Here is a 57,671-nt window from a genome sequence, read left to right as displayed (position 1 = left end):
ATTTTTATGTGGGATAATGTTGTATGTTCAGTGAATACTTCTTCTATCGCTGAACTGGCTGCCTGACAGTGAGCACACCAAGCGGTTCCAAACTCTAATATAATATTACCGGACAGTTTACAAACATCTTCAAATGTCAGTGTTGTATTTTCATAGTCGTGTTTAAAACCAATATCATTATTTTTCATGTCATCACTCCTGTAATAAATATCCACTTATCAAGCTTCTATTTCGTTTTTTTAAACACCCCAAATGATGCGAGTTTATTACTTGGTAATAATGCAAGCAACATACCTATCAAAGAGCATAATCCGCCGACAATATGAAACCAATATATTGATTCATCAAGGAATATAATCGCCAATGCCGCACCAAATAAAGGCATTAAAGTTATTGATAAGGAAGTGGTTTCAGCACCAAGACGAGCAATTCCATTTGTCCAAAAAACATAAGCCAGTAACGAAGGGAAAATCCATAAATAAGCAAATAAACTTAAATGTGCAATTGAAGGAAAATAAAATTTAAAAAATACTGCTTCAATAACATAAGCCATGATCAAAAAAGGAAGTCCAAGTATCACTAATATATAAAGTACTGTAATAGCGGATAACTTAAGCGGCATCTTTTTTAATAACACGGTAAATAGTGCCCAGACGACAACAGCTGCGACCATAAACAGATCACCCTGACTAAATTTAAGATTTAATAAATGTAATAATTCGCCTTTTGTTAAAATCAGTAAAACACCCATTATTGATATTCCCATACCAATTGATTGCATTAATCGAGGGCGATTATCTAATACTCGCCATGCAATTAAAAGTGTTGCAATTGGGATCAGTGTATTAATGAGGGTGATATTAACCGCAGTAGTAAAATTAGCCGCTAAATAGAGCAAGCTGTTATAAAGTGCGATACTTAATATCGCCAATCCCGTTAAAGGTAATAAATGAGGACGGATCAAAGACCAATTTTTAATGATACTTGGTAGTGCAAAAGGAGTTAATAATACAAATGCTCCTAGCCAACGAAATAAGTTCATGGCGATAGGTGCCACTTCTGGCATGTAACCTCGTGCTAAAATAGCATTAATTGCCCAAAATAAATTGGTCATTAACAAGCCTAAAACAGCCAACCATAAAAGTCGATTATTCGTTGCTGAAGTATTCGCGGTCATATTATTTATCAATAATTCCTCCATGGTTATTTAATAAAATTTGTTTTATGTTAGTTGTTTAAAGAGATAAAAGACATGAATTAAATGTTTAATATTAGACTTAGGAAAAGTGATTTACTTGGAGAAATATTAATTATGAAGAAAAGGAAACCAAAAGCCTGAGCATCGAATAACTTTCTTATCTCATCAATTTGTCCATTTTCAACGTAGTGTTTAGGAGAAATCTCTCTGCACCAGTCTCAACTAACCCAGCATTTTTTTGATTTTATTAAAATGAGTTAATTGTTTAGGTAAGGCTGTTATATTTTTATCGTTTGTTAATATTCACGATGTTTTTAATGTGGAAGGATGGTGCTTTAAGTAAACATTTGCAGAGAAGCAGGTTGTTAACTACTTCTCTGATACTGAGTGAATAGCTTGGTATTATGATATTTTATACTAGTCATGTTTCTCTAGTATTGATGTTAGCCGTTCACTACTTTTTAATAATCTCATTTACTTTAAAAACTTGAAAAGAAAATGATCTTATTTATTTTATGATTGATCAGTGACTTACTCTGTTGACCCTTCCTTATGGCAAGTTGATACTCCAAGTGATGTATAAAGAGGGCACCAATTCATTAGGCCAGTGAATAATAGCGCAAGACCAACTATTCCCCACCAGTTAAATGACCATGCACCTACCAAAGTAAGCACTACTCCGAGAATAATACGAAGTGTACGATCCATACCACCTACATTTGTATTTAACATATTAAACTCCTATTTTTCCTAAGTTAGAACACTGCTCTAACGTCTATGTACAGAATAATAAAAATATAATTTAAGGGTTAAATTATTGCGCTCAACCCACTTATATTATAGTAATAAAATTATTTATTAGTGTGAGATCTAGGCATTTTTTTAAACATTTTTATTAAATATTTACTGAAAAAATGAAAGGAGTTTTTCTGGGGTGCATTACAAAAAAATTAGTGTGGTTGCTCTGTGTTCATCTCAGATTTTTTATGTTTATTTATAAAGTTTCCGTACTGCTGGTGGCTGTGTTTTACTCTGTGTTAGTTTGCTAAAGTCAGCCTTTTTAAAATTTAACAGGGGCATGGACGTAATCACATTGTTCAAGGTTTTGTGTTGTGAGTATTCACTTGTTAATTTCTGTATTTTAACCAAAGCGTAAAGGTTATATTTTGGGGCGCAGGATTAATCCTGTCTTGGTTTGGTCGCCGAAAGGGCAAAGCCAAAGCTAATAAATGCCAACTGTCTTGAAAAAGACCGAATATCAAACAACCTCAATGAGCACAGACGAGTCAATACAAAAATATGCATTCCCACGGAGGACCATAGCAACGATAGATGAAAACGAAAAACCTTTAAAAAACAGTATGATGAATCCTACGCCCAAAAAGAAGAACTTAAACCGCTTTTGTGCACTTCAACATATAATTCACATCAACATTCTTTGTTACTTTAAAACTATTCGAAAATGGACTGTATTCCACACCACATAAATCATCACAATGTAATTGCGTTGCATCAACTGCCGCGAGTAATTGAGAAGGGCGAATAAATTTCTCATATTCATGTGTGCCTTTTGGAACCCATTTTAAAACATGCTCTGCACCTATAATCATCATCAGGTAAGCTTTCCATGTTTTATTAATGGTTGAGAAATAAACGCTACCGCCGGGTTTGACTAAATCACAACAGGCTTGGATCACTGATGCTGGGTTGGGTACATGCTCTAACATTTCCATACAAGTGACAACATGAAATTGTGCTGGGTGTGCTTGTGCAAAATTTTCAGCTGTGGTCATTTCATAGCTTATCTTGGTTTGTGTTTCTAAAGCATGTAATCGAGCAATTTGTAATGATGCATGTGCCATATCAATACCTATTACCTCTGCACCTCTAATTGCCATACTTTCAGCTAGAATGCCGCCACCACAGCCAACATCAACGACTTTTTTGCCAAATAAACCATCAACACCTTCTTCTATGTAGTTAAGGCGTGTTGGATTAAGCAAATGAAGAGGTTTGAAGTCTCCCTCTAGATCCCACCATTGCTCAGCCATCGCTGAGAACTTTTCAATTTCTTGTTGATCTACGTTGGATTCAAATGCATTAGCTTGTGAAGTTGTATTTTTTGCAGAGAGTGTATTTTCAGACATGTTATTACCTGGTGAAATTGAGAACGCTGATTATAACGTGATAATAATATAGATGGGGGATTTTATTTTGCGATTTTAAGCGTTTTTTAATAAAAATTATGCGTGATTAAAAAATGACCGGTTATTTGATAAATACCTCAAATTGCCCCATAAAACGATTCTGACGTGATTTTGCTAATTAAAAGCCTTTTTCGAATAGGCATTTGTGCTACTATCGAGCCCTTACTAAATTCAGTCTATTTCCACTAAATTAAGGATTTAAGTTTCTATGAGCGAATTTGCCTCTGACGTTTCTCCAATTAATATTGAAGATGAATTAAAAAATTCTTATCTTGAATACGCAATGAGCGTGATCGTAGGTCGTGCATTGCCCGATGTACGTGACGGCCTTAAACCAGTACACCGTCGTGTTTTATTTGCGATGAACGTGTTACGTAACGACTGGAACAAACCTTATAAAAAATCAGCACGTGTTGTTGGTGATGTTATCGGTAAATACCATCCACATGGTGATACAGCGGTTTACGATACAATTGTTCGTATGGCGCAAGACTTCTCTTTACGTTATATGCTAGTTGATGGCCAAGGTAACTTTGGTTCTGTTGATGGCGATAGCGCGGCAGCGATGCGTTACACAGAAATCCGTATGCAGAAATTGGCACATGAATTATTAGCCGATTTAGAAAAAGAAACTGTTGATTACGTACCTAACTATGATGGTACAGAGTTTATTCCTGAAGTATTGCCAACTAAAATTCCTAACCTATTAATTAATGGTTCTTCTGGTATTGCTGTTGGTATGGCAACGAATATCCCACCACATAACTTGGGTGAAGTCATTAATGCTTGTTTAGCATTAATTAAAAATGAAGATATTACGATCAATGAATTGATTGAACATATCCCAGGCCCTGATTTCCCAACAGCGGGTATTATTAATGGCCGTAAAGGCATTATCGATGCTTACAATACAGGCCGTGGTAAAATTAAAGTTCGTGCTAAAGCGGACATTGAAGTTAATGAAAAAACTGGTCGTGAGACGATTGTTGTTCATGAGCTACCATATCAAGTTAACAAAGCTCGTTTGATTGAAAAAATTGCTGAGTTTGTTAAAGATAAAAAAATTGAAGGTATTAGTGCTTTACGTGATGAGTCTGATAAAGACGGTATGCGTATGGTGGTTGAAGTTAAACGTGGTGAAGTGGGCGAAGTTGTTTTAAACAACCTTTACGCACAAACACAAATGCAGGTTACCTTTGGTATCAATGCTGTTGCACTTGACCATGGTCAGCCAAAACTATTTAACCTAAAAGAGATGCTAGAAGCCTTTATTCTACATCGCCGTGAAGTGGTTACTCGTCGTACTGTATTTGAATTACGCAAAGCACGTGACCGTGCACATATCCTTGAAGGTTTGGCTATTTCATTAGTAAACATTGAACCTATTATCGATTTAATTCGTCACTCTCCAACTCCTGCTGAAGCTAAATTAGCATTACAAGCACGTGGATGGGATTTAGGCGGCGTTGCTGCAATGTTAGAAGCGAGTGGTGTTGATGCAGCTCGTCCTGACGGTTTAGCAATTGAATTTGGTGTTCGTGATAATCAATACTTTATGACTGAAATTCAAGCGCAAGCGATTCTTGATTTACGTCTACATAAGTTAACTGGCCTTGAGCATGAAAAAATCTTAGGCGAGTACAAAGAGCTATTAGAAATTATTGCTGCATTATTATTCATTCTTGAAAGTCCTGCTCGTTTGATGGAAGTGATTGAAGAAGAACTTGAAGAAGTTCGTGATAACTTTGCAGATCCTCGTCGTACAGAAATCACTGAAAGTGAATCTGATTTATGTATGGAAGATCTGATCGTTGAAGAAGATGTTGTTGTCACGCTTTCTCACGAAGGTTACGTTAAGTACCAACCACTATCTGATTACGAAGCACAACGTCGTGGTGGTAAAGGTAAAGCTGCGACTAAGATGAAAGATGAAGATTTCATTGAAAAATTATTAGTGGCAAGTACACATGATACGATCCTTTGTTTCTCTACTCGTGGTCGTTTGTACTGGCTGAAAACATTCCAACTGCCTTTGGCATCTCGTCAAGCACGTGGTCGTCCGATTGTGAATATCTTGCCGCTTGAAGAGGGCGAACGTATTACGGCTATCTTACCGGTACGTGAATACGAAGATGATAAATATGTGTTTATGGCAACAGCTAACGGTACCGTTAAGAAAACAGCATTAAGTGCTTACAGTCGTCCACGTTCTAGTGGTCTGATTGCAATTAACTTAAATGATGATAACGAGCTAATCGGCGTAGCATTAACCGATGGTCATAGTGAAATCATGCTATTTTCTGATGCTGGTAAAGTAGTTCGCTTTAAAGAAGCTGAAGAGAGCGAAGTGACTGATGAAGATGGTAATCTTGTATTAGACGAAAACGGTAACCCTGAGATTAAATTCAAAGGTGTTCGTCCAATGGGCCGTACAGCAACGGGTGTTCGAGGTATTAAATTAAATGAAGGCGGTAAAGTTGTCTCATTAATCGTTCCTAATCCGACAGGTCATATCTTAACAACGACTGAAAATGGTTACGGTAAACGTACGCCATTAGAAGATTATTCTTCTAAGAGCCGTGCAACTCAAGGTGTTATCTCAATCAAAGTGAGTGAGCGTAATGGTAAAGTAGTTGGTGCTGTTCAAGTTGATGAAAACGATGAAATCATGTTGATCTCTAACAAAGGTACGCTAGTACGTACTCGTGTTTCTGAGGTGTCAGTGGTAGGACGTAATACACAAGGTGTTACCTTGATCCGCACTGCTGAAGATGAAAAAATCGTTGCATTACAACGTATTGATGAAATTAAAGACGAGCCTGTTTATGAAGGCGAAGAAGGTGAGTTACCTTCAACTCTTGAAAACAGTGAGTTAGAAGAGCAATCTGAAGCAGTAGATAATGCAGATGATAAAGCAACTGAAACACCTGAATAACAGTTAATCATAATTAAATAAGCGGCGAATAGCCGCTTATTTTGTTTTAAGTGATGCAACTATTTTGTTTGTTAAAATACAATTTATTTTCACAAACATCACTTTTCTTTTAAGAGATACAACAATGACAAAAATATATAACTTTTGTGCTGGTCCTGCGATGTTACCTGAAGCGGTAATGCAACAGGCACAAAATGAATTTTGTAACTGGCAAGGTTTGGGTGTTTCGGTAATGGAAGTTAGTCACCGTAGTCCTGAATATATTGCAATGGCAAAACAAGCTGAGCTTGATTTACGCGAGTTAATGGCAATTCCTGATAATTATAAAGTTTTATTTTGTCATGGTGGTGGTCGTGGTCAATTTGCAGCAGTGCCACTTAATTTATTAGGTGATAAATTAGATGCTGATTATGTTTTAACTGGGCAGTGGTCAAAATCTGCTGTTATTGAAGCGAAAAAGCATGCGCGTATTAAAGAAACAGACATCATGACAACCACCGAACAAGGAAAAATTTCGGTTAAACCTTGTGCAGATTGGAATGTAAATGCTGGGGCTGCTTATGTTCATTATTGCCCTAATGAAACAATTGAAGGCATTGAAATCTTTGATACACCAGAAACGGGTGTTGTGCCATTAATTGCTGATATGAGTTCAACGATTTTGTCTCGTCCAATTGATGTTTCAAAATTTGGACTTATTTATGCTGGTGCGCAGAAAAATATTGGTCCATCAGGTTTATCGATTGTGATCGTACGTGAAGATCTCATTGGACATGCTCGTCAAGCCATCCCATCAATTTTTGATTATCAAGTGTTAGTTGATTTTGATTCAATGTATAACACCCCACCAACGTATTCTTGGTATTTAGCTGGTTTAGTTTTTAAATGGTTAAAAGCACAAGGCGGTTTGGTTGAAGTTGAAAAGCGTAATATCGCTAAAGCTGAACTGTTATATAACACTATTGATAACTCATCATTTTATACCAACAATGTTGATGCAAGTGTTCGTAGTCGAATGAATATTCCCTTTACATTAGCTGATGACAGTTTAAATGAAATATTTTTAGCTGAAGCTAAAGAAGCTGGTTTATTAACATTAAAAGGTCATAAATTAGTAGGTGGAATGCGCGCGAGTATTTATAACGCGATGCCGATTGAAGGTGTTCAAGCATTAGTTGATTTCATGGCTGTGTTTGAAAAGAAATATGCATAGCATCAAATACTAATTGCAGTAAATAACTGGTCTGTTTTACTGACTAAGACAGCATGTTTAATGAAATTGGTATCATTTCACCTTATGTAAAAGTATCTACATTCACAATGACAAGGTGTGTTTTAAAGTACGCAAGGTTGCGGTAAGGAAAAAACATGAGTGATAATTTTTTAAGCTTGGCAAATACAGGTGTGCAAAAATTGCACCCATACCAAGCAGGTAAACCAACAGATGAATTAGAGCGCGAATTAGGGATTACAAATATTGTAAAACTTGCTTCGAATGAAAATCCGTTGGGATTGAGTGAAACAGTTAAAGCTGCTTTGCAAAAAGAATTAACTGAATTGACGCGTTATCCTGATGCGAATGGTTTTTATCTTAAACAAGCTTTAGCTAATAAATATTCAGTTAATATTAACCAAGTGACGTTAGGTAATGGTTCAAATGATTTATTAGAGATCATTGCGCGTGTGTTTGTTGATAGTAGTAGCGAGGTGATGTTTGCTGAGCATGCTTTTGTTGTTTATCCAATCGTAACACAGGCCATTGGTGCAAAAGCTATTGTGGTTAAAGCAAAAGATTATGGCCATGATTTAGAAGCGATGGCTGCTGCAATTACTGACAATACCAAGCTTATTTTTATTGCGAATCCTAATAACCCTACGGGCACCTTTTTAGAGCAGGATGAAATAAAACAGTTTTTAGCTAAAGTACCAAGTCATGTCATTGTGGTTTTAGATGAAGCTTATTTTGAATACGCTGCTACAGATCGTCGTGGTAATGCGATTGCATGGATTAGTGAGTTCTCTAACTTAATTGTTTCTCGTACTTTTTCAAAAGCATACGGGTTAGCAGGTTTACGTGTTGGTTACAGTATTTCACATCCTGATATCGCAGATCTGTTAAATCGTGTTCGTCAGCCATTTAATTGTAATGCTTTAGCGTTAAAAGCAGCTGAAACTATTTTAAAAGATGAGCAATATCTTGCGGATAGTGTGGCATTGAATAATGCAGGTATGGCAGATTTATGTGCTTTCTTTACTGAGCATAAACTCGAATATATTCCATCAATGGGTAACTTTATTACGGTAAATGTTAGCAGCTCATGTGATAAGAAAACGGGTGATGAAGTTTATCAAGCATTATTACATGAAGGGGTAATTGTCCGTCCTATTACGGGTTACGGTTTACCACAACATCTACGTGTTAGTATCGGTACTGAATCTGAAAACCAACGATTTAAACAAGCGCTGACTAGCGTTTTAAACTTGCAATAAGAGAAGCTAATATAATGGAACAGTTATTATTAAACCCGATTAAAAAAGTCGATGGCGAAATTAATTTACCTGGCTCTAAAAGCCTATCAAATCGCGCATTATTGTTAGCTGCTTTAGCAAAAGGCACAACAAGGTTAACTAACTTATTAGACAGTGATGACATTCGTCATATGTTAAATGCATTAAAAAAACTAGGTGTTAGCTATCAATTATCTGATGATAAAAAACAGTGTGTTGTTGAAGGTTTAGGTCGTGCATTTAATACGAGTGAAATAGGTGAAATCGAATTATTTCTAGGTAATGCAGGAACGGCAATGCGCCCGTTATGTGCTGCGTTATGTTTAGGTGAAGGCGAGTACACATTAACGGGGGAGCCTCGTATGTTTGAACGTCCAATTGGTTCATTAGTGGATTCACTTAAACAAGCGGGGGCTGATGTTACCTATTTAAAAGATGAAAATTATCCTCCATTAAAAATTAAAGGTACTGGTCTTAAAGGTGGAACAATTACCATCGATGGTAGTGTTTCAAGTCAGTTTTTAACGGCATTTTTGATGGCTGCTCCGATGGCTTCAGAAGATACTACGGTTAAAATTGAAGGCGAGTTAGTATCAAAACCTTACATCAAGATCACTTTGCAAATCATGCAAGACTTTGGTGTTGAAGTTGACAATATTAATGGTGAATATCAGACCTTTGTTATTAAAGGTGGGCAAACTTATCAAGCCGCTGGTCATTATTTAGTAGAAGGGGATGCATCATCAGCTTCTTACTTTTTAGCCGCTGGTGCGATTGCTGGTAGCATTAAAGTGACGGGTATTGGTAAAAACTCAGTACAAGGTGATATTCAATTTGCTGATGCACTCGAGGCAATGGGCGCTAACATTGAATGGGGCGATGATTACATTAAAGCGAGCAAAGGTAAATTGAATGCCATTGATATGGATATGAACCATATTCCTGACGCTGCGATGACCATTGCTGTTGCTGCTTTATTTGCTGAAGGCACAACTAAAATCACTAATGTTTATAACTGGCGTGTAAAAGAAACAGACCGTTTATATGCAATGGCGACGGAACTTCGTAAAGTAGGTGCTGAAGTAGTTGAAGGGCATGATTTTATTGAAGTGACTGCGCCCGTACAAATACAACATGCAGAAATCGATACCTATGACGATCATCGTATTGCAATGTGTTTTTCATTGGTTGCTTTAAGTGATACAGCGGTAACGATTAATGATCCAAAATGTACTTCTAAAACATTTCCTGATTATTTTGAAAAATTAGCATCAGTCAGTATCTAACTGTTTAATAGTATTTTTTATGATTTCTTTAAACCTACTTTTGTAGGTTTTTTTATCGCTATTTATTGAGTTAACTCATATTAGGTATAAAGTGACAGGTATAAGATACCGCTGCATTAATTGATAAACATATTTGTTGCCTAGTACTTTTAGTGGTATTTATAGTTGATGATACCAATCACAATAAATAGTTTATCTATTTTACTAGTTAAAACCGTTCACTTCCTCGTTGTAGATTTCGTAAAGGGAACTGCCATTTACGTCAATTGACACCTTGAATCGAACTGTTTTTTTAGCGCAAAATGTAGATAACATATTTAATGTAATCGGAATTAATTGATTTAATTAAAACAATGTGAAGGTGATTTTCACTATGAAAGTAGATAAAAAGCAATTTGCTGTAATTGGTTTGGGGCGATTTGGTTTAGCGTTATGTGAAGAGTTAATGGAGCAGGGCGCACAGGTACTCGCTCTAGATATTGACGAACAGCGCGTTAAATTGGCAGCAGATAAAGCATCTCATGCCATTATTGCTGATTGTAGTTCTGAAGATACTGTCGCAGAATTAAAATTAGATGAATATGACATTGTTGTGGTTGCCATTGGCGATGATATTAATACGAGTATTTTAACCACTCTAGTATTAAAAGAGATGGGTACTAAAACGGTTTGGGTTAAAGCAAAGAATAAATTCCACGCAAAAATATTATACAAAATTGGTGCCGACCGTATTATTAGCCCTGAGCGAGATATGGGGATCCGTATTGCACGTAGTATGTTAGATCGTCGAGTCTTTGACTTTTTAGCTCTAGGTAGTGGCCTCGCTATTGCTGAAGTCGTTATTGGTGGTAAGCATTTGGGCGAGCGAATTGATGAGCATCCTTGTGCTAAAAGCAATAAACTTAAAATACTTGCTTACAAACGAGGGGCGACTATTTATGACCAACCAGATCTTTCCGTTAGCTTAGAAATTGGCGATATATTAATTGTAGCGGGTGAGGAAGAAGTCCTAAAGGAAAAAATCAGACTGCTATGAAGTTTTTAGATAATAAGAATAATAGTATTGATCTCAAAAATGCAGATGGAAAACGCCGCTGGTCTGAACCTCGAATCATCCTGTTTAGTTTTCTGGGAATATTGTTCCCTTCTGCCATTCTTTTAACCTTCCCTCTCTTTTCTGTTTCTGGTCTCAGTTTTATGGACGCTTTATTTACGGCGACCTCCGCAATTAGTGTAACTGGGCTTGGTGTTGTTGATACAGGCGCCCACTTTACTATTGAAGGCAAAATACTGTTGATGCTATTGATGGAAATTGGTGGTTTAGGGCAAATGACTCTATCCGCTATTTTATTATATATGTTTGGTTTACGCCTCAGTTTACGTCAACGGAGTGTTACACAAGAAGCATTAGGACAAAGTGGATCTTTAAATTTACATCGATTAGTTAAGCACATTATTGTTTTTTCTTTAGTTGCTCAGTTTATTGGCATGTTGTTACTTGCCTCAAGATGGGTGCCAGAGATGGGATGGGCACAAGGTTTTTTCTATGCACTTTTTCATTCTATTTCTGCTTTTAACAATGCTGGTTTTTCACTCTTTAGTAACAGTATGATTGATTTTGTTGGCGACCCTTGGGTTATCTTTACAATTGCAGGGTTGTTTATTTTTGGCGGTCTTGGTTTTACGGTTGTATCTGATATTCGTCGTAATGCCTCTAGAGGCTTTAGTGCATTAAATTTACACAGTAAAATAATGTTAACGGCAACACCGATTTTATTATTAATCGGGACCATCTTATTCTGGTTTCTAGAGCGTAATAATCCAGGTACTTTGGGGGATTTGCCATTAGGGAGTCAATGGCTAGCCGCATTTTTCCAATCAGCAACGGCGCGTACAGCAGGTTTTAATAGTGTTGATATCAGTCAATTTGGTCATCCTGCTTTTTTAGTGATGTTGATATTAATGATTATTGGTGCAGGTTCTACTTCTACTGGTGGTGGTATTAAAGTTTCTACTTTTGTGGTGGCTATGGTTGCGACATGGGCTTTTTTACGTCAACAAAGTCATGTTGTGATGTTTAAACGTAGTGTTGCTTGGACGACGGTGACTAAATGTTTAGCTATTATTGTCGTTAGTATGATTGTTTTGGTCATTTCCATGTTTTTATTAATGCTCACAGAGCAAGCTGATTTTTCTATTGTTATGTTTGAGGTCGTTTCTGCTTTTGCGACTGTAGGTGTTTCTGCGGGATTAACGGCTGAGTTATCTGAACCCGGTAAGTTTATTATGGTCGTGGTCATGGTCATTGGTCGTATTGGACCATTAACATTAGCTTATATGCTTGCGAGAGCGAAACCGACTTTATTAAGGTATCCAGAAGATAGGGTATTTGCTGGTTAAATTACAAATAATAAAGTTAGGTTATTCAAATTACAGCAAATGAATAACTAAAAATAGTCATTCATCTCATTGTATGGCGGTTTAAGTGCGCTTTTCACTTTCTTTTCTTGCTGTATTTTTTGTGTATTGATAGAGTACGCAGATTACTATTATTCGCTTTTTGGAAATGTCCATGTTTAAAATGTTTCGAGGTATGTTTTCTAACGATTTATCGATCGATTTAGGAACCGCAAATACCCTTATTTATGTTAAAGACCAAGGTATTGTATTGGATGAACCTTCAGTGGTTGCAATCCGAATGGATAAAAATGGCAAAAGAGTTGCGGCTGTAGGTACAGCGGCAAAACTTATGTTAGGTAAAACGCCGGGTAATATTCAAGCAATCAGACCAATGAAAGATGGTGTGATAGCAGATTTTTATATTACTGAAAAAATGTTACAACATTTTATTAAGCAAGTGCATAACAATAGCTTTATGCGTCCTAGTCCACGTGTTTTAGTTTGTGTTCCTTGTGGTTCTACGCAGGTAGAGCGACGTGCAATTCGTGAATCTGCAATGGGTGCGGGTGCTCGAGATGTATTTTTAATTGATGAGCCAATGGCTGCTGCAATTGGTGCTGGTATGCCAGTATCAGAAGCGAAAGGTTCAATGGTAGTTGATATTGGTGGCGGTACGACAGAAGTTGCTGTTATCTCTTTAAACGGTATCGTTTATTCAGCTTCAGTACGTATTGGTGGTGATAAATTTGATGAAGCCATCATCAATTATGTTCGTCGTAACTACGGCTGTACTATTGGTGAAATTACTGCAGAGCGTATTAAACATACTATTGCGATTGCTTACCCAATTGATGATATTAAAGAAATTGAAGTACGTGGTGTTAATGTAGCTGAAGGTGTTCCTCGTAGCTTCACATTAAACAGCAATGAAATACTAGAAGCATTACAAGAGCCGCTAAGTGGTATTGTTTCAGCAGTGATGGCTGCTTTAGAAAAAACACCACCAGAGCTAGCTGCTGATATTGCAGAACAAGGCATGGTATTAACAGGTGGTGGAGCATTATTATGCGAATTAGACCGTTTGTTATCTGAAGAGTCTGGTATTCCAGTCATTGTTGCTGATGATCCTCTTACTTGTGTTGCTCGTGGCGGCGGCATGGCATTAGAGATGATTGATACGCATGGTGGTGATGTCTTTAACGGAGATTGATATCGATAGCGCGGCTATATTGTTGCGCTAAGAGTCAAAGATAACCCCCATGAAACCAATTTTTACCCGCGGTCCCTCTTTTACATTAAGGCTATCCATTGTGGTAGCCTGTTGTGTCGCTTTATTGATTGCTGATAGTCAGTTTAAGCTTTTTGCATCTGCACGTGTTTATTTAAATTCAATTGTTTCTCCTATTCAATATGTTGCCGATGCGCCACAAAAAATGTTTAGTTCATTATCTGAAAATTTAATGACCAGACAAGCTTTGTTAGAGCGTAACCAACAACTTGAAAAAGAAAACTTACACTTAAAAGCTGATCGCCTGTTATTAGGGCAATTACAAAGTGAGAATAAACAACTACGTGAATTATTAAATTCTAAAAGACAGTTTAAATACAAACGTATGATCACGGAAGTGATGAGTTTACGTTCAGATCCTTTTACCCATCAATTATTAATTGATAAAGGTGCATCAGATGGCGTGTATTTAGGTCAGCCTGTTATTAATGAACAAGGGGTTGTTGGACAAGTTTCACAAGTTGGTAGCACCACTAGTCGAGTTATCTTAATTGTTGATGCCAGTCATGGTATTCCGGTACGAGTACAGCGTAATGATGCAGTTGCAATTGTGCACGGTAGTGGCGCGTGGGATAAGTTGAATGTTCCTTTTGTGCAGAGTAATGCCGATATTAGGGAAGGTGATTTATTAGTCACTTCAGGTTTAGGCGGACGTTTTCCTGCTGGTTATCCTGTTGCCAAAATAAGCCGTTTTGAATACCAAGAAGGTGAGCTGTATGCCACAGTGACTGCAACACCTGTAGCCGATTTAGATAGAAGCCGTTATTTATTATTATTATGGAATGATGATCCATTAGCCGGTGCAGATTTAACGTTAGATTCACCGGAAGTGTTAGATGCCCCTGTTCAATAGTTACAAAATAATATATTTCTCATTTTTTATTTGCTTAGTGGCTGCTATTTTTCCACTGCCGATCATGTTTAATGCGTTTCGTCCTGATTGGGTTATTTTAGTATTATTTTATTGGATCATCGCTTTACCGCATCGAGTTAATATAGGTCATGCATTTATTATAGGTTTGTTATTGGATCTGTTATTAGGATCCGTACTAGGAATGCATGCATTACTATTATCGTTATTAGCTTATTTTACTAGTATTAACTTCCAACGATTTCGTAACTTCACATTAGTACAAACCACTCTGTTAGTAGGCCTTTTTATTTTTATTTCTAAGGTCACCTTGTACTGGATCGCTTCAAGTATGCAAGAGATAGTCTTACATCGGCACTACTTTTGGTCGATTTTTACTTCAATGATTGTTTGGCCATGGTTCTTTTTGTTCATGCGTTATTTACGTATTCGATTTAAGGTGATTTAAACAAATGAAATTATGGCTAGCATCAAACTCTCCTAGACGAGGGGAGTTATTATCACAGATTAATATTGAATATGAACGAGTTAATGCAGGGATAGACGAAACCAAACAAGCAGATGAAGGTAGTGAACAATATGTACAACGCCTCGCATTAGAAAAAGCGCAGGCAGGTTGGCTTAATAGTGATCGACAAGGATTAGTGTTAGGTGCAGATACGATTGTTGTTTGTGCTGGTGTGGTGATGGAAAAACCTAAAAATAAACAACATGCGCAGCAAATGATGGCTTTATTATCAGACAATACGCATTACGTTTTAACAGCAATAGCGTTAGTGCATGAAAAAAAACAACAAGTAGAATTAGTCACTACGGAAGTGACATTTAAAGCATTAACAGAACAAGAAATTTCGGACTACTGGGAAACGGGAGAACCACAAGACAAAGCTGGTGGTTATGGCATTCAAGGAATTGCTGGGCAATTCGTAACTCAACTCTCAGGTAGCTATAGCGCTGTGGTAGGGCTTCCCCTCTATGAAACAGCTGAACTGATTAAAAGCTTTAAAGGATTATAAGATGTCAGTGGAACTACTAATGAATATTACACCAACAGAAACGCGTGTTGCGTTGATTGAAGGTGGAGTATTACAAGAATTACATATAGAACGACAGGCTAGCAAAGGTATTGCCGGTAATATTTATAAAGGTAAAGTAACTAGAGTTTTACCTGGTATGCAGGCTGCGTTTATCGATATTGGTTTGGATAAAGCTGCTTTTTTACATGCCTCAGATATTGTGCCACATACGGAGTGTGTTGCTGCACCGGAAAAAGCGAAATTCAAGGTAGCAGATATTGCAACTTTGGTAAGGCCAGGCCAACACATTACCGTGCAAGTTGTAAAAGATCCCTTAGGGACTAAAGGTGCGCGTCTAACGACAGATATTACTTTACCTTCTCGTTATCTTGTTTTTATGCCTGATAGCCAACATGTTGGTGTTTCACAGCGTATTGAAAGTGCTGCAGAGCGAGATCGTTTGAAAGAGATCACTCAATCTTGTGTGGATGAGTTAGGTGGTTTTATTATTCGTACCGCGGCTGAAGGTGCACCTGAAGAAGAGTTAAGAAATGATGCTGCTTTTTTACAACGAGTATGGCGTAAAGTATTAACACGTAAACAACGTACACAGTCTAAAAACAAACTCTTATATCAAGATCTTGGTTTAGCATTTCGTATTCTGCGTGATTTTGTGGGTAATGAAATCGACCGAGTAAGAATAGATTCTAAGCTTAGCTTTAAAGAATTATCTAGCTTTAGTAGTGAGTTTGTACCTGAGTTAGAAGGTAAAGTTGAATATTATGATGGTAACAGTCCAATATTTGATTTGTTTGACGTTGAAAATGAAGTACATAGAGCTTTAGAGCGTAAAGTGCCACTTAAATCAGGTGGTTACCTAATTATTGATCAGACTGAAGCAATGACGACGGTTGATATTAATACGGGTGCTTTTGTCGGGCACCGTAACCTTGAAGAAACCATTTTTAATACTAACGTAGAAGCAACGCTTGCCATTGCTAGACAATTAAGATTACGTAATCTAGGTGGCATTATAATATTAGATTTTATCGATATGAAATCAGTTGATCATCGACGTCGTGTATTTAACAGCTTAGAGCAAGCTTTAGCCAAAGATCGTGTCAAAACACATATTAATGACTTTTCTCCATTAGGTTTAATTGAAATGACGCGAAAGCGTACTCGTGAAAGCTTAGAGCATATTTTCTGTGGTGAGTGTACAACTTGTAACGGGCGTGGTTATGTTAAGACAGTTGAAACTGTGTGTTATGAAGTGCTAAGAGAAATCTTACGTGTTGACAGAGCTTATGATGTTGATCGATTTGTTGTTTATACCTCCATTGCTGTAGCAGAAGCCTTAGAAGGTGACGAATCTCATAACCTTGGTGAATTGATTGTATTTATGCAAAAGCGTGTTGAAATCCATGCTGAACCTTTATATGGACCAGAGCAATTTGATGTAGTGATGATGTAATGTAATTACAATTAATAAACGATCTAGTGTACTGGGTACATTAGATCGTTTATTAGTAAAAATGCAGGTTATAAAGAGGGAGTGTTGGTGGGTTATTTATCTTGAAAAAAAATGTTTTTAAATGGTTAAAACGTCTGTGGGCGTTAATTGCTGTTAAATTAATTATCATTGCGGTACTCGTGACTGCAGTGCGTTTTGTGATCACCGGTGCTAACGGTTACAAAGAGCAATTAATTAAGTGGGTAGCGACAGAACATAATATTAACGTTAGTATTGATAAAATATCTGCCGGTATTGATTTTTCTGGTTTGGTTGTTACTTTGACTGATGTTAATTTTGTTGATGCAAAAGTCTTACCATTTGAATTGCAGTTAGATCATTTGTTTTTACATGTCGACTTTTTAAATAGTATTAAGCAACAAAAAGTCGTATTTAATGATATTTCATTAAAGGGGGCTGATTTAGTTTTAAAGCCTTATTACAATCTTGATAATATTGAAGGTGAACAGTCTGCCGTCACACTTGATTCTCTCAAAGATATCTTTCTTTCTCGTTTAAATTCTTTTTCAATTCAAGACAGCACCATTAACTACACAGATCATCTTTATAAAAATAAAACTATTTTTATTCAAGATTTAAGTTGGTTAAACGATGGAGACCATCACCAAGGTGTTGGACATGCTTCGTTATTAGACACCTTAGACCAAAAGAATACTTTAGATTTTGTCATTGATATTAAAGGTGATGCTAAAGGTAGTAATGATCAATTGATTGGTAATCTCTATGCAAATGCACATAATTTAAATGCGATCGATTATTTAAAGCCACAAATTAACCCATTAGCGGCCTTAACCTCAGCAGTTGTCTCATTTAAATTATGGGGAACATTTGATTTTAATGGGCCGAAAGACTTACAACTAAAATGGGGACATTCGGAAATTTCTTGGTCAATGTTAGAGCGAACAAATGACTGGAAAATAAATGATGGAATATTGCAGTTTTCTTATCAAGATAAGCATTGGTTATTTGATACTTATAATTTAGATATTGAGCATAACTATACTCCGTGGACTGGTGTGCAGATAACTGGTTCTGGTGAGATTGGCAATATCGGTCAATTTGACTTAAAAAAAGTTAATTTAAACTCTGTATTACCGTTTGCACTTCTTTTTTCGCATTTACCTGAACCTGATATTAAAAAAATCACACAATTAGAAATTGACGGTGAATTAAGTAAAATTGATTTAATGGTTGATGACCCTGGTCAGTTTACTGTTAAAGTGAATGTTGATGCATTTAATAATCAACCTTTAGGCGCAATTCCTGGTATTAGTAATGCTGATATTTCAATTACTAGTAATGTTGAAAAAGGGAATGCGAGCATCAAGCTAGCCCCTCAGAAAATTTATTTTGATGGTCAATTTAGTCGTCCTATGCCAGTGCAAAAGGGGGATATTGAATTAAGTTGGCATAATGATGAAAATGGTTTCGAGCTAATCAGTGATAACAGTGTATTAGTAACAGATGACCTTGATAGCCGCACGCAATTTTCATTATTTTTCCCTGGTGAAAAAGCCTCAGATCGTAGTCCATTTTTGAGTTTATATACTTATGCCTCTTTAAATGATGCTAAAAAAGCACAATATTATTTACCTATTAAAGCAATGGGTAATGACGTTTTTGATTACCTACAACCTACATTACAGAAAGGGGTTGTTAATGGGGCCAAAATTCTTTGGTATGGTGCTTTTTCTGATTATCCATATCAAAAACATGATGGTATTTTTCAAGCTTGGGTACCATTAAAAAATGCACAATATGATTTCTATGGAGAATGGGAGGGATTAACAGATTTAGATTTAGATCTACTGTTTGAAAATGACTATCTCATCATGGAGAGTAAAAAAGCTAAGTTAGGCAAAATTACAGTAGATTCTTTATCTGGAAAAATTGATGGTTTAAATCCAAATGGCATTCTTACCATCAAAGCTGATATTAATGATAAAGCGCAGTATATTTCAAAATATCTTGGTGAATCACCGCTAAAAGATAGTGTGGGTAAAGCATTAGACATTATCCGTATTGATGATGATTTAGCTGGAAATCTTGTATTAACTATTCCTTTTAACCGAGAAAAACAGCAAACAGAAACGACGGGTACAATAAACTTATTAGATAATGACATTGATATTGAGTTAGCTAGTGACTTAATTATGCCGTTAAAAAAAGTGACAGGCAGTTTTAGCTTTGTTAATGGCGATTTAATTGCAGAAGATTTACAGGCAAATTTATTTAATCAGCCCGTTAATTTTTCATTTTCTACTAAAGAGTTAAAAGATAAATATCAGCTTAAAGCTGATCTTGCTGGAAATTGGAATATGGCACAATTAAGTCGTTACCATAGTGAATTATCAGCATTACATTTAAGTGGAAAATTAGATTGGCAAGGCCATGTCGACTTTGCACAAATATTTGCTGGTGGTTATCAATTTGGCGTTAATTTATCTTCACAACTACAAGGGGTAAAAGTTAATCTGCCTGCTCCTTATTACAAAAATACACTGCAATCATGGCCATCAAGCATTGTTGTAAAAGGTGATCAGCGAGCAACCACATGGGATGCTAAATTTAATAGCACAATCAATTCACTCGGTGAGTTGAATTATCAAAAAGAAAAGAAAAGCCTACCTTATTTTTATCTTGGATTAGGCCGCAATATCAAGGCGCCGATTGATAAAACAAAACAAATTATTCGAATTAATGAAGCTTCAATTGATTTGACGCCTTGGGCAAAAACATTAACAACGTTAATGAATAAGAAAACAGCAAACAGCCAACAGAAAACACAAGATTCTTTAATTGATATTGATGCTATTTATGTTGATATCAAACATGCTGATTTATTTGAACAACCCCTCGTTAATTTAAGTTCTCAATTTAAACATACAGGTAATCGTTGGGATATAAATTTAAAGGCTGATAATTTCCAGTCAAACATCGAATACCGCAAAGGCACACCAAATCGTTACGATATTAATATTGAAAAAATGGATTTTCAGTCCTTTGATATAGACACAGCACAAGCGGTTTTCGAGGATCCAAATAAAGAAGTATTAATTAGACATAGTGATAATTTGCGTAAAGATTACCCTGAAATATTTTTAGAGTGTAAACAATGTATCTATAAAAAAATGGATTTATCGTCGTTAAAAGCACATGTATTTCCTAGTAAATCTCGTTACACCATTGATTACTTAAAATTAGGTGAGGAAGAGTCCTTCACTAATATTTCTGGTGTTTGGGATCAGCGCCGTACGAATATCATTCTAGATAGTCGCTCTGATAGCGAAACAAGTATTGTTCGTCGTTTAGGTTATACCGGTCCTATGACTTATGAGAAAGGAGAGCTTAGTGGGGCATTAAATTGGGTTGGGGCTCCTTGGCAGTTTAATTTTGATTCTTTAAATGGTGCACTTTCCACAGAAATTGATAACGGCTTAATTACAGAAGTGAATGATAAAGGCGCACGACTATTAAGCTTCTTTAGTCTTGATGGGATCCGCCGTAGTTTGAACCTAGAGTTTGGCAATGTATTTTCAAAAGGATTAGGTTTTGACAAAATGACACTCTCTGCCAATATCACCAATGGTCTGTTTAAAAGTGATGATTATTATCTAACAGGCTCCGCAGGTAAAATTTCTGGTGAGGGTTTAATTGATCTCCCTAACTTAAATGTAAATTATCTCTTTAGTTATAGCCCTGCAGTAACATCTAGTTTGCCAGTACTAGCAGCGTTTGCGATTAACCCCTTAACAGGAGCGGCAGTATTAATGTTAACTAAATTACTTGAGCCTGTTGTTGACACCATTGTGCGTGTCGATTTCTCTGTGAAAGGTCCACTAGATAATCCAGTTGTTAAAATTATAAGTAGTCAAAAAGGGCAAGTTGAATTACAAAATAGTGAAGTGTTAGAAGAGATGGAAGAAAATCAGCCATTAGAAAATAACCAATAAGGTCAATAGGATGAACTGCAAATTAACTGCCATACAAATTATCAGTAGTGAGTGTGTTGATGCTAATTTTGAGCAGATCGAAATACAATTGGCGTCTATGCCTAAGAGTAATGAGCTTATTCATCATCTTGTATTATTACCTGAAAATGCGCTTTGTTTGGGTACTCGTCAAGATTATTTTAATAGTGCAGAAAATCTTGGAAATGGCCCTTGTCAAACACGTCTAAGCCAACTTGCTAAGCAATATAATTGCACTTTAATTTGTGGCAGTTTTCCGATTAAAAGTGATCAGACAGATAAAATTTATACCTGCAGTTTGGTTTATTCTCCGCAAGGAGAATTGCTTGAAAGTTATAATAAAATTCATTTATTTGATGCTGATGTTACTGATACACAAGGTGCTTATAGAGAATCAGATACTTTTATTGCTGGGCAGGAAGTCAAAGTCATTGATCTTGGCTTTACAAAAGTAGGACTTGCGATCTGTTATGATTTACGTTTCCCTGGATTATTTCAAGCACTGATAGAGCTTGGAGCTGAAATCATTTTACTGCCAGCCGCATTCACACACGCAACAGGAGAAGCTCATTGGCAAGCTTTATTACAAGCGCGCGCCATTGAAACACAATGTTATTTTATCGCTGCAAATCAAGGTGGAGAGCATTTTTCAGAACACCTTACATATAAAAGTCGATTTACTTATGGGCATTCAATGATTATTGATGAATGGGGTGAGATTAAAACCCAATTAACGATAGGTAATGGCTTTATCCAAACAGATTTTGATAAAAAGAAACTACAAAACACTAGAAAAAATATGCCTGTACAACAACATAATCAATTTAGCAGCATTCAAAAACTTAAATAGAATAAGGAACTTCCATGTCTTTTCAACAAGTGGTCTCAAATTTTTTAGACCCTGCAGAGATGCAACTTAGTGACTTAGAATCACAACTTAGCCAAATATCAGGGGCTCAAATTGATTATGCTGATTTTTATTTTCAAGCAAGTCGCTATGAATCTTGGTTATTAGAGGATGGTATTGTTAAGGAAGGTAGTTATAACATCGAAAAAGGGGTAGGTATTCGTGCTGTCTCAGGTGAAAAAACGGGTTTCGCTTATTCTGACCATATCTCCAAAAAAGCAATTACAGAAGCGGCAAATGCAGCCAAAAGTATTGCTAACTCAGGGCAAGAAAGAAGCATTAAATTAATCATGCCAACAGCACAACCGATATATTATGGTGCCTCTGATCCTTTAGAAAGCATGAGCCGTGATAAAAAGATTGCACTATTAAAACAAGTTGATGCATTTACGAGAGCATTAGAGCCTTCGGTAAGTGAAGTGACGGTATCATTAAATGCAGTTTATGAAGAGATTTTAGTTGCAGCTAATGATGGCACATTAGCATCAGATATTAGACCGCTGATCCGTTTTAGCTGTTCGGTACTTATTGAAAAAAATGGTAAGCGTGAGCGTGGTAGTGCAGGTGGCGGTGGCCGTTTTGACCTTGATTACTTCACTGATATGTATGAAGGTGAAATAAGAGCCTTTTCTTATGCTCGCCAAGCTATTCGTCAAGCGTTAGTAAATATTGAAGCTATTGCAGCTCCTGCTGGTGCTATGCCTGTTATTGTTGGTGCGGGTTGGCCTGGTGTCTTGTTACATGAAGCGGTTGGCCATGGTTTAGAAGGTGATTTTAACCGTAAAGGGTCTTCTGCATTTTCAGGTAAAATTGGGCAACAAGTTGCATCTAAGCATTGTACTGTGATTGATGATGGCAGTATTGCAGATCGTCGAGGTTCAGTGAATATTGATGATGAAGGTACCAAAGGGCAACGCAATGTCCTTATTGAAAATGGTATTTTAAAAGGTTATATGCAAGATAAGCTGAATGCTCGTTTAATGGGAGTTGCTTCTACTGGTAATGGTCGCCGAGAATCTTACGCCCATTTACCGATGCCGCGTATGACAAATACCTTTATGCTAAATGGTGAATACGAACATCAAGAGCTGATTGAAAGTGTTAAAAATGGCATTTATGCTCCTAATTTTGGTGGTGGACAAGTTGATATTACCTCGGGCAAATTTGTATTTTCTGCATCAGAAGCTTATCTGATTGAAGACGGTAAAATCACCGCTCCAATTAAAGGAGCAACATTAATTGGTAATGGTTTTGATGCGATGCAAAAAATCTCCATGGTTGCTAATAATATGAGCTTGGATCCTGGTGTTGGCGTTTGTGGAAAAGAAGGGCAAAGCGTACCTGTTGGCGTTGGACAACCTTCTTTGAAAATAGATCAATTAACGGTTGGTGGCACTAATTAATTTTTATTTTTGAAATGAAATAGGCTAGAGGTATTTACATCTCTAGTCTATATTTATGAATCTTCTATAGTAAGGTAAATGAATAGGGAAATTACTTTTTCTCGCCAATATAAAATACTCCTTTTACGACTTTCCTGCTAACAGCTAGCACATCAATAATAAAAACAAGATCAGCAAATGTACGTACTCAGCATAAAGTGATTAATGTCACTTTGTAATAATGTTTCACTACAAATCGATTACAACTTTTTATCTTGGACTTGGTATACTTTATTAAAAGAAGTTTGATGATATTTACTTAGAATAAACACATTTAAGATGTAACTTTACCGCGATGCTTACCCTGATTGAGTTAATAGTTGCTAGAGCTGTTATAGTGAGCAGAAATGTAGGTGAAAATATGTTTTTGGTTCTTCATTGAGATAAATATTAGGAGTTCGTTTGCGATTAAATCGTGCTATTTCTCCCCTTCAATTATGGGGTTTTAAAAATTACCGCCTAGTCCACGCGGGACGTATTTCATTAGCTTTTGTTGCGATGCTGATTATTACAAATATTTTTAATATTCCTGAAAGTACTTGGCCATTAATTACTTTAGTGGTGGTAATGGGACCAATTTCATATTGGGGAAATGTATTACCTCGTGCTATTGAACGCGTTATAGGTACTTTTGTTGGTGCCGCATCGGGCATAGTTGCTCTCTATTTAGAAACTATCTCTCCAATATTTTTTATTGTCTGGTGTGCTGTTGTCATGTTCTTATGTGGTTATTTAACCCTAGGTAAAAAACCTTATTCAAGCTTGTTAATTGGTATCACACTTGCTGTTGTGGTGGGGGCACATAGTCTCGATTTTACTAAAGCTTTGTGGCGTAGTGGTGATGTAATTTTTGGTTCTGCTTTTGCTTTATTTTGTTGCAGTATTTTTCCTCAAAAAGCCTTTATTCATTGGCGTCTAAATGTGAGTCAGTATTTGTTTGAGATTGGTAAAGTTCACCATGTTTTATTATCTCCTAACATAGTTGATCGCCCTCAATTGAAAAATAAGCAAAAAACATTATTAGCGGATATTACTCGTAATCGCACTTTAGTTTCACCTTCTGCTGCAGAAACTCATTTAAGTTCTAGTTTGTTAAATGGTATTCAAATTAGTATGGATAATTGTTTGTACACGATTGAAAAAATATCTGATATTTATTGGAGTGATCGTAGTCATCATTTAACTTTAATTCATGCACAACATTTACGTTCTTGTCACAAAGCGACTGAAGAGACCTTTAATCAACTATCTCAAATGCTAGTGAGTGGAGAAGTAGAAGGGGCTGAATGGCGTTTTGAGAATATGAATGACACCATTGAAGAACTTAAAGCATTAACTCACCAGCAGCAGTTCCATTTCGATCCTTCGCTCTATGGTTATGTGTGGCTGAATGTGCAATTAATTGATGAGTTAGTTAAGTTACGTCGCTTAATTATGTTGAGCTTAAAGTTAACCAAATAATTTTCTATTACTTTTTCACTTCCTTATTTTAAATAATGATAAATCTTACATTGTCAGCGCACGGAATGGGTTTAGGTACATCAGGAGTGACTCGCCTGATCATCCAATGGAAAAATTAGCTGAGTAGTTAAAACATATAATCCTCGTGATGCCAGAATGTGTTTTCTACATGGTACTACCGGTTTATTTGAAGCTTTAAAAATGGATAAATTAAAAGTTACTGAAAGCAAACTGCAGAAAGAGGCAAGGTATCAATCTGTATAAAAAATGCCGTTTATGAAGTAAACGGCATTTTATTATTTATTTTTCTTATTCAAGAAAAAGGTAAATCATTAACACACTCGAAGTGGTTTCATTGGTGTGTCTGCTTTATCTTTTTCGTAACTATGTATTGCTAGCTGTTCAAAAGCTAATGCAATCCAGGCACTAATTAACATATCAAAATGGCTTTCAATACCACTACAACCAACAACGATATCACCATATACAAACGAACCATAAAATAAGCAGTCGTCATCTCTAATTGAAGAGGGATGTGCTGTATGCATATTGATATTCGCTGATGAATTTCTCCATGCTTGAGCGGCTTTATTTCTTGCTAAATCATCAAACTTAACAGGCCATTGCTCTGGGTTACCTATTGTTTCTTGATATAAAATCGCATCTGCAAAATCACACTCCCACGGTTTAATCGTTGGGTCCATTACTACAATATGCAGTTCTTTACGCTTTGCTATTTCAAATAGTTTATCAATTGCTGGTTTAACTAATTCGACTGCTTCTTGTGCTAATTTAACATTGTTCTTCATAAGTTTTTCCCACTTTTTTTGATTTTGCCCATTTAGAATAATAAGCCGTTACGATTGGAACTAATATAGATGTTACAACAATACTTGTCGCTACTAATGCACTTGCCATTGGTGCAATTTCTTTAAATTCTGGTGCCATTTCTGCAATAAGAAAAGGTGTTGCAACTGCTGCTCCAGCCGTACTAGATGCTGCGATACCCGCTGTACCATCACCTTTACCAATGTATTTATCAGCGAGGATTAGTGGAATACCAGTTATTATGATAACACCTACACCAAGTAAAACACCTGCGAACCCTGTTTCAAGTAATACTCTAAGGTCAATACCATTACCTAAAGCAAAGCCAAAGAATGGGATCATAATAACAACTCCAGCAGTGAAGAATTCTTTTAAATCTTTATCAAGGTTACCAAGTATGAAACCCACTATGAAAGGTAATAATGCACCAACAAATAGATGAGGTTGGAAAGTTGCTACACCACTTGTACCTAGGATTAACATAGTTACTAATGGGCCTGATTCAACAGACATTAAGATAAAGGCACCTTCTTCTTCTTTTGTACCATATTGATTCATTATCGATGCATATAAACCACCATTGGTCATGTCCATTGCGGCAACGATAGTTAATACTGAGAAACCAGCAAAAAATCCAGTTGTGATACCACCGGCTGGTAATAACTGAGCAGCAATCATACCAACACACCAAGCCACTAATATTTTAGTAACAACTAACACACCGGATTTTTTTAATACAGTACCTGTCGCTTTAAATGAGATTGAAGCCCCGATACAAAAAAACCAAACGGCTAATATAGGTAATACACCATGCATTAGACCATTGGTGAATGTACCAAAATAAGCCCCTGTACCAGGAAAAAATGTATTCAGCATTGCACCTGCAAATAATGGTACTAACATTAATCCGCCTGGGATCTTGTCGATTCTTTTTTTGATATTCATAGTGTTTTATTCTCTTAGTTATAATTTAATTTCTTAATCCATTGTTTAGATGGATTTATGTTATTTCATTAATTCCATATCGATAAAATCCATATCATCAAAAGTTTGATTTTCTCCTACCATTCCCCATACGAAACTATAATTTTTTGTTCCGCATCCAGAATGTATAGACCAACTCGGCGACAATACCATTTGTTTATTTTTTATAATAATATGACGTGTTTCTTGTGGTTCTCCCATAAAATGAAAAACAACTTGTGAAGGTTCAATATTAAAATATAAGTAAGCCTCCATACGACGTTCATGTGTATGAGCAGGCATCGTATTCCATACACTGCCTGATTTTAAGTGTGTTACGCCCATACATAATTGACAGGTTGGTAAAACATCTGGATGTAAATATTGAGTAATTAAACGTTCATTAGCATTGTTTGGTGAGCCCATTTCAACTTGCTTAGCTTGATCACGACGAACCACTCGAGAAGGGTAAGTATGGTGAGCAGGAGCACTTAAACAATAGAATGATGGTTCTAATTCTGAACTAAGAGAAGTAAATTCAATATTCTCTTCTCCCATGCCTAGATATAAGACATCTAAATATTCTAGTGTAAATATTTGATTTTTACAGCGAATTTCTCCTTTACTACCTAGATTTAAAATTCCAAGTTCTCGTCGTTCTAAAAAAAAGTCAGTGCCAAATGCTTTTTTATCAATGAAGTCATCCAACTTTAGCGTCTTAGTTGTTGGGCAAATACCCATGCCGACAATACGATCAATATGACTATAAACAATATTAACTTGATCGTTTTCAAACAAACCTTCTGTTAAAAACTCTTCACGTAAACGGCTAGTATCATAATTTTTAGCGTCAATTGGATTACTGTTGTAATTAATAAACATTTAGATCTCCTCATAGATGTTCCTGAGTTTACAGTTCATTCATATACAATCAATTCCATTTAAATATAAACAGGTGAAAGTGTGATCTAAATTATGTTTTGGTGGGAAATTACCTCTATATGAATATATAAAATCAATTTAGTGATAAATTTTTTACTTTTAAAGCGTTAAATTAGATATCAAAGATATGTTTTTACAATATGACAAATAAACCGTTATCGAGACTAAGGGCTTTGGCGAGATTCCATGTACGGTACAAGTTATGATTATGGATTTCAGACATTCTTAATAAAGCAATAAATCAGCTTAATATTATCAACAGTCATTTAGGCAATGGTGGCTCAGTTTGTTTGAACAAAGATAGTGTTTATGTTGATACTTCAATGGGATGGCACTATTAGAAGGAGAAAACGTGATGTGGTTGATATTGATCTCTGCATCATTTTTTATCTACATAATCTGCTTGATTATAGTATTGAAGGTATTAGTCACTACAGAAGAAATTTTATAATCACAAAGCCCATCAATTCAACTTTTGATGGGCTTTGATGTTTTAGCTAAGCTTAAATCGCAAGTGCAGTTTTAGCTGTTACATAAGGTAAGTTATGTGCTTCTGCAACACTTTTGCAGGTTAACTTCCCATTAATAACGTTAAGACCTTCTAATAATCCTTGATCATTTTCTAGTGCTTTTTTGTAACCTAAGTTTGCTAGTTTGATAATATAAGGCAAGGTTGCATTATTCAGTGCAAAGGTTGATGTTTTTGCCACAGCTCCTGGCATATTAGCAACACAATAATGTACAACTTCATCAACAATATAAGTCGGATCTTGGTGTGTTGTTGCATGTGATGTTTCAAAACAGCCACCTTGGTCAATGGCAACATCAACAATAGCAGAGCCTGGTTTCATTTTAGATATGTGATCTCTAGTAACTAATTTAGGAGCGGCTGCGCCAGGTATTAATACTGCACCAATAACAAGATCAGCGGCTAATACTTCAGCTTCTAGCACATCTAATGTTGAGTAAATTACTTTAACTTTACTACCAAATTGAATATTTAAGCTACGAAGCGTATCGATATTTCTATCTAGAATGGTGACATCAGCACCTAAACCTACTGCCATTTGTGCTGCATTGTTACCAACCATACCACCGCCAATAATAACAACTTTTGCAGGAGCTACACCAGGTACACCACCAAGTAACATGCCACTGCCTTGGTTTGATTTTTCTAAGGTTTGTGCACCTGCTTGAATTGCCATGCGTCCAGCTACTTCAGACATTGGCGCTAATAATGGTAATCTACCTTGTGTATCGATCACTGTTTCATAGGCAATACAAATAGCTTTGGAGTCGATTAAGTCTAATGTCTGAGGTAAATCTGGTGCGAGGTGTAAATAAGTGAAGAGGATCTGTCCTTGACGTAGCATTGCACGTTCAACAGCTAATGGCTCTTTTACTTTAACAATCATGTCTGCTTTAGCAAAAATAGCGGCGGCGGTATCTTCAATACTTGCACCTGCAGCAATGTAATCTTGATCGCTAAAACCGATCCCTATACCAGCGTTTGTTTCAATAATAACTTCATGATTGTTTTCTATTAACTCACGAACGCTGGCTGGTACCATTCCAACACGATACTCATGATTTTTAATTTCTTTTGGGATACCGATAAGCATAATTATTTCCTTATGAAGTTGATTACTAAATTGTTACTTTGTCATTGGGGTTTTCTTGATAAATTTGTTGTAGAAATAGTATAGATATTTTAAAACAGTTTTATTGACTCTATTTTTTACTTATTTTATTTCCACTTAGTGGATCATGCGGCTTTTTTTATATAGTGTAGTAAATGGTACTTTTATAAGGCGAAGGGTTGGTTAATGTCACTAGATAGAATTGATAAAAACATCTTACGAGAGTTACAGAGAAATGGTCGTATTTCTAATGTAGAGTTGTCTAAAAAAGTAGGCTTGAGTGCAACACCTTGTTTAGAACGTGTAAAACGATTAGAAAAGCAGGGGGTTATAAAATCCTATACTGCATTATTGGATCCACAATATTTAGATGCTTCGTTGCTTGTGTATATTGAATTAACACTAAAGCGAACCAGTGCCGATGTGTTTGATCGTTTTAATGAAGCTGCAAAACAATTAGATTCAATTTTAGAATGTCATTTAGTATCGGGTGATTTTGATTATTTATTAAAAACGCGTGTTGCTGATATGTCTGCTTACCGAAAAGTGTTGAGTGAAACTTTACTTTCTTTACCAGATATAAAAAACTCAAGGACTTATGTGGTGATGGAAGAAGTTAAATATTTAACCAATATTAATATTTATTAAATATACCAATCAGAATAAATAGCTTATCTATTTTTTTGTTAAAACAGCGTGCTTCTTCGTTGTAAATTTCGTAAAGGGAGTAGCGATTAACATTAATTTACGCCTTGAACTGAACTTTTTTCAGAGTAAAACTTAGACAACATATTTAATGTAATCGCTCTTACTCTGGAATTATTCCAAAAAAGTAATAAAAAAGCCGGCCGATAATTGGATAAATTAAAGGCCGGCTGTTATTGATTTTAGATTATCTTATCTATTATTGCGCTGTGGTACCAACATCGTTAGGTGTTAATGGTGTTGGCGCAGCAATAGAAGGTGCGCTTGTTAACACAGTTAATTCTGAGCTACTTAAGATACCGCCTCCATTTGCTGTCGCAGATCCAGTTGCATAAGCTGCATTATTTGACCAAGTATTTGAGCTATCATCAGAATAGTTATTAAATAAGATCCCTTCACTACCCATAACAACATTACCCGTAATTGAAATACCAGTAGGTTTATTGTTGTATTTAACATCATCACGACCGATATAAATACCACCTTTACTATCTACAATTGTGTTGTTACTAACATCAATATTTGTGGATGTTTGATGACTATCTCCGTTTGAACTATCTGATGTATCACCCATATCAACTAATAGCGGCAGTCTCCAGCTTGTTCCTGATAAACCTTCCATGTAGTTATTGTATATACTGTGTCCTTCACCGTAGACTCGAATACCACCAGTTTGGTAGTTATCATCAGTAACTGAATCACTCGCGCCAGTACCATAGAAATAGTTATTATATGCTTTATTACTATGACCTAAACGGAATGATAATGAACCCATTGAGTTTTTGAATGTGTTGTGACGGAAAGTATTATCAGACGTTTTGATTGTTAATATTTCATTTTCACCATCACAGTTTTCAAACAAGTTATATTCAACGATGTGATTCGTTACGATATCTTGAGAAGAAGATATCCCCATTACAATTGCTTCACGGTCTGAATCACCGGCTGGTACACCATCTACAAGATAAGGGGTAATATTATTAAAGTAGTTGTGGTGAATATGGGCATTTTTAGTCATTTGTCCGCTGTCGTACTGGAACTTAATGTAACTACCAGTATTTTTTTCTCCATCTACCACACTAATATTTTTATCGTGGAATTCGTTATAACCAATTTCAATATATTGACTTGATTCTGTTACAACTAAAGAGCTTTGTCCTTCGGTAACATCCTTATGATCAAAATAGTTACGTAAAATAGCAATGTTAGTTGAGTTTACAATTTTAACTAACGTACTAACATCATTTGATGGTCCAAAAAGGAAACCCTGTAAAACGATGTTGTTTGAATTGCTAATCGTTGCATTTTCTAATTTTAATCCGCCAACAGTTTCTGCACGAATTAAAATTTTCTTATCAAAACTCATATTTTTAATAGAAATTTCACCACTGTCTGTAATGATGATTTGATCACCACCCACTGCAGTTGCTAATACGCTGTTTAAGTTGTCAGCAGTTGTGTAGTGAATGTCTCCAGCGAAGTCCGCATCAGTAGTCGGTGTATAATCACCTGTATCAGTACCGCCGCCTGTATCAGTACCGCTGCCTGTATCAGTACCGCTGCCTGTATCAGTACCGCCGCCTGTATCAGTACCGCCACCTGTATCAGTACCATCATCAGGGTCAACACTCTCACCAGCTGCATTGACTGTAAACTCAGTCACACTGTTCCAGCTATTTGTAGAGTTACCATAACCTGTATAACGAACATAGCGTGCAGTTGTTTCTGCAAATGTAAATGTTTCTAAATCATTACTGTTGCCAGAACTTGTTGTTTGTTCAACAACCGTTGTCCAAGAACTGTCATCGTTACTCACTTCAATACTAAAACTACTTTGGCGTGAATCACCTTTAAAGAATGCAATTTTCACGTTATCCAAGGTTTGCTCACTGCCTAAATCTAAACGAGCCCATTGGCCTGAACCACTAGCAGACCAACGAGTATCTAAATCACCATCTAATAAGTTATCAGCAACATTCCCATCATCAGTACTTGCCACAACTGATGCTTCAATAGGTTGATTATTATCCGGATCTTCAGGATCAACTGTTGGCTTTTCTGGTTCTACATCAGCATCATCAAAAGTAACTTCAGTAATACTATTCCAAGCATTACTGCTATTACCAAAACCTACAATACGTATAAATTGTGCCGTTACCGTGTCATTAAGCTCAAATTTTTCAAGCTCATTTGTTGCTCCGCTACCTGTTGCATCTAATTCAAGTGTCCAAGTGTTACCGTCTTGAGAACTCTCTACTTGAAAATAAGTACTACGTGAATCACCTTTATAAAAAGCGATATTAACAGCACTCAGTGAAACAGCTGAACCAAAGTCATATTGTAACCATTGGCTGCCATCATTTCCTTCTGCTGACCAACGGCTATTTAAGTCATTATCGACTGTATTATTTGCCACATTACCGTCATCTGCACTGGCAATAACAGAATTTGCTGTTGCTGCATGAGCACTGGTTAAACCTGCTAATAATAATGCAGAAGCTATTGCGGTATATTTTCCATATTTGTTTTTCATAAATCCCTCTATTTTATTTTCTCAACTTCCATTGTGAGTTTTGGTGAATAAATAGTCACAATTTTGAAGTGGTTATAAATTGCCTGTTTATTGTTCAGGCGAATTGAGTGTAGTTATTGTTTTCTTTTTGAACAATGACTTAGCTTGTAAATGTGAGCGGGGTGGTGTTTATTTTTTATACTTTGTAGTGATTTACCTATTGTTAGGTAATACATTTTTTTGAATAAATATTCACTTGTTCATTAATGGGTATATTTGAGTAATGAAGGATATTCTTACTTTATTTTTCTTTTAAAGGTGTTTTTTAGTAAATAAAATGGCATCTTTTAATATGTTTTTTAATATTATAAAAGCATGTTTTATGGTTTCTATTACTTATTTGATCAAACAAAAGGGGATTAAATATTTAGCGCTATAAATGAATTTATTAGTTGAATGATAATGATTGAACAGTCCGAATTATTTCGTGTGAAAAAGAATGCTTCTTAATATGAAGCATCCTGTTATAGCGCTTATTAAGTACTTAATTATTTCAGTACAGCTTGTTGAAGTTTGTTACCTAAAACACCACCCAAAAGTAAAACCACTAAATAGATCCAACCTGATAATGATAAGTTTGCAATTGGTGTAAATAGTGCTCCTACATTACAACCATTAGCAAAACGAGTACCCAAACCCATTAATAAACCACCTAAAGCAAATAGAGCCAATTGTTTGGCGGAATGATTGATTTTAAATGTGAATGAAAACTTACCTAAAAATAATACGGCAATTAAGGTGCCAAGCATAATGGCAAAGTTTTGTACTGAAACGCCATGATTAAAAAATGGAGTTGTATACATGCCTGCAGGTCGATGTGTAAATTCAGCAAGATCATTTGCATTCATACCAAATAGCATTAACACTTTACCAAACCAAATACCAAATGGTGTTGATGCTCCCCAACCTGATCCAGTTGATGCCATCATAATACCGAAGATCAGTGCAATCACTAACGCGGCTGTTTTCATTTCCCACAAGTTACCAATCCATTTTTTGTAGGTTTCTGTGCTAAATAGCTTAAACTCAGTAACTGGTTCATTTTGATGCATTTTTTGACGAGCAATTTCTCCTGCAACACCTAAGTATGAGCCTTTTTTCTGACGATAATTTTGATACTGTTTTGCGCAATAAACCACGATTAATGCAAAAGTGATGGTGACCAAAATAGAAATGAAGTAACCGTTTAAAGGCCCCCAAGTAAATAAATCTGGTAAATAAACTCCTTGTCCTTCAAAGCTGCTTGAAGAAAATGCAGTTTCAGTTATCCAGCTCTGTGTCGCTTGTAATGGGAAACCAAAAAATACACCGGCACCAAAAAAGAATAATGTCGTTAATGCGCGAGGCACATCACTTATTAGTTCAACCATAACACCTGTTGCACAACAACTTGAAAGACTCATGCCCGCACCGAACATGATACCGCCTATCAGTAAACCTAAGTTAATAGGGTTGACCCATAAATTATAATTGCCAACATCTGAATTCAGTAACAAACCTGCATTAATAATGGCTGTAACAACAAACATAAACATCAGTGTTTGTAATAATTGCGTTGAACCACGGCGATAAGCTCGGTTCACACTTCCCGCAAAACCGATAGAGCCTTTTGTCAAAGCAAAACCAAGACTTAAACCCAATAAAAGACGTAAGAAAAGTGATGAGTCATCAAGGAAAATTGCACCTAAAAGTAAGGTGGTGATGGTAATGATAATACCGTAGGAAGCTTGTTTTTTATCCATATTGAAGTCCAAAAGAAATTTAAAATGCAGATACATACGTTCGAAGATGGTTAACGGTGTATGAATGAAGCAGGGATTATTCTCTTGCGTAGGTTATATGTCCAACCTTGTTTTATAACTTATTCTTATAACTCCATTGCTCTTATTATATTGAATAATATGATTTTAAATAAACGCTGGAAAACTTGATAAGTTTTTTCTACATAGGTAAAAATAATTAGAAGATCAAGGTTTGCATTTTTATTTTGGCATTAATTTTACAGATATTTTTAAATATTCAAGAGCATTTTGAATGGTCATTTTTATTTATCAGAACAACAAAAATTATTGACTAGACTGGATTATTTTATTGGCAAATAATCCGCGCGATAACATTTTGTCAGATTGTGATTTCAGTTTTCTGAAATACTATTACGCCTACTTTTTTGTGAGATACGAATTTGCAACATTCAATTGATATGGAACGCATCCGAGCGGAATACAATGTTCGTTACTGGAGCCAAGGTTTTTACGGGATCAACGACCAAGGTGAAGTTTATGTTTCACCACGCAGTGATAATGATCATCAAGTAGCGTTAAGCGATATTGCTAGCGAACTTGAAAAACGTAATCTAACTATGCCGGCATTAGTACGCTTCCCACAAATATTGCATCAACGTGTACACAATATTTGTGATGTATTTAATCAAGCAATTAATGAAATTGATTACGACAATCGCTATTTATTGGTTTATCCAATTAAAGTAAATCAACAAAAAGAAGTGGTTGATGAAATTCTAGCAAGCCAAGCAGAGTTAGAGCATAAACAATTAGGCCTTGAAGCAGGTAGTAAGCCTGAATTATTAGCTGTGTTAGCGCTCGCACAGAAAGCTAGTTCAGTCATTGTGTGCAATGGTTACAAAGACAGAGAATACGTTCGCTTAGCCTTAATTGGTGAAAAGCTAGGGCACAGTGTTTTTATTGTTTTAGAAAAATTATCTGAGCTTGATTTGGTATTAGAAGAAGCGCGTTCTTTAGGAGTAAAACCACGTATTGGTGTGCGTATTCGTTTAGCATCTCAAGGTGCAGGTAAATGGCAATCAAGTGGTGGTGAAAAATCTAAATTTGGTTTAGCTGCATCACAGGTATTAACTGTAGTTGAGCGTTTAAAAGCAGAAAATAAATTAGGCTCATTACAACTCGTGCATTTTCACTTAGGTTCGCAAATGGCTAACATTCGAGATGTACGAAATGGTGTGAGTGAAGCTGCACGTTTTTATTGTGAATTACGCAATGTTGGCGTACCACTTGAGTATCTTGACATTGGTGGTGGTTTGGCTGTTGATTATGATGGTACACGTAGCCAGTCGCATAACTCAATGAACTATAGCTTAGCGGAATATGCACGTAATATCGTGATCACCATTAGTGATATTTGTGGCTTATATGAACAACCGAAGCCTGTCATTATCTCTGAGTCTGGTCGTTCATTAACCGCTCACCATGCAGTGTTGATAACGAATGTGATTGGTGCTGAAACTTATCAACCTGAGCAGTTTGATGCGCCGGAGCAAGAAGCGCCATTATTGTTACAAAACATGTGGAATAACTGGCAGTTACTTTTTGCTGGGAGTGATGACCGTGCTTTGATTGAAATCTATAACGATACCCAAAGTGATATTGCGGAAGTACATAATCAATTTTCAACAGGTGTATTAAGTTTGCATCAACGTGCTTGGGCGGAACAAGTTGCATTGCGTATTTATTACGAATTGAGTTTACAAATGAGCACTAAAAATCGTTTTCATCGTCCGATTTTAGATGATTTAAATGAACGTTTAGCAGACAAATTTTTTGTTAACTTTTCGTTATTCCAATCATTACCAGATGCATGGGGAATTGACCAAGTATTTCCAATTTTACCACTTGCTAACTTGCAAAATGCAGGTCAGTGTCGTGCCGTATTGTTGGATATTACCTGTGATTCTGATGGGATAATTGACCAGTACGTTGAAGGGCAAGGTATTGAAACAACTTTACCTGTGCCGCCTTGGTCTGCTGATAAACCATATTTAATGGGGTACTTTTTAGTAGGAGCTTACCAAGAAATATTAGGTGATATGCATAACCTATTTGGTGATACTCATAGTGTTGTAATTAATATGGATGAAAAGGGTGGATGGAATATTGACTCTGTCAACAAAGGCGATAGCGTTGAAGATATGATGAATTATGTTCATATTGATGTTGAAGCTATTCGTGATAACTATCGAGCGTTAGCATCTTCTCGTGTTTCTCAAGAAGATCAACAAAGTATTTTAGATGAATTAGAGCAAGGTTTAGCAGGTTACACTTACCTTGAGGGATTTTAAATGAAAGGGCAGTTTAACGATTTATTTAATAAAGAAGATTACTCTTTATATTCTAATGCGATGACGTTTATGCGTCGTCCTTTAGTTAAAAATCCACTTGTAGAAAAAGCAGATGTTGTTGTGTTTGGAGTACCATTTGATATGGCAACGTCTGGTCGCTCTGGTGCGCGAATGGGACCCGATGCAATCCGTCGAGCTTCGGTTAACTTATCTTGGGAAAGTAAAAAATTTCCATGGGACTTTAAATTATTTGAGCATACACAAATCATTGATGCCGGTGACTTGGTATTCGACTGTGGTGATGCGAAAGATTTAGCATTACGTCTTGAAGCCGCTGCGGATCAGATTTTAAAAAGTGGAAAAATGTTACTTGGTTTAGGAGGGGATCATTTTATTACCTTGCCTTTATTACGTGCTTATAAAAAGCATTATGGTGAAATGGCGCTAATTCATTTTGATGCACATACGGATACTTACAATAATGGTAGCCGTTATGATCATGGCACTATGTTTTATCATGCACCGAAGGAAGGTCTGATTGATCCCGCTTCGTCTGTGCAAATTGGCATACGTACTGAATATAAACAGCAAGGCCATGGTTTTAATGTGATTAATGCTATGCAAGCAAATGATTTATCAGCAGATCAAATTGTGTCTCAGATAAAAGAAATAGTAGGTAATAAACCTGTATATTTAACCTTTGATATTGATTGTTTAGATCCTGCTTTTGCACCAGGTACGGGGACACCTGTATGCGGTGGAATAAGTTCAGATAAAGCATTAAAAATCATTCGTGCATTGAAAGGCATTAATTTAGTTGGAATGGATGTGGTTGAAGTTTCTCCTGCCTATGATCATAGTGAAATAACGGCTTTGGCTGCGGCAACCATTGCATTAGAGTTATTGTATGTTTGGACTGCTAATAAAATAGCGTAACGATTTATTGTTATTATTATCAGGTTAACTTAATGTTTATTTTCCTTGGTTCTGGATAACGGCATTGCCTTTGCAATTTATCCAGAATTGAGGGGGGCTCACTAAGTCCTCACTTACTACTTACTGAGCACTCTCCTGTGTTATGCTGGCTTGTTCACAAATACACAAAATTCGCACCTTATTCAGTTACTTTCTTCATTATTAATCATAAAAGCATGACGGTTAACATCATTCATAAAAGTGATAGGTTTAGGATGAAGTTTGCCATCCATTTATCTACAAAGAGCACTTTTATGAAACAACCTAATGCTTTCCAACCTTTTTCATTTTCAAGCTTTCAAAAAATACATAGTTTAACGTTAGGAGATTTAAAATGGACTGCCTTCGAGCATCATGATTTTTTAGGCGATGGTGATGATTGGGAAATGCTCATTGAAAATATGTTAACAGAGAAAAATCCTGAACTTCTTAACAAACTCACTCTATGTACTGAGCATGATATGTTTTGTATTCGTAGTGAAGACAGAGACGCATTACATGAAATCGCTGAGATGGTTTTTAAGTTTTATGATGATGATTTATTGTTAGATGCTTGTATTAAACGCTATGCACAATATGATTTTGTTGCGGCTACAAATCAATAATAAGTTAACTTTAACGACTGATCTCTAAAACAGTATTTTTTTAAAATCATTTATCTTCAATATTAAGAGCTTATAAATGTTACCTCTTTAACTATCTATGCTTTCATATCTACTCCTCTTATATCAGATGCTAAGAAATTAAAAACTTAAGTGTCTGATTTACATAGTATTGACAAATTTTATATGGATATAAAGTATCTATTAAGATAACGCACCTTCCTCGTTCATAAAGCTATTGAGTCTCTAGTTCGTGACTGCAATTTACAAGAACAAGGTATTTGGGTGTCGTTTACTGTGACTAATGCACTGATTGCGGTTATTTCAGTCTTATGGTTTGCACGTGGTAGCTGGAAAAAACACGCTTAATAGAGCAAGATGATTTAGAAGTATTAGCAACGTTTGAAGAAACAATGATTGAGATTGGTGAGAAAAGGGCTTAATAAACAAAAAATGCAATTCCAGTCATCATACCGCTTGGTCAGTATGATGACTGGAGTGCTGTTTCTAAATTAGAAACAAAAACTAGCGACGTCTTTTATTAAAGCTACTATCAGGTGTACCTTTAAAACATTTTAAGATCCAAGGGTAGGCATCTGTCACATAATATCCATAGTTGCCATTGACCACCATACCATTACATTCATCTAAGTCGCCTGATGATTCTTTATACTCAAAATCATCGATATACATACCATCGTATAAACCACCTGGTGAATAATTTTTACCAGCAAATTTCACATCTACTCTTGGGCCTTTGTTATTTTTCAGGACATAGCTTGATTTAGCTTTTCTTATGGTGCCACTATCGTCAAAATAACTGCCATAAATAGGATAACCATCTGCTGCAAAACCGATCACGGGAGAAACTACATTTTTATTAGCAGAAAACATTGCTAACGGATTACCATGATAGTGATAAGTGCCATCAGGTTGAGTATGTGCATTATGAGAGTCAGTACGGAAACTATTTAATGGTGACATAGGATCAAATCTAAATGGTTGTTTGTCGTTATTACAACCAATAAATCCATTGCCTACCCCGAAACAACCTGCGGCTAATAAATCTAATTTAACGCCATTTAAAAAGATCGCATTGTCAGTACGGAGACTTAACTCTGTAACATGAGTGTTCATAGAAGGACTTTGTGAGATGGAGTAAGTAATGTTTTGTTCCGAGACTTTATTGTGAAATGTTGACTTACCATCGTTAAAATCATGATTAGGGATCGCATTAGTAGAAAAGATACATTTGCCATTTTCTAATGTGATTTTTAAGTTACCTGAATATAAAGTATCTTCATTAATATCTTTAGCGCTAGAAACATAATTGTTTACATATTCAGAACAATTGGTCGCACGGCTAGTGAAAATAGCATCGGTTATATCTGTGGCTTGCTCATTACTATGTTCTGTGTGGTGATGACTTTTATCATCACTTGAATGTGAATGTGAATGTGAATGTGAATGTGAATGCGTATGTGTCCCACAGGCAGTTAAACCTGCAACTAATACAATGACTGAAAGCTCTTTTTTCATATAAATTCCTTTTATAGTATCAGCCTAACGTTGTTTTTTTGAGTCGTTGTTGTGACTTCATGTTGTGAATCATAAGTGTATATTGTGCAAAAAATATGGAGAAAAATGAGTATTATTTATTTTCTAAAGAGGTGCTTTAAAAAGTGTTAAGTAGGTCTGATAAACCAGACTGAAGTTGCTGTATTTCAATCTGCTTTTTATTAAAAGCTGACTGCTCGTAGATTGATTAAATGATTTTGTTAATGTGATATTAATGTTAGTTTTATATCTCCAGCATAAACATGAATATATTGTATTTGAGCATTATGGCTAATGAGGGATATATGGATTTAATTATTTTTGATTGCGATGGCACATTAGTTGACAGTGAATATCTTTGTAATTTAGGGATGGAACAACAATTAGCTGAAATGGGGTTGATAGTTAATGCAGAGGAATTGGTCTCGCAATATCGAGGTGTTAAACTTGATATCATTATCAAAGCGTTAGAAAAAAAGTTTGCAACAAGCTTCCACGCTTCCTTTGAAGCGGAATACCGCCAAAAAGTAAATGCACTTTTTGAACAGCATTTAAAAGCGAATGAAGGTGTCATTGAATTAATTGAATCATTAACGGTACCAATTTGTATTGCTTCATCGGCCCCGAGAATTAAAATAAAACATGCACTTAAAGTCACAGGGTTGGATAAATATTTTAATGATGAGCATATTTTCAGTGCTCATGAAGTCGGTTCTTGGAAACCTGAACCTGGGTTATTTTTACATGCAGCTAAAGCAATGAACGTAGCACCTGAAAAATGCAGTGTTATTGAAGATAGTGTGGTTGGATTACAAGCTGCAAATGCCGCTAACATGAAGAGTATTTATTATGCGCCCGATGCTTTAGAAAAGAATGCATTAGCTTCAATGCAAGTAAGGCATATGTCTGAATTGATTAATCAAGTTTAATGATAGATTGTATTTTATAGCGAGGTTCTAGGTTATTAAATATCTGATTGGCAGCATAAAGCTTATGCTACCAATCCAACTAATTTAAAGCTTAATATGTTGTTTAAATAAAGCTAAAAACTCATCTCGGCGATGACTTACTAATAACATGGTACTGTGTTTTTGCTGCTCTAAATGCTCTAAGAAGTTAAGTATTCTATGTCTATTTAGTTCATCTAAACCTTGTGTCGGTTCATCTAGAATGATTAAATAAGGAGACTTAACAAGCGCTCTTAAAATTAAAACAAGTCTTTGTTCACCATAACTTAAGCTCTTAAATAGAGTATGCTCTTGAGCTAACAATCCCACTTTGTCTAACCATTGACGGGCAATTTTAATTTCAGCTGGTGTCGCTTGCTGATACATACCAATTGAGTCATAAAATCCAGAAAGCACAACAGTTAACAACTCACCATTTACACGATATTGCCTGTGTAATTCAGCACTCACAATACCCATCTGCTTTTTAAGCTCCCAAATACTTTCACCGGAACCTCTTTTATAACCCAGTACATGAATATCATTGCTGTAACATTGTGGACAATCACCAGTAATTAATTGCATTAATGTTGATTTCCCGCTGCCGTTCGCCCCGGTGATTAAAGTATGTTGTAAGGGGTTGATCGCAACGTCTAAATCTTCAAAAACATTGACTCCGTTATAGTGTACGGTGCCTTTTGTTAATTTAACTAAATAAGGGTCTTTAAAGTCAGATAGCTGCTGTATATTTTCAGGCCACTCAGTATTATCTGGAGTTGGTGTAAGCAGAACATCTAATTGTTTTTTGGTTTCATTATCTTCTAATTGACCAATAACAGTAAATTGTCCTCGTTCAATAAATGCGATATTAGTACACCATTCTGGAATATCTTGGCGGTTACTTAGCATCAGTATGATGGTAATTCCCGTTTTTGATAAACGGTCCAATGCATTAGATAACGCTTCACAAGATGCAATATCTAAACTGTCAAAAGGGTTGTCACAAACAAGAATTTCTACACCACTAAAGATAGCTTGTAAAATTAAAAGCTTTCTACTTTCACCCGTACTTAATTGCAAGTAGCCAGTATCAAGACGATGACTTAAACCAAACTCACTAATTAGCGGATCTTGCCATTTATCTTCTGGTAGAAATTCTTTTGCTTTAGTACCAACTTCACTTACATCTGCATAATCTGTTGCATCAATAATTAACTCATTTTCATAAGTTTCTTGCTGAGCTTTAAAGGAGATCATACCGACTTTATTTTTTTGAGGTAAGACTAACTGTTCTGAGGAGGTTGGTTCAAAGTCACCAGTTAATAGTTGATTAATATATTGTTTACCTGAACCATTGCGGCCTAATACACACCAACTTTCATTTTTATTAACTTGCCAATTATTAATAGTTAATTTGTCATGCACAAAATTTACAATATTTATCATAGAATTCTTCAGCTTAATTTAACGAACAAAGATTATTTAATTTGGCACAAAACCGGCAAGCTCCTCGTGTCAGCTTTGGTGCGTTGAATAGATATTAACATTTAAAATATGAGTCAGTATTTAAACTTATTTTATGAAGATATGAACAATTGTTGGCTAATATATTGAACAAAGTGAGACTAAGCCGTTAGTAGACTGATCTTCCTCTTTTTTAAAAATGGAGTTATCTATTTTTAATTAACTGCTGATTCCTTAAAGCAGATGTTGCATATCGTAAACTTGAATGTGATCTATGTCTATTATAAAAAATAAAATGTCTACAAAGTAGGGGGGAAGAGCAGTTTAAATGTGACGGATAAGCTTAACGTTTTTTGAGTTGCCATGCTGTGATTAATAACTTATTTCAACCTGTGCGTAATTTAATGCAAGCGAAACATCATCACTTTTTCAGTGATCGATTATTTATAGAATGGAATAGGGGTAGTTGTCTCCAAAATTTAGCTTAAGGAGGATTTGGCCAAAATTACTTGGTTCAGATCGATAAGTTGACAATACCATTTTGAATCATAGTAAAATATTTGGTAACTGAAGTCTTGCTGCTGACAAAAGTTTTTAATAGAAACTGACTTTGCTTGTGTTCTTCAATAATAAGTGACCAGTTTTGGTATTTTGCTGATTGATTCATATTACCTTTGTTGAAAAAGGTACTATGACAAAATCTTATTGCTAGAACTAGGTGGGGTAGGGGTTACAGAACAGCTTACACTGCTACTGTAACTCTTAGGTAATGTTAAAGGGTACCGAAAGTGCTTCTATAAATTTAGATATTTATTAGAATATTGCGACAACTAAATCAGATTTGGAGCTTACGCTCGCACGGTACATTCCAGATGAATTAAATGGCATAGAAATATTACCATAAATATCCACTGCAATCAGTCCACCAGTACCATCATTAGGCAGTAACTCTTCCATAACGATATGAGTAGCAGCTGTTTGTACATCTTCATTTAAAAATTTCATTCTTGATGATACATCTGCAGCGGCTGTATACCTCATAAAAATCTCTCCATAACCTGTAGCTGAAACAGCACAAGTTTGATTACTAGCAAAGGTCCCTCCACCTATCACTGGGCTATCACCAACCCTGCCAGGTAATTTCCCCGTCATTCCACCGGTCGACGTAGCTGCCGCAACATTCCCTTTTTCATCTAACGCAACAGCACCTACTGTTCCATGACGTACTGCGGGATCATCCGATACTTTACCTTCCTGTTTTAATTTCAACGTTTCTTGCAAAGCATCCCAACGTTGTTGAGTAAAGAAGTATTCTTTCGGTTTAATTACTAAATTATGTGAATTAGCTATATCATTCAACGTATCACCAATGATAAAAGCATGGTCTGTTTCTTCCATGACTTTTCTTGCTAATAAAATGGGGTTTTTAGGTCCAAAGGCACCAGCTACTGCGCCTACATTCTGATCTTTCCCATCCATCAGTGCCGCATCCATTTCATGAGTACCATTACTGGTAAATACAGCTCCTCTGCCAGCATTAAATAATGGATGATCTTCAAGAACACAAACAGCTGCACAAACCGCATCTATTGCAGAACCGTTATTTTTTAATATCTTTTCCCCGGCATATATGGCGTCTTCTAATCCTTTAATATATTCTTTTTCAAGTTGAGGACTCATTTTTGATTTATCAATCGTGCCAGCACCACCATGAATAGCTAATGCATACGTCATAATTTCACCCTTTGTTTTTACTTAAACAATTATTTGTAATATATTTATGAGTTACTAACCAATAGTATCTTTCTACGTTAATTTGAGTGCATATAACTAAATTTATAGTTAATACCTATTAACCTTTCTAATACATTCAAATATTCACTTAACCGATCTTTGGATATTTGGCATAAAACTCTAAGATTAGTGCTCTAACTAACGATTGGAGTTTATGCAGCTCGTTAGTTTAATAAGTTATTCAAACGTGCCTTTCACTATTGCTTTACCATTTTCAACCATCACCACTCCATTCGCTATAGTATGAGTAATATCAAGGCTCTCAGCATCAAGCAATAGAATATCTGCATCAAAACCCGTTTCAATCTTACCTTTGCTATCACTTAACCCAAGTTGTCTTGCTGCATTCACGGTGATTGGTTTCAAAATTTCGGGAAGCGTTAATGATTCTTCGTAAATGCCTCGTTTTACTTCATCTAACAAACTGCTTGGAGTACCAACACCTATCCCTATAATATTTAAACGACTTTCGTCCCAAACAGGTAATGACCCACCTGCATCAGAACTAAATGTAAAGTTATCAGCAATCCCTTGTTCAATACTGCGTTTAGTAGCATTTGCACAAGTGATTTTATTCTTTCCTCCATCACTACTACTAATTGCTGTTCCGTCAATAATCGCACCCATTTTAGCAAGTCTAACTGCATCATCCCAAATATCAGCACGATTAATATGTGTTGGGACAAATCGTTCTGCTTGATAGTCTGTTTTTTCGAGTAGCTCAAAAATTTGATTTAACTTATTTTTACCTGACCCAGTATGTAGTGTAATTATTCCAGCTTTGCCTGATAATAAACCTGCGACACGTACTTGAGCAACTAGTTCACCAATATTATCAACTGTCGTATAAGCACCGCGGTGATCTGATATTGCTAATTTCACACCAACTACAGGTTCTAAGAATGTAATATCTTTATCAACACTACCGGTAATAGTTGGGGAGGGTATAAAATATGAACCTGTGATCATATATGCAGAAATACCTTCTTCACGAAATGCCATCGTTTTTCCATATAAACTTTCCACATGGCGAGTCATCGAATCTGTACCCAATAAACCCATTGCTGTCGTTACACCATTAAGAGTTTGCATAGTTAAAGTTAACTCTGGAGTCCGAGTTTTAAAACTACCTTCACCACCTCCGCCAATAAAGTGCTGATGTGTGTCAACAAAACCAGGAACTGCAAGCCTTCCTTTGGCTTCTATTATTTTATAATTACCATAAATATGTGCTTCTTGAATCTCATTTTCTATTGCAACAATCTTCCCACCTGCAATTAGTAAATCTTTTTTACCCTGCGAACTTGGTGAATAAAGTTCTGCACCTTTAATTAATACAAACATGTTTACTCCTCGATATATGACCAATCATATTTTAGATACAGTATGGTAAAAATAGTTTAATTTTTTGGATCCAATGCTGAACGTAATCCATCACCTAAAACATTACATGACAGCACAGTTAAGAAGATACAAACGCCAGGGAATACTGTTAAATACATGAATCCTTCAATAGACATAAAGTCACGGCTAGCTGCGAGCATTGCTCCCCATTCTGGTGATGGTGGTTGAGCCCCTAAGCCTAAAAAGCTAAGACTAGCTGCTGTTAATACAGATGTACCAACACGCATGGTAAAGTAAACGATGACACTACTCATAGTGCTTGGTAAAATATGTAAAAACATAATTCGAAAGTGACTTGCACCCATTGTTTTTGCTGCTTTAACATATTGACTATTTACAACAGATAGCGTTGTACTACGTACAATTCGGGCAAATGTCGGCGTACTAAAGATAGCGATAGCTATTACAACATTAATAATACCTCCGCCTAAAACAGCAACGATACCTATCGCTAATAAAAAACTAGGGAATGCAAATAGTACATCTGCAGCTCTCATGATAACAGCATCAACCCATCCACCACGATAACCACTGATAATACCTAGGAATGTACCTATAACGGCACCAATACTAACTGAAACAAAACCCACAGTTAAAGATATCCTTGCACCATAGATAAGACGTGTAAAAATATCACGTCCATAAGAGTCAGTACCGGCCCAATGTGCCCAAGATGGAGATGATAATACATTGTTATAATCGACGCTTGTTGCAGTGTTAGTTAATAATATTGGGGCAAAAATTGCTAATATTATAAACAAAAGTAAAATACATAATGCAGCTATGGCCATCCTTTCACTTTTAAATCTTTCTAAAAACATTCGTGTTGGTGACACTACTTTATTATTAGATAATTCAGTATGTTTATCTGTTGAAGGTGCTTCAATTTCAGCGATAGCATCTTGTGTTTTTAGTGAATATTTTTGATTATTCATGATGCCTCCTACTGCATTCTTACTTGTGGGTTAATGAGGGTATATAAAATATCGACAAGGAAATTAATAATAACAAACTGAAATGAATATAAAATAAGTAAAGCTTGTATGACAGGGTAGTCCCGTGAATTCACTGAATCAATTAATAATGAGCCTAATGCAGGCAGTCCAAAAATAGTTTCAACCACAATAGAACCACTTAGGATAAAACCAATTTGTAAGCCAATCACTGTAATTATTGGTAACATCGCATTGCGAAATGCATGATTGACAATTACTTTTGATTGCATTAATCCTTTTGCTTTGGCTGTTTGAATATAATTTTCTGATAGTACGTCTAAGAAAGCTGAACGAGTAAATCGAGCAATAATTGCTGTACCGATTGTTCCAAGCGTAATAGCTGGCAAAACTAAGTCTTTAAGTGTTTCATATCCTGTTGGATTAAACCAACCTAGTTTAACTGCAAAAATTTGAATAAGCATTAACCCTAACCAAAACTCTGGAATCGAAATACCTGAGACGGCTAATACCATACTAAATCTGTCTGGCAGCTTTGATTTAAATACTGCTGCAATGATGCCAAGTATTATTCCAAATGGAATAAACCATAAACTAAATGCCGCAAGTGTAATTGATACTTTATAACGTTCACTAATCAGTTCTGACACAGGCTCATTTACAATGATTGATTGGCCAAAATCAAAGTGCATCAAGTTAATAATAAAATTATGAAACTGGTGGATAAGAGGTAAATCTAAACCTAATTGGTGACGAATATTAATCAAATCTTGGGCGGTAGCATCTTCACCAGCTATCATACGAGCTGGGTCACCTGGCAATAGGTGAACGAACATAAACGCTATGATTGATATAATAAACATCACTAATAGCGTTCCAAATAATCGTTTTATAATATATTGGGACATTTTATTTTCTTACATAAGGGAATTTTTTATAGTTTATGAATGTACCTACGTCATAATTATATGTCATAGATATTAATCATAATTTAACTTACCGTTAATGTTATAGTGAATTCCACTATAACATTAACGACATTCAAACTATTTTGATGAATATTTAATATTACCAACCGATAATGACCCATCAGGTAATAATTCAATACCTTCTAAACGTTTATCTTTCCCGTACAATTGAATATCAACAGTAGTGAAAATATATGGCGCTTCTGACCAAATTATTTTTTGAGCAGATTGATAATCCATTAATTTCTGTTTTTTATCTGTTGTTTTTCGTGCTCGATCTATAAGTTTATCTACCTCAGTATTTGAATATAGAGCATAGTTTGATGATGCACCTGTTTCAAATATTGGTCGAATTGCCCAGTCAGCAGTAGCAGAAGATGAGGACCACCCTCCATCAATTATTATAGGTTTAGTTGAATTGTTTTTCAGATCATCCGCAGCAGCATAATGACTAGCTACATCTCGAGGGATAATATTGATATCTACATTGATATCGGAAAGTTGCTGTTGTAAGAACTGTGCATTTCTCATTGATTCCGTTGAATTTTTAGACCATAAAGTTGCTTTGAAACCATTAGGGTATCCAGCCTCTTTTAGTAATGATTTTGCTTTTTCTACATCATATTTATATTCTGGCTGCGGAGTGTATGTTTCAATTCTATCTGGAATAATTGATGTTAACTGAGTTGCACTACCACCATACGTTACCTTGATCATTGCAGGTTTATTTATTGCATAGTTCAATGCTTGACGAACTTTTATATTACCTAAAATTTTATTTTGTGTATTCAGTGCATAGTAACGAGCAATAATTGAAGGTACTGGTTTGATTTCTAATTTCTTATCTCCTTCCACCGCACGTTTTAATGTAGTTGGGACTTTAAGTATCATTTGTGCTTGGCCAGATTTTAACATAGCTAAACGAGAGCCTGCTTCTGCAACTGGACGGAATTCTAAATCTTTAACTGCAACATCACCACCCCAATAATTTGGATTGGCCGTAAAGGATACCGAACTACCACGTACCCATTTATTAAATAAATAACGACCTGTTCCAACAGGGTGTTTACTAATATCATCACCATACTTTTTGATAGCAGTAGGGCTTATCATGCCTTGAGATGGATGAGTAATATTATTAATAAATACATTAGATGGTGTTTTTAGTGAAATTTTCAGTTCTGTAGGTGAAATAACTTCAATATTGTCAACCTCTGTCAATAAAGAAGCGCGACGAAGTTTATTGCTAATCTCATGATCAAAATTAAACTTAACAGCCTCTGCATTAAAATCCGTTCCGTCACTGAATTTAATACCATCTCGCAATTGAATTGTATATGTTTTTGCGTCCTCACTGACTTGATAACCTGTTGCTAGTACCGGTACAATTACCAAATTTTTATCAAACTTAAAAAGATTTTCATATACAGCACTTGCGACAGACATATCAAGTGTAATTGAAGCATTGTGAGGGTTCAGAGTTTGAACGGTTTGTGTTGTTGCAATAATTACTTTGTTTGTATCTTTCGCATTTGCAATCGAAGCCATTGCCAATGTAATTGAAGCACCTAGCAATATTTTTTTATAAAGTTTCATTTATTATGTTTCCTCATATGTCTTTACTATATTTATTATTAATTTAAAGAATGTATAAGCTATTTAAGCGTATATTTACTCTTGGGCGACTCTATGGCTTTCGCTTATCGATTTCATGGTAATCGCTTCAGGGCTTACATCAACAGGATAAATTGGGTCAGGAATTTCGTCCGTAATTAGTTCAAAACGTTTCTCTACATCTGATTCAAAATCAATTTTTGGGATCGCATCAATTAACTTATTGGTATAACTGTGTTTTGTTGATTCAAAAATTTCTCTACGGTAACCAATTTCAACTAACTGTCCTTTTGTCATAACCGCTACTCGATGGCATACACGTTCAATTACTGCCATATCATGTGAAATAAAGATAAATGCAACTCCTAATTCTTTTTGAAGTTTCATCATTAAATTAAGAACTGTAGCCTGTACAGAAACATCTAGAGCAGATACTGATTCATCGGCAATAATAATTTCAGGGTTGGTAGTCAATGCTCGTGCAATATTCACTCGTTGTAACATACCTCCTGAAAACTCATGTGGATAGTGATTATAGAGATCCGGTGATATACCAACTTTTTGGAGCAGATCTTTTACTATTTTAGTTCGCTCATTGGCATCTAATTCTGATTGATGAATAATCAATGGTTCGGCAATACTTGCACCAATAGACATCCTTGGATTAAGTGATGCCAGTGGGTCTTGAAAGATAAATGAGATTTTGTTACGAATATATGAGAGTTTGTTTTTAGGAATATTAAGTAAATTAATTCCTTCATATTCAATTTTACCCGTTGCTTCTTCGAGCAACCCTAAAATAGCATTGCCAATTGTAGATTTACCTGAACCACTTTCACCCACAATACCTAGCGTTTCACCTTTATATAAATCAAATGATACGCCAGAGACTGCATGAACTTGATGAGTGACCTTACCAAACAAATTTCGCTTACGAGGAAAAATAACATGTAAGTCTGAAACAGTTAAAATAGGCTCTTGTTCATAATCAACAATCCCACCTTCTATTTCTAATAATTCTTCAGAATCATCATCCTTAATAAGCTCTTCTTCCATAGATAATACTGGGAATGTATGAGGTAAATCTCGTCCTGTCATTTCACCTAGCTTAGGTGCTGCTCGCAGTAATGCTTGAGTGTAATCATGTTTAGGAGTCAAAAAAACATCTTTTAATTTTCCCACTTCCACAATTTCACCTTTGTACATTACCGCTACTCTATCTGCTATTTCATGTACTACGCTCATATCATGGGTAATAAAAATAACACCCATATTAAGTTCGGCTTGAAGTTCTTTAATCAGCCCCAACATTTGGGCTTGGATGGTAACATCAAGTGCAGTGGTTGGTTCATCTGCAATCAATAGCTTAGGACGACAAGCTAGCGCCATTGCAATCATAACGCGCTGCCGCATGCCACCTGACAATTGGTGAGGGTACACTTTTAATACTTGACGGCCACTGGGTACTCGTACACGTTCCAGTAAATCACCGGCTTCAGTTAGCGCATCACATTGACTTTTACCTTGATGGATTCGAATCGCTTCTGCAATTTGTTTACCGACTGTCATTAAAGGATTCAAAGATGTCATTGGATCTTGAAATATCATTGAAATTTCATCACCACGAATTGACTGCGCTTGAACTCTAGGTAATTGAAGCATTTCAACTGGTTTGTCTTGCAATTTGCTACCATGAAGAATGATTTCTCCTGTTTTTATAGCATTATCACCGAGTAAGCCCATAATAGCCTTACTCATCACCGATTTCCCGGAACCACTTTCACCAACAACCGCGAGTATTTCATTTTGCTTGATATATAAATTGATATCTTTTAAAACATGTTTAGTCTCAAACATAGTTTTAAAATATACATTTAAGCTTTTAATATTGAGTAAGTTTGTCATATGAAACTAACCTATGCTTTTTGTTTTATCGTTTAATTTCGTTTTTTGAGCAAAAGCAAACGATTGCTAAATTTCAAAAAGAAATAGATTTCATCGAAAGTACTAAATAACAAGCATATCCGTAATATCACTTACCATTATTTTATGTGACTAATGATGACCATGTAAAAGACAATAGGGTACTATCAATTTAACAGCATTTCTACCTATTATGTAATATCTCTCTGATAAAAAGTTCATGCGTTCGTGCTGGTTGTCGTTATCCCGTACAAATTATCAGGCATGCCATTTGGCTTTATCATCGTCAGTTATGAAACGTCCGCTAGTGGTGCAATAAATACGGAAATATATATTGTTTGTAACCAGATTAAAAATAAGTGTAATCAGCTTGGTGATATTTGGTATTTGGATGGCGTTTTTATTAAGATTAAGAGCGTATTGCATTACCTTTGGCGAGCAGTAGATCAAGACGATGATGAGATTGATATTTTAGTACAAAGCGTAAGGTTAAAAGCGCTGCCATACGTTTCTTTAAGCGGTTATTAAAAGGTCAGGGAGTGATGCCGTTGAAGATTGTGACAGATAAATTAGCAAGTTACTCTGCAGCAAAAAAAGAATTAATGCCAAGTATTGATCACTCAACAGTTCAGTATGAAAACAACCGGTGTGAATTGTCACTTCAGCCTACTCGGCAGGTATCCACAACTTATATCAATTCTGCGACAGAAGCGACAAACTCCCTATCCACAGTTAATCGAATGTAGTTTATTGGTAATAGTTTTTACCTATTAATTAACCATAATTAATCGCTTTTACATTGCTTGATTTTGTTACTACAATAATAATTCAAAAACTAAGCGGATAAACTTATATCACTAATCCGCCTACTTAAGATGTTTATTTAACTTTATTTAAATCAAGGAAGTAGCGATGAAAAACGAAAGTAAATGCCCAGTTATGCACGGCGGAGCAACAACCTCTTCTAAAGCACAAGTGTGGTGGCCTAATGCTCTAGAGTTAGACATTCTTCATCAACACGATACAAAAACTAATCCGTTAGGTGCTGATTTTAATTATCGAGAAGCACTAAAAACACTTGATGTAGCTTCTTTAAAGAACGATGTGAAAGCGTTAATGACCGACAGTCAAGATTGGTGGCCTGCTGATTGGGGGCATTATGGTGGCCTTATGATTCGCATGGCATGGCATTCAGCGGGTACTTATCGTCAAACAGATGGTCGAGGAGGCGCTTCAACAGGTAATCAACGCTTCGCCCCTCTGAATTCTTGGCCTGATAATGGCAACCTTGATAAAGCACGCCGTTTACTTTGGCCGATCAAAAAGAAATATGGTAATAAAATTAGCTGGGCTGATTTGATGATTCTTGCAGGCACAATGGCTTATGAATCAATGGGATTTGAGACTTTTGGTTTTGCTTTTGGTCGTGAAGATATTTGGCATCCAGAAAAAGATACTTATTGGGGAGCAGAAAAAGAGTGGTTGGCGCCAAGTGGTGGTGAAGGGAGCCGTTATTCAGGAGAGCGTGATTTAGAAAATCCACTCGCAGCTGTAATGATGGGGCTTATTTATGTTAATCCAGAAGGTGTTGATGGTGTTTCTGATCCATTAAAAACAGCACAAGATATGCGTATTACTTTTGCACGCATGGCAATGGATGATGAGGAAACGGTCGCATTAACGGCTGGCGGCCATACAGTGGGTAAAGCACATGGTAATGGTAATGCAGACGAACTAGGTGACGCACCGGAAGGTGCTGAAATCGAAGAGCAGGGTTTTGGGTGGAACAATAAAAAATCACGTGGCATTGGACGTGATACTGTCACCAGTGGTATTGAAGGTGCATGGACAAGCGAGCCAATGAAGTGGAATTCAGCTAAGGGCGGTTTCTTTGACATGTTGCTGAATCATGAGTGGCAATTAACTAAGAGTCCAGCAGGTGCAACGCAATGGGAACCAACTGATATCGCTGAAGAAGATAAACCCGTTGATGTAGAAGATGACAGCATTCGTCATAACCCAATGATGACTGATGCAGATATGGCATTGAAAATAGATCCTGATTATTTGAAAATATCACAGCGTTTTTATGAAGATCCTGCTTACTTTGAGAAGGTGTTTGCACGTGCATGGTTTAAATTAACTCATCGAGATATGGGGCCTAAAGAAGCCTATATTGGACCTGATGTACCTGCTGAAACACTGCTTTGGCAAGACCCTATTCCAGCTGGTACAACGGCTTATGATGTTGACGTTGTGAAGCAAAAAATAGCGGCGACAGACCTTTCTATTGGTGAGCTAGTGTCAACCGCATGGGATAGTGCACGTACTTTCCGTAGTTCAGATAAACGTGGTGGTGCAAATGGTGCACGTATCCGACTTGCCCCACAAAATCAATGGCAAGGTAATGAGCCACAGCGTTTAGCGAAAGTATTAGCTAAACTTGAGCCGATTGCAGCTGAAACCGGTGCAAGTATCGCCGATGTTATTGTTCTTGCTGGGTACGTAGGGGTTGAGCAAGCAGCAAAAGCGGCGGGTTTTGAGCAGACTATACCTTTTGTTGCTGGTCGAGGAGATGCATTACAAGCGCTAACAGATGTTGAATCATTTGCATTCTTAGAATTACAAGCAGATGGTTTCCGTAACTGGCAAAAGCAACACTTTGTGGTGACGCCCGAGGAGATGCTACTTGATCGCGCGCAGTTATTAGGATTAACAGCAGTAGAGATGACTGTATTAATAGGTGGTATGCGTGTATTAGGTACTAACTATGATGGTGAGAAACATGGCGAGTTTACCGATAATGTAGGCACTTTAAGTAACGACTTTTTTGTTAACTTAACAGATATGAATTTCAGTTGGAAACCAACTGGTCGAAACTCCTACGAGATAGTTGAACGCTCAACCGGTTCAGTAAAATGGACGGCAACACGCGTTGATTTAGTATTTGGCTCAAATTCTATATTACGTGCTTATGCAGAAGTTTATGCTCAAGATGATAGTAAAGAAAAGTTTGTGCAAGATTTTATTGCAGTTTGGACAAAAGTGATGAATGCAGATCGCTTTTACGTATAACTAAAACCAAGAAACGATTGGTTATATAAAGGAAGCTTCGGCTTCCTTTTTTGTTTGCCCAGAAAATATTAGACTGTCATAAACTGATTTTTGTGTCGGAAAGCTAAGTCGCTTTCGCCCCCAAAGCGCCTTAGCTCATCTTACTTTTAGTTCCATCGAAAATACCTTTGATAGTTGATTTACCAGTTTGCATATTACTTTAGCCTCACAGAAAAATATTAATTGGGTACTAGTCACTGATCTTATTGATTAAAGTTACTTTTTAGTTCAGAAAATAAGTTACTTATTTTCGGATCTTTGATTTCAATTCTTGGGGTTGCTCCCTGTGCTTCATCAAAGGAATTACGTTCAAGTCTATCCAATTTAAAGTACTCATAATTAAACTTTCCTTTGGCACTATTATTTTGAATCTCATATTTAATTATTCGATGTGTACGGCCTCGTTGGAAGTGATACATCAATAAATGCGAGTCGTAATTATCTAAATTTGGGTGGATAAATTTATAATATCGACTTCTGAAAATTCGATTGGGAAGTTGAGCTAGGGGGTGTTCTAAAAAACTTATGTCATCTTTTTTAATGTTCATGTTACAGCGCTTACATGAAATACTCAGATTTCTCTGAGTAAACATGTGAGTAACAAAACGTGACTTGGGAAGGATATGCTCAATATCTAATACCATTCTAAACTCACCACCAATATTGCGATTACAATAGCAACATGACTCATTTTGACGTATTAAATGATGATCTTTGATCTTAGCTTTAATAAGGTTAAGACGAATGTGCCCCCAAGATCTATGACCTTCTTTTCTGGATAACTTTAATACACTTTTTTGATTTTCTGTGAAGCTTAATTTAGCCATCATAACTAATCCCTATTATCTTTTATCTGGTTAAGAAGGTCATTAATGCCTTGAAGAAATTCTATTTGAGCATCGTCATAAGACATCGAGATATAGTTGGTAATTTGGTTGGCCGCTTGAGAGAACGTAATAATTTCATCAGAGTAATCATTAAGTAACTTTGAACAATTATTGGAAAGGGTTCTACTGGCTGGAGTAATCAAATCAAATAGGTCACTGTAAATTTCTTCTGTATTCTTTATAAAATGATTATCCAACTGAAACCCTGAGTTTGTATGCTTATGAATATCAACACCTTTTTCAGCATGTGTTCCAGAAATTATAATTGGGGAGTGTGTTGCGACAACAATTCTTGGCCTGTGGTAGGAAAACATGTCCATAATCATACTGATATATCTTTTTTGCCACTTGGGGTGAAGGCTATTTTCTGGCTCATCGATTAGGATTAATGTGTTGTAGTCTATAAAGGAGGAAATAAAGATTAATGTGCTAATTAGCGATAGCTCACCCGAGCTTGCCTTGTTTAAAGGGAAGGATCTATTTTTCTTCGATAAATAAATATCAATTGATTTGATTATCTTATGTTTCCTTAATATTTTTTCTAATTGCAGTAGCTCAGATAAAAGTACTTCGTTCGAGTTGTATCGTTTTTCATTATTATTAAACCATAAAATATCAAATTCTAAATTTATATACTGACTTGTACTACCGAGGGAAGACATTGCATGAATTGCTTTTTCAAGGCTTGAATCGTCAATATCAGCGATTGTGAATAGTTGTTCTAAGTAATCAGAAGAAAGCCCAGAAAACTTAAAACCAATTTTTTGATCATAACCAGTGTAATCAAGAACTTTATAGATGCTTGTAAATTCTTTTGAGTTTAAAAAGTCAGTTTTTATAACCGCCTGCTTAATTACCTCCCTCGGTATAAATCGACCTAACCTAGCTCCCATATAATGATAATTTCGATGATAATTTCGCTTCGGAAATTTATCATAAATTGATGTTGCGATAGCAAGAACAATATTATCTTCATCTGGACCTACATATGCGAGGCTGGCGAGTAAATGACTTTTCCCACAGCCATTTTCACCAATAATAATACTAATTGGTGTATCCATATTCAATTTGGGAGGATTTAAATTCATATTTGGTAATCTTTTGAAGTTTTTAATGTACATCAATATGTCAAAGTAATAACAGTTAATCAACAAGTTGAAAGGTTAATTAAACCTTCATCATGCAAATAAAGAGAAAGGTTCCGTATTAACAACAAAAATATGTGAATTTAGAAGAGAGTTACAAGTATTTCTATCTCGCTTCGTGCCCCGAAGCGAGCTAGGAGTTGAGTGAAATTAGACAAAGTTTAACTCAGATAAACATTATACAAATAACATATTGAAGTGCGTGATTTGCTAATAATAGTACTCTCCTTTTTCACCGTTAAAAAACCACGCTCCGTTGAGTGGAAATTTTTCCTGTGAGTATTTCCACGGAATGATAAATGACTTATGGCTTGGAGAATAGTATCTGTTATCAATAGATATAAAGTGGTTACCTTGTAAAGCATCACAATGTACACAACCATTGGATAGGTATGTTTCACCAACCGTCTTACTGTAGCGTTCTTTAATTTCACCAATCTGTTTAGTCAATAGTAACTGCTGCGGGACATTTTTAGCGGCCCAATTAGCCACTAATTTATCTGTAAACCAAATAGGCGCATCTATAAAACCTCTTAAAGAGGTATTATTTGCTTTTTTCATTCCAACCGATGTAATGACATTGGTTTCCATCTTACATGCCCAACATATAACAGTCTGGTAGCGAATATTAGCGAATATCTCTTCATTGTTTTTAGGTTCCCAAGCTAAAGAGCCAGAGAACATCCCACCAACAAAATCCTCAATAGATACCATATACCTTGAAATAACGAACTCCCCATTTTGGTGTTTAAAGCCGAAATAAGGTAACTCCTTGGACTCTAAGAAGTCAGAATTATAATACTCTTTATTAGCTCTTAGCCTGAACAACCATGCGCACCTGACACCAGAGCTTGTATATTTTTGAGTTCTCCTCAAATATTCATCGTTTGTCTGCTGAGACCACTGTATTTCAATAGCTAACTTTGAAGTTCCTTTTTTACAAAATACATCTGCTACCCATTTTTCACCGTCAGGAGTACTACCCGCGTACTCTGTAGTAACATCCCATTCATACTGCTGTGCAAGCTTAGCGACTAGAAATTTTAGATATAAATGTTCTTGTGTTTCCGGAGCAGAAGTACAATCCCCACGCCTTGAATGAGCAAAGTACTTCATGCCAAGTTTACTCGTTTTAGGAATAGCTTTTCTTGGGCAACATGGCATTAAAAGAGACTTATCTTTATATGTATCTTTCAATAAATTCCACTCTTCTATATCTAGATTGAAAGACTGAATTTCTACATCATCTAAGATAGCTCTAAGCGGCATAAATACCTCCGTTACGACAGAATCAAATATTATCAACTTATTGATTGAACAAATAAACTAAATAAAAGCAAAACAGGGGCACTAACGCCCCTCAAGTGAGATAGAAACTTACAAAGTTGTGGCCAATTTTACTAAGCCACAACAGTTCGGTAATAAAATACTGATCTTCCCCCGACTTTGTAGACACGTTAATTCTCGATTAAGTACCTTTTTTCATACTCATCAGGAGACACATGGCCAAGGTGGCTATGTAATCGCTTCCGATTGTAAAACATCTCAATATAATTG

General features: G+C 36.0%; 44 protein-coding genes and 1 pseudogene (1 of these 45 running past the window's edge). 23 read left to right on the top strand and 22 right to left on the bottom strand.

The features are described from left to right. The 4 genes from E2R68_RS08710 to ubiG form a co-directional block, all read right to left on the bottom strand. Positions 1 to 188: the 5' portion of a thioredoxin family protein gene (locus E2R68_RS08710; RefSeq protein ID WP_134277310.1), read on the bottom strand. Its footprint begins 151 nt before the window's first position; only the first 188 of its 339 coding nucleotides appear in the window; it begins with the start codon at positions 186 to 188; its stop codon lies off the left edge, out of view. 38 nt (positions 189 to 226) lie between these two features. Then, a complete protein-coding gene (locus tag E2R68_RS08705) occupies positions 227 to 1,189 on the bottom strand; it encodes a DMT family transporter (RefSeq protein ID WP_166738837.1) in 963 nt (320 codons plus the stop codon). A gap of 540 nt (positions 1,190 to 1,729) precedes the next feature. Continuing rightward, a complete protein-coding gene (locus E2R68_RS08700) occupies positions 1,730 to 1,930 on the bottom strand; it encodes a YgaP family membrane protein (protein ID WP_134277308.1) in 201 nt (66 codons plus the stop codon). 659 nt (positions 1,931 to 2,589) lie between these two features. Continuing rightward, entirely contained in the window at positions 2,590 to 3,345 is a 756-nt protein-coding gene (gene ubiG, locus E2R68_RS08695) for a bifunctional 2-polyprenyl-6-hydroxyphenol methylase/3-demethylubiquinol 3-O-methyltransferase UbiG (RefSeq protein ID WP_134277307.1), read from the bottom strand. Between the two features lie 268 nt (positions 3,346 to 3,613). Between ubiG and gyrA the strand changes: the two genes are divergently transcribed. The 15 genes from gyrA to E2R68_RS08620 all read left to right on the top strand — a co-directional run bounded on the left by gyrA (position 3,614) and on the right by E2R68_RS08620 (position 25,024). Continuing rightward, positions 3,614 to 6,340: a DNA topoisomerase (ATP-hydrolyzing) subunit A gene (gene gyrA, locus E2R68_RS08690; RefSeq protein ID WP_134277306.1), complete on the top strand. Its 2,727-nt coding sequence runs from the start codon at positions 3,614 to 3,616 to the stop codon at positions 6,338 to 6,340. A 124-nt stretch (positions 6,341 to 6,464) separates the two neighbouring features. Next, positions 6,465 to 7,553 carry a 3-phosphoserine/phosphohydroxythreonine transaminase gene (serC, locus tag E2R68_RS08685; protein WP_134277305.1) on the top strand — a complete coding sequence of 363 codons (1,089 nt, stop codon included), beginning with the start codon at positions 6,465 to 6,467 and terminating at the stop codon, positions 7,551 to 7,553. A 155-nt stretch (positions 7,554 to 7,708) separates the two neighbouring features. Beyond that, the gene (gene hisC, locus E2R68_RS08680) at positions 7,709 to 8,830 is read left to right on the top strand and encodes a histidinol-phosphate transaminase (protein WP_134277304.1); all 1,122 of its coding nucleotides are present in this window, start codon (positions 7,709 to 7,711) and stop codon (positions 8,828 to 8,830) included. 14 nt (positions 8,831 to 8,844) lie between these two features. Next, positions 8,845 to 10,134 (top strand): 3-phosphoshikimate 1-carboxyvinyltransferase, encoded by a 1,290-nt coding sequence (aroA, locus tag E2R68_RS08675; protein WP_134277303.1) that lies wholly within the window; start codon positions 8,845 to 8,847, stop codon positions 10,132 to 10,134. Positions 10,135 to 10,507: 373 nt separating this feature from the next. Further along, on the top strand, positions 10,508 to 11,170 hold the full coding sequence (locus tag E2R68_RS08670) for a potassium channel family protein (protein ID WP_134277302.1): 663 nt from the start codon (positions 10,508 to 10,510) through the stop codon (positions 11,168 to 11,170). Then, complete coding sequence (locus E2R68_RS08665; protein WP_134277301.1) at positions 11,167 to 12,534, top strand: TrkH family potassium uptake protein; 1,368 nt, start codon at positions 11,167 to 11,169, stop codon at positions 12,532 to 12,534. The genes E2R68_RS08670 and E2R68_RS08665 overlap by 4 nt, the downstream gene beginning before the upstream one ends. 172 nt (positions 12,535 to 12,706) lie before the next feature. Then, complete coding sequence (locus E2R68_RS08660; RefSeq protein ID WP_134277300.1) at positions 12,707 to 13,744, top strand: rod shape-determining protein; 1,038 nt, start codon at positions 12,707 to 12,709, stop codon at positions 13,742 to 13,744. Positions 13,745 to 13,793: 49 nt separating this feature from the next. Then, on the top strand, positions 13,794 to 14,675 hold the full coding sequence (mreC, locus tag E2R68_RS08655) for a rod shape-determining protein MreC (protein ID WP_134277299.1): 882 nt from the start codon (positions 13,794 to 13,796) through the stop codon (positions 14,673 to 14,675). Further along, positions 14,659 to 15,141 carry a rod shape-determining protein MreD gene (gene mreD / locus E2R68_RS08650; RefSeq protein ID WP_134277298.1) on the top strand — a complete coding sequence of 161 codons (483 nt, stop codon included), beginning with the start codon at positions 14,659 to 14,661 and terminating at the stop codon, positions 15,139 to 15,141. Before mreC ends, mreD begins: the two co-directional genes overlap by 17 nt. 4 nt (positions 15,142 to 15,145) lie before the next feature. Continuing rightward, positions 15,146 to 15,709, top strand: coding sequence for a Maf family protein (locus tag E2R68_RS08645; protein WP_134277297.1), 564 nt, complete (start codon positions 15,146 to 15,148; stop codon positions 15,707 to 15,709). 1 nt (position 15,710) lies between these two features. Next, positions 15,711 to 17,183, top strand: a complete 1,473-nt coding sequence (gene rng / locus E2R68_RS08640) for a ribonuclease G (protein WP_134277296.1) — start codon at positions 15,711 to 15,713, stop codon at positions 17,181 to 17,183. A gap of 101 nt (positions 17,184 to 17,284) precedes the next feature. Next, on the top strand, positions 17,285 to 21,196 hold the full coding sequence (locus E2R68_RS08635) for a YhdP family protein (RefSeq protein ID WP_134277295.1): 3,912 nt from the start codon (positions 17,285 to 17,287) through the stop codon (positions 21,194 to 21,196). 10 nt (positions 21,197 to 21,206) lie between these two features. Then, positions 21,207 to 22,064: a carbon-nitrogen hydrolase family protein gene (locus E2R68_RS08630; protein ID WP_134277294.1), complete on the top strand. Its 858-nt coding sequence runs from the start codon at positions 21,207 to 21,209 to the stop codon at positions 22,062 to 22,064. Between the two features lie 14 nt (positions 22,065 to 22,078). After that, positions 22,079 to 23,524, top strand: a complete 1,446-nt coding sequence (tldD, locus tag E2R68_RS08625; RefSeq protein WP_134277293.1) for a metalloprotease TldD — start codon at positions 22,079 to 22,081, stop codon at positions 23,522 to 23,524. 441 nt (positions 23,525 to 23,965) lie between these two features. Next, the gene (locus E2R68_RS08620; RefSeq protein ID WP_208380178.1) at positions 23,966 to 25,024 is read left to right on the top strand and encodes an FUSC family protein; all 1,059 of its coding nucleotides are present in this window, start codon (positions 23,966 to 23,968) and stop codon (positions 25,022 to 25,024) included. A gap of 332 nt (positions 25,025 to 25,356) precedes the next feature. On the opposite strand, the gene E2R68_RS08615 is transcribed toward E2R68_RS08620, so the two are convergent. Genes E2R68_RS08615 through kduI form a run of 3 tightly spaced genes read right to left on the bottom strand, consistent with a single transcriptional unit; the run spans position 25,357 to position 27,697 of the window. After that, entirely contained in the window at positions 25,357 to 25,833 is a 477-nt protein-coding gene (locus E2R68_RS08615) for a hypothetical protein (protein WP_134277292.1), read from the bottom strand. Continuing rightward, the gene (kdgT, locus tag E2R68_RS08610; RefSeq protein WP_134277291.1) at positions 25,817 to 26,797 is read right to left on the bottom strand and encodes a 2-keto-3-deoxygluconate transporter; all 981 of its coding nucleotides are present in this window, start codon (positions 26,795 to 26,797) and stop codon (positions 25,817 to 25,819) included. Before kdgT ends, E2R68_RS08615 begins: the two co-directional genes overlap by 17 nt. A gap of 60 nt (positions 26,798 to 26,857) precedes the next feature. Next, on the bottom strand, positions 26,858 to 27,697 hold the full coding sequence (gene kduI / locus E2R68_RS08605) for a 5-dehydro-4-deoxy-D-glucuronate isomerase (RefSeq protein WP_134277290.1): 840 nt from the start codon (positions 27,695 to 27,697) through the stop codon (positions 26,858 to 26,860). Positions 27,698 to 27,969: 272 nt separating this feature from the next. On the opposite strand from kduI, the gene E2R68_RS14280 reads away from it, so the two are divergent. Then, the gene (locus tag E2R68_RS14280; protein WP_134277432.1) at positions 27,970 to 28,098 is read left to right on the top strand and encodes a hypothetical protein; all 129 of its coding nucleotides are present in this window, start codon (positions 27,970 to 27,972) and stop codon (positions 28,096 to 28,098) included. A gap of 162 nt (positions 28,099 to 28,260) precedes the next feature. On the opposite strand, the gene ald is transcribed toward E2R68_RS14280, so the two are convergent. Beyond that, complete coding sequence (ald, locus tag E2R68_RS08595) at positions 28,261 to 29,379, bottom strand: alanine dehydrogenase (protein ID WP_134277289.1); 1,119 nt, start codon at positions 29,377 to 29,379, stop codon at positions 28,261 to 28,263. A 204-nt stretch (positions 29,380 to 29,583) separates the two neighbouring features. On the opposite strand from ald, the gene lrp reads away from it, so the two are divergent. Beyond that, complete coding sequence (gene lrp, locus E2R68_RS08590) at positions 29,584 to 30,045, top strand: leucine-responsive transcriptional regulator Lrp (RefSeq protein WP_134277288.1); 462 nt, start codon at positions 29,584 to 29,586, stop codon at positions 30,043 to 30,045. A gap of 256 nt (positions 30,046 to 30,301) precedes the next feature. Here lrp and E2R68_RS08585 read toward each other — a convergent pair whose 3' ends face one another. Both E2R68_RS08585 and E2R68_RS08580 read right to left on the bottom strand, forming a co-directional pair. Beyond that, on the bottom strand, positions 30,302 to 32,635 hold the full coding sequence (locus E2R68_RS08585; RefSeq protein WP_134277287.1) for a discoidin domain-containing protein: 2,334 nt from the start codon (positions 32,633 to 32,635) through the stop codon (positions 30,302 to 30,304). Between the two features lie 527 nt (positions 32,636 to 33,162). Then, the gene (locus E2R68_RS08580) at positions 33,163 to 34,416 is read right to left on the bottom strand and encodes a YeeE/YedE family protein (protein WP_134277286.1); all 1,254 of its coding nucleotides are present in this window, start codon (positions 34,414 to 34,416) and stop codon (positions 33,163 to 33,165) included. A 440-nt stretch (positions 34,417 to 34,856) separates the two neighbouring features. Between E2R68_RS08580 and speA the strand changes: the two genes are divergently transcribed. The 3 genes from speA (at position 34,857) to E2R68_RS08565 (ending at position 38,347) form a co-directional block, all read left to right on the top strand. Next, positions 34,857 to 36,767, top strand: coding sequence for a biosynthetic arginine decarboxylase (gene speA / locus E2R68_RS08575; RefSeq protein WP_134277285.1), 1,911 nt, complete (start codon positions 34,857 to 34,859; stop codon positions 36,765 to 36,767). Next, a complete protein-coding gene (gene speB, locus E2R68_RS08570; RefSeq protein WP_134277284.1) occupies positions 36,768 to 37,703 on the top strand; it encodes an agmatinase in 936 nt (311 codons plus the stop codon). It begins immediately after the preceding gene. A gap of 293 nt (positions 37,704 to 37,996) precedes the next feature. Beyond that, entirely contained in the window at positions 37,997 to 38,347 is a 351-nt protein-coding gene (locus E2R68_RS08565) for an Imm51 family immunity protein (protein ID WP_134277283.1), read from the top strand. A 522-nt stretch (positions 38,348 to 38,869) separates the two neighbouring features. On the opposite strand, the gene E2R68_RS08560 is transcribed toward E2R68_RS08565, so the two are convergent. Then, entirely contained in the window at positions 38,870 to 39,883 is a 1,014-nt protein-coding gene (locus E2R68_RS08560) for a YHYH protein (protein ID WP_134277282.1), read from the bottom strand. Between the two features lie 323 nt (positions 39,884 to 40,206). Here E2R68_RS08560 and E2R68_RS08555 point away from each other — a divergent pair, with 323 nt between their 5' ends. Continuing rightward, complete coding sequence (locus E2R68_RS08555; RefSeq protein ID WP_134277281.1) at positions 40,207 to 40,830, top strand: HAD family hydrolase; 624 nt, start codon at positions 40,207 to 40,209, stop codon at positions 40,828 to 40,830. Positions 40,831 to 40,914: 84 nt separating this feature from the next. On the opposite strand, the gene E2R68_RS08550 is transcribed toward E2R68_RS08555, so the two are convergent. The 7 genes from E2R68_RS08550 to E2R68_RS08520 all read right to left on the bottom strand — a co-directional run bounded on the left by E2R68_RS08550 (position 40,915) and on the right by E2R68_RS08520 (position 50,950). After that, entirely contained in the window at positions 40,915 to 42,294 is a 1,380-nt protein-coding gene (locus E2R68_RS08550; protein ID WP_134277280.1) for an ATP-binding cassette domain-containing protein, read from the bottom strand. An 831-nt stretch (positions 42,295 to 43,125) separates the two neighbouring features. Then, complete coding sequence (locus E2R68_RS08545; RefSeq protein ID WP_134277279.1) at positions 43,126 to 44,046, bottom strand: isoaspartyl peptidase/L-asparaginase family protein; 921 nt, start codon at positions 44,044 to 44,046, stop codon at positions 43,126 to 43,128. Positions 44,047 to 44,283: 237 nt separating this feature from the next. After that, the gene (iadA, locus tag E2R68_RS08540) at positions 44,284 to 45,450 is read right to left on the bottom strand and encodes a beta-aspartyl-peptidase (RefSeq protein WP_134277278.1); all 1,167 of its coding nucleotides are present in this window, start codon (positions 45,448 to 45,450) and stop codon (positions 44,284 to 44,286) included. 56 nt (positions 45,451 to 45,506) lie between these two features. Further along, a complete protein-coding gene (locus tag E2R68_RS08535; RefSeq protein ID WP_134277277.1) occupies positions 45,507 to 46,445 on the bottom strand; it encodes an ABC transporter permease in 939 nt (312 codons plus the stop codon). A gap of 8 nt (positions 46,446 to 46,453) precedes the next feature. Next, complete coding sequence (locus E2R68_RS08530) at positions 46,454 to 47,371, bottom strand: ABC transporter permease (RefSeq protein WP_134277276.1); 918 nt, start codon at positions 47,369 to 47,371, stop codon at positions 46,454 to 46,456. A gap of 138 nt (positions 47,372 to 47,509) precedes the next feature. Beyond that, the gene (locus E2R68_RS08525; protein WP_134277275.1) at positions 47,510 to 49,027 is read right to left on the bottom strand and encodes an ABC transporter substrate-binding protein; all 1,518 of its coding nucleotides are present in this window, start codon (positions 49,025 to 49,027) and stop codon (positions 47,510 to 47,512) included. Positions 49,028 to 49,102: 75 nt separating this feature from the next. After that, positions 49,103 to 50,950, bottom strand: a complete 1,848-nt coding sequence (locus tag E2R68_RS08520) for an ABC transporter ATP-binding protein (protein WP_134277274.1) — start codon at positions 50,948 to 50,950, stop codon at positions 49,103 to 49,105. A 227-nt stretch (positions 50,951 to 51,177) separates the two neighbouring features. Here E2R68_RS08520 and E2R68_RS14275 point away from each other — a divergent pair. Next, a pseudogene (locus tag E2R68_RS14275) lies at positions 51,178 to 51,645 on the top strand (IS6 family transposase); the annotation flags it as partial. Positions 51,646 to 51,880: 235 nt separating this feature from the next. Further along, the gene (gene katG, locus E2R68_RS08505) at positions 51,881 to 54,043 is read left to right on the top strand and encodes a catalase/peroxidase HPI (RefSeq protein ID WP_134277271.1); all 2,163 of its coding nucleotides are present in this window, start codon (positions 51,881 to 51,883) and stop codon (positions 54,041 to 54,043) included. Positions 54,044 to 54,285: 242 nt separating this feature from the next. Here the strand turns inward: katG and E2R68_RS08500 are convergent, their stop codons facing one another. The 4 genes from E2R68_RS08500 to E2R68_RS14270 all read right to left on the bottom strand — a co-directional run bounded on the left by E2R68_RS08500 (position 54,286) and on the right by E2R68_RS14270 (position 57,664). Continuing rightward, entirely contained in the window at positions 54,286 to 54,912 is a 627-nt protein-coding gene (locus E2R68_RS08500) for an HNH endonuclease (RefSeq protein WP_208380177.1), read from the bottom strand. Between the two features lie 2 nt (positions 54,913 to 54,914). Further along, positions 54,915 to 56,057, bottom strand: coding sequence for an AAA family ATPase (locus tag E2R68_RS08495; RefSeq protein ID WP_166738836.1), 1,143 nt, complete (start codon positions 56,055 to 56,057; stop codon positions 54,915 to 54,917). Between the two features lie 267 nt (positions 56,058 to 56,324). Continuing rightward, on the bottom strand, positions 56,325 to 57,383 hold the full coding sequence (locus tag E2R68_RS08490) for a competence protein CoiA (protein ID WP_134277269.1): 1,059 nt from the start codon (positions 57,381 to 57,383) through the stop codon (positions 56,325 to 56,327). Between the two features lie 188 nt (positions 57,384 to 57,571). Further along, on the bottom strand, positions 57,572 to 57,664 hold the full coding sequence (locus tag E2R68_RS14270) for a hypothetical protein (RefSeq protein WP_508278657.1): 93 nt from the start codon (positions 57,662 to 57,664) through the stop codon (positions 57,572 to 57,574). Positions 57,665 to 57,671 lie beyond the last annotated feature (7 nt).

The sequence above is a fragment of the Psychromonas algarum genome, assembly GCF_004376845.1.
In the GTDB taxonomy this organism is placed as follows: Bacteria; Pseudomonadota; Gammaproteobacteria; order Enterobacterales; family Psychromonadaceae; genus Psychromonas.
Note: the sequence above shows the minus strand (reverse complement) of the source record. Positions and strands in the feature narration are given on the sequence as shown.

Excerpts from the sequence above, each read along its gene's own strand:
- E2R68_RS08700 (WP_134277308.1), bottom strand. The coding sequence starts at position 1,930 with ATGTTAAATACAAATGTAGGTGGTATGGATCGTACACTTCGTATTATT.
- ubiG (WP_134277307.1), bottom strand. The coding sequence starts at position 3,345 with ATGTCTGAAAATACACTCTCTGCAAAAAATACAACTTCACAAGCTAAT.
- gyrA (WP_134277306.1), top strand. The coding sequence starts at position 3,614 with ATGAGCGAATTTGCCTCTGACGTTTCTCCAATTAATATTGAAGATGAA.
- serC (WP_134277305.1), top strand. The coding sequence starts at position 6,465 with ATGACAAAAATATATAACTTTTGTGCTGGTCCTGCGATGTTACCTGAA.
- hisC (WP_134277304.1), top strand. The coding sequence starts at position 7,709 with ATGAGTGATAATTTTTTAAGCTTGGCAAATACAGGTGTGCAAAAATTG.
- aroA (WP_134277303.1), top strand. The coding sequence starts at position 8,845 with ATGGAACAGTTATTATTAAACCCGATTAAAAAAGTCGATGGCGAAATT.
- E2R68_RS08670 (WP_134277302.1), top strand. The coding sequence starts at position 10,508 with ATGAAAGTAGATAAAAAGCAATTTGCTGTAATTGGTTTGGGGCGATTT.
- E2R68_RS08665 (WP_134277301.1), top strand. The coding sequence starts at position 11,167 with ATGAAGTTTTTAGATAATAAGAATAATAGTATTGATCTCAAAAATGCA.
- E2R68_RS08660 (WP_134277300.1), top strand. The coding sequence starts at position 12,707 with ATGTTTAAAATGTTTCGAGGTATGTTTTCTAACGATTTATCGATCGAT.
- mreC (WP_134277299.1), top strand. The coding sequence starts at position 13,794 with ATGAAACCAATTTTTACCCGCGGTCCCTCTTTTACATTAAGGCTATCC.
- mreD (WP_134277298.1), top strand. The coding sequence starts at position 14,659 with ATGCCCCTGTTCAATAGTTACAAAATAATATATTTCTCATTTTTTATT.
- E2R68_RS08645 (WP_134277297.1), top strand. The coding sequence starts at position 15,146 with ATGAAATTATGGCTAGCATCAAACTCTCCTAGACGAGGGGAGTTATTA.
- rng (WP_134277296.1), top strand. The coding sequence starts at position 15,711 with ATGTCAGTGGAACTACTAATGAATATTACACCAACAGAAACGCGTGTT.
- E2R68_RS08630 (WP_134277294.1), top strand. The coding sequence starts at position 21,207 with ATGAACTGCAAATTAACTGCCATACAAATTATCAGTAGTGAGTGTGTT.
- tldD (WP_134277293.1), top strand. The coding sequence starts at position 22,079 with ATGTCTTTTCAACAAGTGGTCTCAAATTTTTTAGACCCTGCAGAGATG.
- E2R68_RS08615 (WP_134277292.1), bottom strand. The coding sequence starts at position 25,833 with ATGAAGAACAATGTTAAATTAGCACAAGAAGCAGTCGAATTAGTTAAA.
- kdgT (WP_134277291.1), bottom strand. The coding sequence starts at position 26,797 with ATGAATATCAAAAAAAGAATCGACAAGATCCCAGGCGGATTAATGTTA.
- kduI (WP_134277290.1), bottom strand. The coding sequence starts at position 27,697 with ATGTTTATTAATTACAACAGTAATCCAATTGACGCTAAAAATTATGAT.
- ald (WP_134277289.1), bottom strand. The coding sequence starts at position 29,379 with ATGCTTATCGGTATCCCAAAAGAAATTAAAAATCATGAGTATCGTGTT.
- lrp (WP_134277288.1), top strand. The coding sequence starts at position 29,584 with ATGTCACTAGATAGAATTGATAAAAACATCTTACGAGAGTTACAGAGA.
- E2R68_RS08585 (WP_134277287.1), bottom strand. The coding sequence starts at position 32,635 with ATGAAAAACAAATATGGAAAATATACCGCAATAGCTTCTGCATTATTA.
- E2R68_RS08580 (WP_134277286.1), bottom strand. The coding sequence starts at position 34,416 with ATGGATAAAAAACAAGCTTCCTACGGTATTATCATTACCATCACCACC.
- speB (WP_134277284.1), top strand. The coding sequence starts at position 36,768 with ATGAAAGGGCAGTTTAACGATTTATTTAATAAAGAAGATTACTCTTTA.
- E2R68_RS08565 (WP_134277283.1), top strand. The coding sequence starts at position 37,997 with ATGAAACAACCTAATGCTTTCCAACCTTTTTCATTTTCAAGCTTTCAA.
- E2R68_RS08560 (WP_134277282.1), bottom strand. The coding sequence starts at position 39,883 with ATGAAAAAAGAGCTTTCAGTCATTGTATTAGTTGCAGGTTTAACTGCC.
- E2R68_RS08555 (WP_134277281.1), top strand. The coding sequence starts at position 40,207 with ATGGATTTAATTATTTTTGATTGCGATGGCACATTAGTTGACAGTGAA.
- E2R68_RS08550 (WP_134277280.1), bottom strand. The coding sequence starts at position 42,294 with ATGATAAATATTGTAAATTTTGTGCATGACAAATTAACTATTAATAAT.
- E2R68_RS08545 (WP_134277279.1), bottom strand. The coding sequence starts at position 44,046 with ATGACGTATGCATTAGCTATTCATGGTGGTGCTGGCACGATTGATAAA.
- iadA (WP_134277278.1), bottom strand. The coding sequence starts at position 45,450 with ATGTTTGTATTAATTAAAGGTGCAGAACTTTATTCACCAAGTTCGCAG.
- E2R68_RS08535 (WP_134277277.1), bottom strand. The coding sequence starts at position 46,445 with ATGAATAATCAAAAATATTCACTAAAAACACAAGATGCTATCGCTGAA.
- E2R68_RS08530 (WP_134277276.1), bottom strand. The coding sequence starts at position 47,371 with ATGTCCCAATATATTATAAAACGATTATTTGGAACGCTATTAGTGATG.
- E2R68_RS08525 (WP_134277275.1), bottom strand. The coding sequence starts at position 49,027 with ATGAAACTTTATAAAAAAATATTGCTAGGTGCTTCAATTACATTGGCA.
- E2R68_RS08520 (WP_134277274.1), bottom strand. The coding sequence starts at position 50,950 with ATGACAAACTTACTCAATATTAAAAGCTTAAATGTATATTTTAAAACT.
- katG (WP_134277271.1), top strand. The coding sequence starts at position 51,881 with ATGAAAAACGAAAGTAAATGCCCAGTTATGCACGGCGGAGCAACAACC.
- E2R68_RS08500 (WP_208380177.1), bottom strand. The coding sequence starts at position 54,912 with ATGATGGCTAAATTAAGCTTCACAGAAAATCAAAAAAGTGTATTAAAG.
- E2R68_RS08495 (WP_166738836.1), bottom strand. The coding sequence starts at position 56,057 with ATGAATTTAAATCCTCCCAAATTGAATATGGATACACCAATTAGTATT.
- E2R68_RS08490 (WP_134277269.1), bottom strand. The coding sequence starts at position 57,383 with ATGCCGCTTAGAGCTATCTTAGATGATGTAGAAATTCAGTCTTTCAAT.